Genomic DNA, 57,476 nt, shown 5'->3' on the forward strand with positions numbered 1-57,476 from the left:
TAATGTCCCAGCAGCAAAGTCCAGCAGACGCGCCTTAAACCCTGCGATTAGTTCAGCAGTCTCCTAGGAGACGGCGGCCGGATCCCAGTCCCGGCTGCGGGCCGAGTTGATCGTGGCCTGGCCGAGGACCCGCGTCCCCTGGTAGAGCACCATCGTCTGCCCCGGGGCGACACCCTTGAGCGGCCCGTCGAGGTCGACCACGAGCTCGGTCGCGACGTCGTCGTCGTCCGTCTCCGCGGTGACGAACGCCCGCGCGGGCACCGGGTCGGCGTGGGCGCGGACCTGGACCATGCACTCGAACTCGTCGCCGGCCTCGGCCGCCGGCAGCGGCAGGCCCGCCCAGCTGATCTTGATGCCGCGCAGCCGGTCCACCTCGAGCAGGTCCTGGGGGCCGACGACGACCTTGTTCTCCTTGGGCCGGATCTCGAGGACGAACCGCGGCTTGCCGTCGTCGGCGGGCTTGCCGATCTTGAGGCCGCGCCGCTGTCCGACGGTGAACGCGTTCGCGCCCGGGTGCTTGCCGAGATCGTTGCCCTTGTGGTCGACGATGTCGCCCTCGGTCATCTCGATGCGCTCCTCGAGCCAGCCGCGGGTGTCGCCGTCGGGGATGAAGCAGATGTCGTGGCTGTCCGGCTTGTTCGCGACCGTGAAGCCGCGTTCGGCCGCCTCGGCGCGGACCTCCGCCTTCGACGGCGTCTCCGCCAGCGGGAAGTAGGAGTGCTTGAGCTGCTCGTGGGTCAGGACGCCGAGGACGTAGGACTGGTCCTTCGCCCAGTCGGCGGCGCGGTGCAGCTCGCGGGAGCCGTCGGCGTGCTCGATCACCTTGGCGTAGTGCCCGGTGCAGACGGCGTCGAATCCGAGCGCGAGCGCCTTCTCCAGCAGCGCGGCGAACTTGATGCGCTCGTTGCAGCGCATGCAGGGGTTCGGGGTGCGTCCGGCCGCGTACTCGGCGACGAAGTCGTCGACGACGTCCTCCTTGAACCGCTCGGAGAAGTCCCAGACGTAGTACGGGATCCCCAGCTGGTCCGCGGCCCGCCACGCGTCGTTGGAGTCCTCCACGGTGCAGCAGCCGCGGCTGCCTGTGCGCAGGGTCCCGGGCATGCGGGAGAGCGCGAGGTGGACGCCCACGACGTCGTGCCCCGCATCGACCGCGCGCGCCGCGGCGACCGCCGAGTCGACGCCGCCGCTCATTGCTGCCAAGACCTTCATGTGTTCAATCCCGTTCCTGCTGTCTGGATGCTGCTCTCCTTGCCGGCCATGCCCGCTTTCTTCGCGCGGGCGCAGGCGTCGCCGATCGCGGCGACGAGTACGTCAACGTCGGCCGGCGTCGTCGTATGCCCGAGCGTGAACCGCTGCGCCCCGCGCGCCTGCTCCTCGGTGCGCCCCATGGCGAGGAGCACGTGGCTCGGCCGCGGCACGCCGGCGGTGCACGCGCTGCCCGTCGAGGATTGCACGCCGAGCATGTCCAGGACGAACAGGAGCGAGTCCCCCTCGCACCCCGGGAAGGTGAAGTGCGCGTTTCCCGGCAGCCGCGCGCCGGCGTGCTCCGGGTCGGACGGACCGGAGAGCTCCGCGTCCGGCGCGGCCTGCGCGACGCCGTCGATCAGCCGGTCGCGCAGCCCCGCCAGCCGCTCGGCCTCGGCGTGCAGGCGCCCGACGGCGTCGACCGCCGCCGCGCCGAAGGCCGCCGCCGCCGCCGCGTTCAGCGTGCCCGAACGCATGGCGCGCTCGTGGCCGCCGCCGTGGATCACGGGCGTCAGCACGACGTCGCGGCGCACGAAGAGGGCGCCGATGCCGACGGGGCCGCCGATCTTGTGGCCGCTGACGGCCATGGTCGCCAGCCCCGTGGCGGCGAAGTCGACGTCCAGTGCGGTGAACGCCTGCACGGCGTCGCTGTGCACCGGGATGGAGAATTCGGCGGCGAGCCGCACGACGTCGGCGACCGGCTGGACGGTTCCGACCTCGTTGTTCGCCCACATGCAGGTCACCAGCGCCACGGAGTCGGGGTCCGCCTCGAGCTCGCGGCGCAGCCAGTCCAGGTCGACGCGGCCCCGGGTGTCGACGGGGATCCAGCGCGCCTCGGCGCCCTCGTGCGCCTCGAGCCACTCGACGGCGTCGATGACCGCGTGGTGCTCCACGCTGGAGGCGAAGATCTTGACCCGGCGGGCATCCGCGTCGCGGCGGGACCAGAACAGCCCCTTGACCGCCAGGTTGTCCGCCTCCGTGCCGCCGGACGTGAAGACGACCTCGGTCGGATGGGCTCCGGCGGCGGCGGCGAGCGCCTCGCGGGCGTTCTCGACCACGCGGTGGGCGCGGCGCCCCGCCCCGTGCAGGGAGGACGGGTTCCCGGTGCGGGCGAGCTCGGCCGTCATCGCCTCCAGCGCGGCGGGCGACATCGGGGTCGTCGCCGCGTGGTCCAGGTAGACGGGCGCGGAAGTTCTCACGGGTACTGCTGACACCTCGGGCGGGTAGGCGGATTCGGCAGTTCCATTCTAGCCCCGCCGCCCCGCACGGCACCGGGGCCGGACGGCAGGCCCGTCCGGCCTAGCCGTCGAGTTCCCCGCCCTCGAGCGCGATCGGCGGCTCGGGCAGCACGTTGACGGTGTCCCCGAACTCGTCGAGCCGTGTCGACGGTTCGACGGCGAGCGCCTCGAAGCCGGCATCGTGCCCGGTCGCAGCGGAGACGACGGTCGCGATCAGCTCGGCGCTGCCGCCGATGAGCGTCGAGTCCTCGTAGAGCTCGGTGGACACGAACCAGCTGCGGTCCTCGGGCCAGGCCAGGTCCGGGGCGCGGCGTTCGCGGCTGCGTTCGGACTCGGCCCAGACGGGTTCGCGCAGGTCCTCGAGTGTGCCGGAGAACACCCAGTAGTCCTGGTAACCTCCGTCGCCGAGGGTCAGCACGTCCTCCCGTTCGGAGGCGCTCAGGGCGACCTTGGCGCCGTCGTTCTCGCCGGCGGCGAACGCGTACCCCGTCCACAGGGCGAGGTAGACCGGGGCGGCGCCCGTGTGCCCGGCGATGACATCGACCAGCGCGGCCAGGTCCGTCATCGGCAGTCCGTCGGCGCGGGGCGGGTCGCCCTCCCAGGCGTCCTCGGCGAGCGCGAAGCCGGACTCGTCGACGGCGGCGAGGTTGGCGAACTGCGCGGCCGGGTGCAGGCGTGCCGAGCGGGAGGCCGCGATGGCGGACCAGCGCACGGGGCGGCCGTCGAAGTCGACGGCGGGGTGGAAGAGGCGCGCGTAGGCTTCGAAGGCCCCGGGCAGCTGCGATGCGGCGGTGGGGTGGTCTTCGGGCTGGGCGGTGGAGGAGCGGGCGCCGGCGATCCAGGCTCCGGCCGCCGATCCGGCGAATTCAAGTGGCATTGGACCAGCCTAGATCCTCGGGTGGGCGCGCCGCACGCGCTCGAGGGCCATCCGGCCGCGCGACCTGATAGTAATGGGGTGATCAACCACAAGGAGCTGAGCCGCGCCATGTTCGAGCCGGAACTGGTTCACCCCGTGCATCGCTTTGCGCACCGGAGCATCGATTTCTCCCGCCGCATCGCCGTCATGGCCATCATCAACCGCACCCCCGACAGCTTCTACGACGCCGGAGCGAACTTCGCGCTCGAGGCGGCCGTGCGCTCGGCGCGCGACGCGGTCGAGGCCGGCGCCGACTGGGTCGACATCGGCGGGGTCCCGTTCGCCCCGGGCCCGCCGCTGGGCGCGGCCGAGGAGGCGGAACGGATCGTCCCGGTGATCCGCGCGGTGCGCGAGGCGTCCGACGTGGTCGTCTCCGCGGACACGTTCCTGCCCGAGGTCGCCGAGGCCGCCATCGACGCGGGCGCGGACGTCATCAACGACACCACCGGCCTCGCCTACCCGGGGCTGGCCAGCGTGGTGGCCGAAGCCGGGGTCCACCTCGTGCTCACCCACTCGCTCGCCGCGCCGCGCACCGACTACGCGCGGCCCGTCTACGACGACGTCGTCTCCGAGGTCGCCGACTTCCTGCGCCGCAAGGTCGACGTCGCCCTGGCCGCGGGGGTCGCGCCCGAGAAGATCGTCGTCGACCCCGGGCACGACCTGAACAAGAACACCCTGCACACGCTGGAGATCACGCGCCGGTTCAGCGAGATCGCCTCGCTCGGCTACCCGGCGCTCGCGGCGGTGTCCAACAAGGACTTCATCGGCGAGGCGCTGGATCTGGAGAAGCAGGAGCGCACGCCCGGCTCCCTCGCCGCCGCGACGATGTGCGCCATGAACGGCGCCCGGATCGTCCGCATGCACAACGTCCGCGAATCCGTGCAGGCGATGCGGCTCGTCGAGACGGCGATGGGCTGGCGCGAGCCGGCCTACCTCAAGCACAACATGTCGGACGCCAACGAGCCCGCCCACGGCCAGCCGGCCGAATCCTAGGAGCACCCCGTGCAGCAGAGCACCCTGAGCGACACCGACATCCTGGCCGCGTACGAGCCGCCGCCCGGGACGTTCGTCCGGTTCAACTTCGTCTCGACCCTGGACGGTGCGGCGACCCACGACGGCGTCTCCGGCGCCATCGGCGGGCCGGCCGACAAGCGGGCCTTCGCGCTGCAGCGCCGCTGGGCCGACGTCGTGCTGATCGGCGCCGGCACCATCCGGGCCGAGGGCTACGCCGGCGAACTCGTCGACGCGGCCGGGCAGCGGTGGCGGACCGCGCGCGGCCTGGCCGCGCACCCGGCGATCGCCGTGGTGAGCGGGAGCCTGGGGCTGGAGCCGGACTCGGAATTCTTCACCCGGGCACCCGTCCGACCCCTCCTGCTGACGACCGACGCCGCCGCGAACGATCCGGCGAAGGCGCCCCTGGCCGAGGTGGCCGACGTCGTGGCCCTGGGCGAATCGGTGCAGCCGCGGGCGGTGACGGAGTACCTCGCCGGCCGCGGACTGCGCGTCATCCACTCGGAGGGCGGGCCGCGCCTGCTGGGCTCGTTCATCGCCGCCGACGCCGTCGACTCGCTCTGCCTGACCCTCTCCCCCGTGCTCGCCGGCTCGGACGCGCCGCGCATCTCCTCGGGACCCGCGGGTGATCTGCGGCGGATGCGGCTGGAGCGGATCCTGCACGAGGACGGCGAGCTGCTGCTCGAGTACCGCCGCCCGTAGGCGTACCGCGCGGCCGTGTTCTCCCAGCGCTGATCCGCGCCTGGCGCACGGGGCGGGCCGGACACATGTGCGAAACTGTCCCCGTGGGGCGGGGTGGCCCGAGAGAGGGCGGCGACACGGCCGCCCGGAGAAATCATCTTCCGTCGGCGGCCGGCCGGCGGCATGGGGAGGTAGCCGGTGGCCGAGAGACGAACCCACTACGAGGTTCTCGGCGTCCCGCAGAACGCCACGCACGACGAGATCAAGACCGCGTACCGGCGGGCCGCGCGCCGGACCCACCCGGACCACGGCGGCGACGCCGACGAGTTCCGCCGCGTCTCCCTCGCCTACGAGACCCTCGGCGACCCGGCCGCGCGCAGCTCCTACGACCGCAACTACGGCGGCCTCTCCGGATCCTCGACCGGCACGACGACGTCGCCCCCGTCCGCTGCCACGCCCGCCTCGGGCTTCACCGCCGGCGCCCACGGGAGCAGCGGGACGTCCCGGGCGACCCGTACCCCGACCTACGTCCCCGCCTACCAGGACGGGGTCGTCCCGCCGCTGGGGCGCGAGCTCGCCGAGCAGCGCGTGCACGGCACGCCCCGCAAGCGGGGCCTGTTCAGCGCGCACGCCCGCCTGCAGCGCGAGGCGCAGACGATCTCCCTGATCAGCAACCAGGTCCTCTCCGTCCTGCCGGCGGCCCGCCTCGTCAACGGCATCCACTCGCCCGGCGACCGCGGGTTCGTCGACCACGCGCTCCTGGCCGGCTACCGGCTCGCCCTCGTGGATTCGATGCTGCTGCCCGAGGGCATCTACCGGTGGGACGGGCAGACGCTGTTCCGCGACGGCAAGCCGATCAGGCCCCCGCGCCTGTCCCCCGCCGTGAGCAAGATGCAGGAGCTGCTGATGCCGGAGGTGAACGTGACCGGATGGACCGTGATCCACTCCCCCAACGGCAACCTGCACGAACCCGTGATCGACTACGCGCGCGGCGCCGAGCCGTCGTCGTCCTCCTCCCTCACGCACGTGGTCAACTCCGCGAACCTCGTGCGCGAGCTGAAGATGTTCCTCGGCACGGGCCCGACCCCGAACGTCGTCAACGTCCCCGTGCTGGGCCGCCTGCTGGGCGGGATGTACTGACCGCAGCCGGGCTATGATGGCAGGCGTGTTTCGCATCCTCTTCCACACGCCAGAGATCCCGGGCAACACGGGCAACGCCATCCGCCTCGCGGCCGTCACCGGCTCCGAGCTGCACCTGGTCGAGCCCCTCGGGTTCGATTTCGAGGACTCCAAGCTGCGCCGGGCCGGGCTGGACTACCACGACCTCGCGCACGTCACGGTGCATCCCGATCTGGAGGCGGCCTTCGGCGCGCTGCTGCCCGCCCGCGTCTTCGCCTTCACCGCCGAGGGCGGCACCCTCTACTCGGACGTCGCCTACGAGCCCGGCGACGTGCTGATGTTCGGTCCGGAGTCCGTGGGGCTCCCCGCCGAGGTCAAGGCCGACCAGCGGGTGGACTCGCTCGTGAAGCTCCCCATGATGGCCTCGCGCCGGTCGATGAACCTGGCGAACACGGCATCCGTCGCGGTCTTCGAGGCCTGGAAGCAGCACGGCTTCGCCGGCTCCGGCCCCCGGGCCTGATGTCCGAATCTCCGGGACCGCGCCCACCGCGCCTGCCGGGTGTTCACAGTTTCGTCCCCTAGAGTTGAAAGTAACGGACCGATAACGGACCACCTGAGCACGAAACGGAACGGATGAACAGAATGCGCGAACGTCCCCTGCACGGCGATGCGGATCGGGACCTGGCGGACGATGGGGACAACGACCTCGGCCTGGGCCTCGTCGACGAAGTGGCCACGACCCGGCACCGCGGGCGGTCGGCACCCGTCAAACGTGCGGCCCTCTTCGCGATCGCGGCCGCGGTCCTGATCGCGGGCGTCCTCGCGATCGTCGTCGCCCTGATGCCGCGGGACATCGTCGGCGAGGTCCGCGACGCCTCCGACGTCGTCACCCGGGCCACGGAGTACGAGGCCGGCGGCACCGCCTCGCTGTCCGTCTCGGACGAGGCCGATGCCGGCTTCGTCGAGCTCTCCGGGCTCCCGGCCCCCGAAGGGGGTCTGGTCTACCAGGCGTGGGTGGTCGACGCGAACACGGGCAACCACAGCCCGCTCGAGCCCTTCGAACCGGGCGCTGAGGACCCCGCCGTCGGGTTCACAGGCCTGAACGACGTCGCCGAGGTCGACATCACGGTCGAGCCCGTCGGCGAGGCCGGCGTCCCGACGAGCGAACCGGTCCTGTCCCTGCCGGTCTCCCCGGCCGAGTAGCGGCCGCACGCGAGAGGGGGCGCCACCGCGGTCCGCGGTGACGCCCCCTCTCGCGTCGAGCTAGAAGCCGGCGATCGTGTCGGGCCCGTTGACCTCGACGACGTGGAACGCCTCGGCGAGCCGGCCCGGTTCCAGACCGCCCTCGCGGCCCTTGGTCTCGAGCTGGGTCCGCACGTAGTCCTCCATGCGCCCGACGTCCGGGTGCTGGCTGAGGTGCTGCCGCAGGGCGGACACCTTCGCCGCGAACTGCCCGGTGATGTCGACCCAGTGGTTCTCCCGGCTCCGCGGCCCGGCGTACAGCCACAGGTGGCTGAGCTTGAACGCCTCCAGGCCGCCCTCGGCCAGGTGCGGGTAGGAGTACGGGTTCTCGACGGCCGGGTACACGGCCCGCGTGACGGCCTCGCCGCACGCCAGATGGTCCGGGTGGGAGCGCTGCAGGCGCTCCCAGTCGCGCTCGGGGTGCATCGCCAGCACGACGTCGGGGCGCACCTCGCGGATCAGCGCCACCACCTGCTCCACCACCTCGTGCGACGGTTCGAGATAGCCGTCCCGGTGGCCGAGGAAGTGCACGGTGTCCACGCCCACGAGGGCCGCGGCGTCCTGCTGCTCCCGCCGGCGCATCTCGACGATGGAGTCGCGGTGGTCGGGATCGAAACCGCCGGCATCGCCGTCGGTCATCAGGCAGTACTGCACCTCGACGCCGGCCGCCGTCCAGGTCGCGACCGTTCCGGCGGCGCCGAAGTCGAGGTCGTCCGGGTGCGCGGCGAAGCACAGCACCCGGCTCACGGCGTCCGGCGCGGCCGCTCCCGTGCCGTTCGGGCTCACGCCTTGCGTCGCTTGATCTCCTCGGCGGCCTGCGGCAGGATCTCGGTCAGGTCGCCGACGATTCCGAGGTCGGCGATCTCGAAGATCGGCGCGTCCGGGTCGGAGTTCACGGCGACGATCGTCTGGGCGGTCTGCATGCCGGCCTTGTGCTGGACGGCCCCGGAGATGCCGACTGCGATGTAGAGCTGCGGCGACACGGTCTTGCCCGTCTGGCCGACCTGGTAGGAGTGCTCGATCCAGCCGGCGTCGGTCGCGGCGCGGGAGGCCCCGACGGCCGCGCCGAGCGCATCGGCGAGCTGCTCGACCGGGCCGAAATCGCCCTCGACTCCGCGGCCGCCGGAGACGACGACCCGGGCGTCGGCCAGTTCCGGGCGCCCCGAGGCGGGCTTGGCCTCGGTACGCTCGACCGTCGCGGTCGGGCCGGCTTCCGGAGCCTCGATCCGGCGGACCTCGGCCGTGCCGTCCCCCGGTGCGGCCGGCTCGACGCTGTTGGCCTTGACGGTCGCGATCGCGACGGCCGTCTTCGCACGGACCCGGGTCGTGTAGGCACCGGCGAGCACGGACTTGGTGAAGTCCCCGCCGTCCACGGCGACGACGTCGGTGACGACACCGGCGCCGAGCTTGATGCCGAGGCGGGCGGCGACCTCTTTGGAGTCCCCCGCGTTGGTCAGCAGGACCAGGTCGGCACCCGACTCCGCGGCAGCGGCCGCGGCGAAGGCCGCCGGGCCGGCCGCCAGCTGGGCGGACACGTCGCTCGCCGGGACCAGGACGGTGGTGGCACCGAAGCGGCCCAGGGAGGCGGCGACGTCGTCCTCCACGGGCGCCGAGACGGCGACGACGACGGAACCGGCGGAGCGCCCGGCGGCGATCGTCAGCAGTTCGCGCTCCGCCTTGCCGGGTCCCTCGGCCGACAGCGAACGCGCATCAAGGTAAACCAGTGTGGTGCTCATGTGTATCTCCCGAGGTGGCTAAAGCAGCTTGCGGTCGGCGAGGAAGTCGGCCAGCTTGACTCCGGCGTCGCCCTGATCGGTGATGACGGTGCCGGCGGTGCGCGCCGGGCGGGCCTCGCTCGAGGCGACCTCGGTCCAGGAGCCGGCGGCCCCCACCTGGTCGGCGCCGAGCCCCAGCTCGGCCAGGGACAGCGGCGTCGTCTTCTTCTTCTTGGCGCCGATGATGCCCTTGAAGTTCGGGTAGCGCGGCTCCTCGAACTGGTCCGTCACGGACACGAGGGCCGGCAGCGGTGCGCGCACGTACTGGGTCTCGGTGTCGCCGTCGCGGCGCGCGACGATGTCGCCCCCGTCCAGGGAGACCTCGGAGACGAGAGTGACCTGCGGCAGCCCCAGGCGCTCGGCGAGCTGGGACGGCACCAGGGAGGTCTCCCCGTCGGTCGAGGACATCCCGGTGAAGACGAGGTCGAACCCGCCCTCGTGGCGGATGGCCTCGGCGAGCGCCAGCGACGTGGCGGCGGCGTCGGAGCCGGCCAGCGCATCGTCGTTGAGGTGCACGCCGCGGGTCGCGCCCATTTGCAGCGATTTCTTCACAGCGTTCGATGCTGCGGCGGGGCCCATCGTCAGAACGGTGACCTCGTGGCCGGCCTTGGCGCCGCCGTGGGCCTCGATCAACTGCAGCGCGGCTTCCACCGCGTATTCGTCGAGCTCGGACAGGATGCTGTCGCTGCGGTCCAGCCGCGGGCTTTCCCCGGTCAGGTGCCGGTCAAATTGGGCGTCGGGCACGTACTTGACCAGTACCAGTACCTTCAGCTGCGCCGGTGCGTCGCTCATGAGTGCCTTTCAGTCGAAACCTGCCGGTGGGAGCCGCTTTCGCCGCGGCCCGCCACCGGCTCTGGCCGTGGGGACTGTCCGCCGCGACCCGGGTAGGTCGCAGCAAGTTGATCACCATGCTAGCGGGAGAATCGCAATTCAGTTAGTCATCGATAACTGGTTTCCAGCCGATGACTCTCAGTTACCGGGGCTCTCGCCGACTGTTACGTCAGCGGTCGCCTCGCGTCCGTCCCGGATGTAGTGGATCGTCGCGTCGTCGCCACTCGCGTACTCGCGGATCACCGCGGTCAGCGAGAGGCTGTCGTCGACGTTCCGGTCGTCGACACCCGTGATGATATCGCCGGAGCGCAGGCCCGCATCCTCCGCGGGTGAGCCCTCGCTGACCTCGCGCACGACGGCCCCGACGCTGAACGACGACGCGTTCTCGCCCTCGCCCGCCGGCTGCGCCTGCACGGTGACGCCGAGGAGCCCGTGACTCGCAGTGCCGTCGGCGATGAGGTCTTCGGCGATGCGCTTGGCGTAGTCGATCGGGATGGCGAATCCGACGCCGATGCTGCCGCTGTCCTCACCGCTCGTCGCGCCGCTGCCGCCGGAGGCGATAGCGACGTTGACTCCGATGATCTCGCCGTTCACGTTGACGAGGGCGCCGCCCGAATTTCCGTGGTTGATCGCTGCATCGGTCTGGATGACGTTGACGTGGATGGAGCCGGCGTTGCCGTTCTGCCGCTCCTGACCCGGGAACTGGAAGTTGAACTGGTCGCCGCCCTCGCTCTCCTCCTGCCCCTCGGCGGGCGTGTCGGGGACGGCGGAGGACTGGATGCTGATGGTCCGGTTCAGCGTGGAGACGATGCCGTCGGTCACGGTCCCGCTCAGGCCGAGCGGCGCGCCGATCGCGACAGCGGTGTCGCCGACGTTCAGCTCGCCGGAGCTGCCGAGCTCGGCCGGTGTCAGGTTCGCGGCGTCGATCTTGATGACGGCGAGGTCCGAGAGCGGGTCGGTGCCGACGATCTGCGCCTGGTGCACCTGGCCGTCTGCGGTCCGCACGCTCAGGTTCGGGTCCGCCGTCTCGCCTCCGAGGGTGACGACGTGGGTGTTCGTCAGGATGTGGCCGGCGTCGTCCAGGATGATGCCCGACCCGGAACCGCCGGCGCCCGAGGACGACGCCTCGATGGTGACGACGCTCGGCGATGCCTTGGCCGCCGCGGCGCTGACGGCCGTGACGTTCTCCGGGTTGTTGATGACGAGGGACTCCCCCGCGCCCTGCGGCGACACCTGCGAGGTGGAACCCGACGTCAGGAAGTAGTTGGCGCCGATCGCGGAGCCGGCTCCGACCACGGCCGCAAGGAGCATTCCGCCCACGAGCGTGGCGGTGCCGAAGCGGCGCGTCTTCCGGTGAGAACGCGGCGGCGGCACGGGCGCGCCGTAGAAGGTGTGCCCGTCGCCGGACTGCCCGTACTGGTAGGGGCCGGAGTAGGGCGTCGGCTGGTCGGGCGCCTCGTCGCCGGCGCCCGGCTGCGGAGCCCGGGCAGTCGGGGCCGTCTGGGCGAACTGACCGTAGCGCGGCTGCTCCGTCGTCGGCTGCTCCGTGGTCTGCTGGGCGTCCGGGCGGGCGATGGGGGCGGTCGCCGGATCTTCGGCAGGCCGGGGTGCCGGCTCGTCCGGGCGGGCGGCGCCCGTGGGCGGCGTCTGCGGCCGCGGCGGGACGGCGCCCTGCTCCGCGTCCGTTGGCGCCGGATCGGTCGCGTCGTGCTTGGGCGTCTCAGAGCCGTTCGTGTCGCTCATGGCGTTGTGTCCTTTCGTCCGTCCTGTTGCTCTCAACTATGACGGGGTGCCCTGTGTTCCCTTCCAGCCTGCCCTATGTGTTTCCTGTGCACCGCCTGCGGCGCGCAGGTTCCCGCTCCCGGGAACTTACGCTCTGAGCGCATCGCCCGCCAGTCGCGGACGCACGTCTGGAGAAGCACGCCTCCACCCCATAGAATCGCCAACAGCTGCTCGAAAACACGGCGTTTCGCCGATGACTCCCCGCAGACTCGAAGGGTTGCGCATGCGAGAACCGAACGAATCCCCGTCCACGGCGAACGCAGGATGGCGCCCGGCCCGTCTCGGGTTCGCTCTCGCCGCCGCCGGTCTCGCCCTCGGTCTGGGCGCCGCGCCCGCGGCGGCCGAGGACCCGGTCGACATCCCCGCCGGCGAATACGTCGTGGACACCACCGGCCTGCTCGACGACGGCTCGGGCGAGGTCGAGGACCGGTTGGCCGAGCTGCGGCAGGACTCCGGCATCACGCTCTTCGTCGTCTACGTCGACGCCTTCGAGAACCCGGGCGACCGCGCCTCCTGGATCCAGGAAGTCGCTTCGAACAAGGACTTCGGGAGCAACGACGCCCTGCTCGCGCTGGCCGTCGAGGAACGCCAGGGCGAACTGGCCGCGCATTCGAGCGGGTGGCTGCAGGCGGAGACGCCTGACATCTGGGGAACATGGGTCAGCCCGGAGCTCAGCGGCGATCCGCTCACCGGCGACGACATCGCGGCCGCCGCCGTCGGCGCAGCGGACGGAATCCAGGCCGCCGCCGATGCCCGGGCCGGCGGCGGGGCAGCCGGAGCAGGAGCCGACGAGGACCCGGCGGCCACCGGCGGCGGCGGCAGCGGACTCTGGGCCGTCGGCCTCGTCGGCGGTGCGATCGGCGTCGCCGCAGTGGTCGCCGCCCGGCGCAAGAAGAAGCGGAACCAGGCCCGGGGCGCGGGGTACGAGACCGCGCAGACCGGCTCCGGCGCCGGACAGGAGGCTCCCGACCCGCTGGCCGCCCTGAGCGTCGAGGAGCTGCGCACCCAGGCGGGCAGCCTGCTCGTCGCGGCCGACGACGCCATCAAATCGAGCGAGCAGGAGATCGATTTCGCCCGCCTCCAGTACGGCGACGAGGCCGTCGCCACGTTCGTACAGGACCTGCGCGCGGCGCGCGGGCACCTGACCGCCTCCTTCGAGCTGCAGCAGCAGCTCGACGATCACATCCCCGACACCGAGGAGCAGCAGCGCGGCTGGCTGGGCGAGATCATCCGCCGCTGCGAATCGGTCAACGACACGCTCGAAGAGCACCACGAGGACTTCGACGCCCTCCGTCAGCTCGAGCGCCGCGCCCCCGAGTCGCTGGCCCGCCTGCGCGGGGAGCTCCCGGGACTCGAGGAGCGCCTCGACACGGCCGAGGAGACACTGCGGGGGCTCGCGACGACCTACACGGACTCGGCTCTGGTCCAGATCCGCGACAACGTCGACCAGGCCGCCGAGCGCTTGGACTTCGCGACCGCCAGACTCGACGAGGCGGACGGCGCCCTGGCGGGCGAAGGCGGCGGCAGCGCCGCCGTCGTGATCCGCAGCGCCGAGGAGGCGCTCGGCCAGGCCCGGCTCCTCGTCGACGCGGTGGAGGCGGCCAAGTCGCAGCTGCCGCAGGCCGCGCAGGACCTCGAGGCAGCGCTCAGGGCGGCCGAGCGGGACGCCTCGGGCGCGCGGGCCGCCATGGACGCCTCCGCGGCACCCGAGCTCGCAGGCCCCGTCGCCGCCGTCGAGCAGGTCGTGGCGGCCACCCGGGCGGCCCTCGCCGAGCCGCGGACCGATCCGGAGTCCCTGCTCCGGGACGTCGAATCGGCTCGAGCGGGCTTGGACGCCCCGATGACCGGCCTGCGCGACCAGCAGGAGCGGCAGCGGCGGGCCGGCGAGCAGCTGCGGTCGGCGATCCATTCGGCACAGGTCAAGATCCAGGGCACCGCCGACTACATCCGTGCCCGGCGCGGCGGCGTGCGGGCCACGGCGCGGACCCGCCTGGCCGAGGCCGAGCGGCACCTCGACGAGGCGATCCGCCTGTCCTCCGGCGACCCCGGCACCGCGCTGAACCACGCGAACCAGGCCATCCACCTCGGCGACCAGGCCGCGCGGGAGGCCGAGAACGACGTCGGCGGATTCGGCGGCGGCTCGCCCGACATGTTCGGCGGCGGCTACCGCGGCCGACGCGGCGGCAGCAGCTTCGGCGGCGGGTTGGGAGGCGCCCTCCTCGGCGGCATCATCATCGACGCCGTTCTCGACGGCAACCGGTCCTCCGGCCACGGCGGCGGGGGCCTCTTCGGTGGCGGCGGCTTCGGCGGCTTCTCCGGCGGCGGGAGCTTCGGCGGCGGAGGAGGAGGATTCGGCGGCGGAGGATTCTCCGGCGGCGGCGGCAATTTCTGACCACCTGTTCGATTTTTACCCACGACAACCAGCGACACGTTCAGCGAAAGGTACCCACCATGCAGAAGCAGTCAATCTTCGGGCGCATCGCCCAGCTCGCCAAGGCGAACATCAACTCGATCCTCGACCAGGCGGAAGACCCCCAGCAGATGCTGGATCAGATGCTGCGCGACTACACGAACAACATCTCCGAGGCGGAGGCATCCATCGCGCAGACCATCGGCAACCTGCGCATGATGCAGCAGGACCGCGACGAGGACGCCCGCACCGCCTCCGACTGGGGCACCAAGGCCCTGGCCGCGTCCAGCCGCGCCGATCAGGAGCGCGCCGCCGGCGACGAGGCCCGGGCCGCGAAGTACGACAACCTGGCCAAAGTGGCCATCCAGCGGCAGATGCAGGCCGAGTCCGAGGTCCGGTCGGTCGAACCGACGATCGCCTCCCAGGAGCAGGTCGTCGAGAAGCTCAAGTCCGGCCTCGAGCAGATGAAGGCGAAGCGTATGCAGCTCGTCGCCAAACGCGACGAGCTGGTCTCACGTGCCAACGTCGCCCAGGCGCAGACCCAGGTCCACGATGCGCTCAAGAGCATCGACATCATGGACCCGGGTTCGGAGGTGTCGCGCTTCGAGGAGAAGATCCGGCGCGAGGAGGCGCGCGTGCTGGGCGCGAACGAGCTGGCGGCCTCCAGCCTCGATTCGCAGTTCGAGGAGCTCGAGGACCTGGGCGAGGACCTCGAGGTCGAGGCCCGGCTGGCGGCCCTGAAGCAGGGGCGCAAGCCCGACGCCCTGGGCGACACCGCCGCAGAGATCGAGAGCTCCACCTACCACGGGGCCTGATCGCCTGACGGCCGGCACCGGTTAAACAAGCAGGCCCCGACCTGGTTTCCCAAGTCGGGGCCTGCTTTCTCGTTGCGGGGAGAGGATTTGAACCTCTGACCTCCGGGTTATGAGCCCGGCGAGCTACCGAACTGCTCCACCCCGCGGCGCGAGATACAACTATACACGCGTTTCCGCCGGAACCCAAATCGGAGGAGAACCACGGGTGGCGCCGAGGTTGACGGGGTGCTTCGTCATCGGCTGACCCGGCCCATCAGATTGGCGATCGGCGCGATCACCATCGGCCGCGTGAAGACGACGGCGGCGGCACTGACGACGACCGCGGCGGCGAAGACCCAGAAGCCCATCCAACCGTCGTCGCTGCGTGCGGCGAACATGTGGTTGAGGTTGGCGCGCGCGCCGGTCGCCAGGACGAGGGCGACGTGGGCGACGACGAAGAGCACGAAGTAGACCATCGTCGGCAGGTGGATGGCCCGGGCCAGCTCGATCGGGTACACCGCGTTGACCGCCGCCTTCTTCGGCCAGGCTTCCGACATGCGCAGGCCGGTGGCGATGGCCAGCGGCGCCGCGATGAAGACGGTGGCGAAGTAGGCCAGCAGTTGCAGGGAGTTGTAGTTGACCCAGCCGTTCTCCATCGGCCAGTTCAGGGACAGGTACTGCAGCCCGGCCGAGACCGCGTTGGGGAAGACGTCCCAGCTGGTGGGAACGATCCGCACCCAGTGACCGGTCGCGAAGATCAGCACCATGAAGACGAGGCCGTTGAGCACCCACAACGCATCGAGTGTCAGGTGGAACCAGAGGTTGATGCTGATGCGCTTCGGCGGGTTCCTGGTCTTGACCAGCCCCTTGTTGTTGCGGGTCCAGTTCGCCGGCGGCCGCTGCTGGGTCCGCACCTGCCAGCCCGTCTTGATGATCAGGAACAGGAAGAACATGTTCAGGAAGTGCTGCCAGCCGAGCCAGGCGGGCAGCCCCTCGGCAGTTCCCGCCGGAAGCGGCGTGTGCCCCGGGTACGTCCGCAGGAACTCCTGGACGGATTCGAGCGTGACAAGCCAGCGGGAGCCGAGCACCAGGAGGAGCAGCACCACGACGGCGGCGGCCGCGACGATGCCGAACCTCACCCACAGCTTCGACCCGCCGTCGGCGGGAGTCCTGGTCGATGGTGACGCGTTCACATCCATTCCTTTCACGGGGCAACGCCCTTCAGAATACTGGCCCGGGCCCCGCGGGCCGCACCATGTCTCGGCACCCGACATTCTCGTCGACACCGACGACGCATCGGTTAATGGTTATTAACATATCGTAGCCTGCGCCGATTGTGAATCATCACACGGAGCCCTCGAGTAGCGGGCGGACGGCTTGCGGGACAGATCCGGATCAGGGCACGAAAACAAGCAGGCCCCGACCTGGTTTCCCAAGTCGGGGCCTGCTTTCTCGTTGCGGGGAGAGGATTTGAACCTCTGACCTCCGGGTTATGAGCCCGGCGAGCTACCGAACTGCTCCACCCCGCGGCGCAAGACTCAACTCTGCCACTGCGGGGCGCTGAACGCAAATCGAGGGGGCTCCCGGGTGATGAGGGATGGGACACACCCTCCCCGGACGGCGACGGCCGCCGGCTCCCCTGGAGGGGAAGCGGGCGGCCGTCGCCTTCCAGCCAAACAGGTGCGGCTAGTTGCCGTCCCCGCCGTCCGCAGGCTCGTCGGCACCGGCCGACTCGTCCGCGGGTGCCTCGCCCTCGGCGGGCTCGTCGACGGGTGCTTCCCCGGCGATCTCGGCCTCGGCCGCGATCGCCCGCTCGAGCGCCCGGTTCAGCTTCTCCTGCTCATCGCCGTAGGTGGCGAAGTCGCCTTCGGCAAGCGCGGCCTGCCCGGCTGCGATGGCGGCGTTGGCTGCGGTCAGTGCTTCGCGCAGCTCCTCCTCCGCGGTGGAGGTGCCGGGCTCGGCCGTGCCGCCTCCGGTTCCGTCGCCGTCGCCGTTCGGCTCCTCGCCCGTTGTGGCTCCGGATGCTCCCTCGAAGAGCTGGTCCAGTGCCTCGGAGAGCGTGTCGGCGAAGCCGACCTTCTCGCCGAAGGAGACCAGCACCTTGCGCAGCGTCGGGTAGGACGTGTCGCCCGTGGAGCGGACGTACACCGGCTGCACGTGGAGGATGCCTCCGCCGACCGGCAGCGAGAGCAGGTTGCCGTTGATCACGTTCGATGCGCCCTGTCGAAGCAGGTTCAGCTCGCGCGAGACCTCGGTGTTGGAGTCGAAGTTCTGCTGCGCCTGGCCGGGGCCGGGCACCACCGTGCTGCGCGGGAGCTCCAGAAGACGCAGGGTTCCGTACCCTTCGGACTTCTTGCCCGCCTCGCGGCCGGCGTCGGCCTCCGCGGAGAGGAAGCCGTAGAGGACGTTGCGCTGCTGGCCGCCGGCGGAAGCCTGCGGGATGAACGTCGACGTCAGCGAGAACGTGTCGTCCTCCTGATCGGGCATCTTCAGGGACAGGTAGTACGGCGGCTGGGCGACTCCGCCGCCCTCGACCGTCGGATCACTCGGGACGGACCATGCGTCGTTGGACTCGTAGAAGTCGTCCGGATCGGTGACGTGGTACTTGCCGAGCAGCTCACGCTGCAGCTTGAAGATGTCCTCCGGATAGCGGACGTGGCTCATGAGGTCGGCGGACATCTCGGAGTAGGGCTTGATGGACTCCGGGAACACGTTCTGCCAGGCCTTGAGCAGCGGCTCGTCCGGCTCCCACGCGTACAGGTCGACCGAGCCGTCGTAGGCGTCGACCGTGGCCTTGACCGAGTTGCGGATGTAGTTGATCTCGCCCGACGCGGTCAGCTGGCGCTGCCCGCCGGTCTGCGAGTCGGTGACCGCGGATTCGATCTGCTGCGACTGCGAGTACGGGTAGTTCTCGCTCGTCGTGTACGCGTCCACGATCCACTTGACGCGGCCGTCGACGATCGCCGGGTAGGCGTTCGAGTCCACCGTCAGGTAGGGCGCGACGTTCTGGACGCGCTCCTTCGGCGAGCGGTCGTAGAGGATCTGCGATTCCTCGTTGACGTCGCTGGAGAGCAGCAGGTCGGTCGAGCCGAACTTCAGCGCGTAGACCAGGCGGTTGAAGATGTTGCCGATCCGTGGTCCGCCGTCGCCGGCGAACGTCGTGTTCGCGTCGCCCTCGTCGGACTCGCTCTGCGGGCGGTCGAGCTCGCGCGGCGACCAGCCCTCGGGCCCGCCGACGACCGAGTACTCCGGGGAGTTCTCGCCGAAGTAGATCCGCGGCTCGTACTCCTCGTCGCTTGTCAGATCACCACGGGTCGGGATGCCGCCGAGCATGAAGTCAGGGCGGCCACCGGCGGCGACCTTGGCGCCGTAGGCGGCGACGACGCCGTAGCCGTGGGTGTAGGTGATGTGCTGGTTGACCCAGGAGTCGGCCGGGTCGACGTCGAGCTCGCGCACGGCGATCACCGTGTCCTGGACTTCTCCGCCGATCTCGTAGCGGTCGACGTCGAGTGTCTGGGCGAAGCTGTAGTAGGGGCGGAACTGCTGCAGCTGCGCAAACGCATCGGAGATCAGATTCGGGTCGAGCAGGCGGATGTTCGCCGTCGTCGCACTGTCCTCGGCGAGCGCATTCTGGGCCGTGTCGGTCGTCGCGTCGTAGTTGTCCGCCTGGACGGCGTCGAGCCCGTAGGCCTTCCGGGTCATCTCGATGTTCTTCGCGATGTACTCCTGCTCCACCGTCTTCTCGGACGGGAGCACCTGGTACTGCTGGACGATGAACGGGTAGACGCCTCCGGCCACCAGGGCGGTGACGATCAGCATCGCGGTGCCGATGATCGGCAGCTTCCAGCGGCCGACGATCGCGCCGAGGATGAAGAGCACTGCCACGAGCACCGCGGCCACGGCCAGGATGGTCTTGGTCGGGATGACCGCGTTGACATCCGTGTACAGGGCGCCGGCCACGCGGCCGTCCTGGCTCAGCAGCGTCGAGTAGCGGTCCAGCCAGTAGTTCACGGCCTGCAGGAGCACGAAGATCGCCGCCGTGACGCACACGTGGACGCGTGCGGCGTTGGAGACGGTGAGACCGCCGCGCTCCTCGATGCGGATGCCGCCGTAGAGGTAGTGCATCAGCAGCCCGGCGATACCGGCGATCAGCACCACCGAGACGCCGTAGCCGACGACGAGGCCGATGAAGGGCAGCGTGTTCAGGAAGAACGACAGGTCCATCCCGAACTGCGGGTCGACCTCGCCGAACTCCACCTGGTTCAGAAACAGCAGGACCGTCTGCCACTGGCTCGCGACCGCGGTGGCGGAGAACGCCGCCAGCACGCCCGGAACGCCGACCATCAGGAGACGGCGGATCGGCTCGAGCTGCGTCTGGTACTTGCTCAGCACGTCCTCCTGCTGCGCCGCGGAGGCGTACACGGGCCGCGCCCGGTAGGCGAGCACGAGGCTCCCCCAGACGCCCACGCCCATGAGGATGAAGGCGATGACCCAGATGACCACCTGCGACACCCGCTCGGTCCAGAAGACCTCGGAGTAGCCGAGCTGGTTGAACCAGAGGATCTCGGCGTAGGTGTTCGCGAAGAACACGAAGGCGGCCACGAGGACGCCGACGACGACGATCGTCGGCATCAATGCCGACTTGCGCGCCGGCCGCTCCGGCGGCTCCCTGTCACCACTGGAATCGCCGTCGCCCGGTGGGCGTCCGCCGAAGGGGAAGTCATTACCAAACGTCATAGGAACCTCAAGTCAGGGGTTACGGCACCATGCCAGAACACAACATAGTTTGCATCCATTCTGCCCCAACGGCAGCCGTGTGGCGAACCTTATTAGACACACTGTGATGCCGGTTTGACGAAGCCCCGGCCAGGTGCCCGTCAACCGCAGCCGGGCAGGCCGTCCAGGGACTCTCCGGCCCCGACCCGGCGCACGGCGTCGTAGGCGTCCTGAAGGGTCTCGACCTGCACGATCCGCATCCCGTCCGGCACGCGCCCCTCGAGGTCGGGGCAGTTGCCCGCCGGGGCCAGAAACACGCTGGCTCCAGCCTCGCGGGCGCCGACGACCTTCTGCGCGATGCCGCCGATCGGCCCCACCGCGCCGCCGGCGGTGACCGTCCCGGTGCCGGCGATGTGCTCGCCGCCCGTCAGGTCGCCCTCGGTCAGCAGATCGATGATGCCCAGTGAGAACATCATCCCGGCACTCGGGCCGCCGATGTCCTCGAGGGCGAAGCCGACGTCGAAGGGGAACTCGAAGTCGGTGCGCAGGAAAATGCCGATCTGCTGGGTGCCGTCGGGGCTGCTGGTGGTCTCCACGGGGACCTCCAACGTCTCCGAGCCCCGTTGAACGGTCACCACGTGCCCGTCCTCGACGCGCTCCTGCAGGCCGTCGCGCAGCTCCTGGACGGTCCGGACCGGGCCGCCGTCGAGCTCCGTCACGACGTCGCCGACCTCCAGCACGTCCTCGTTCTGCGCGGAGGCGAAGTCGACGACGGAGATGGACGCGTCGTAGTCGATGTCGAGCTGGCCCAGCGCGGCGGCGACCGAGGTCTCCTGCGATTCGTCCATCTGGGCCGTGTTCTGCTCGCTGATCTGGTCCCCCGTCACGCCCCGCGGGTAGACGCTCTCCTCGGGGAAGACGTCCGCCGTCGGGTCCGCCCACGCCTGCAGCGCCTCGAAGAAGGTCACCTGGCGCCCGCCGCCGCCGCGCACGTAGACGGTCGTCAGGTCCAGCCGGCCCTCCGGGCGGTACGACTCGGCGCCCTCCACGCTCAGGGCGGGCTCCCCCTCCACCTCTCCGACGGTGTTGATCGTCGGCCCCGGGGATTCGATCACGTAGGGCGCGGGCAGCGCCATCGTCACGAACGACAGCCCGACGACGACGGCCGTCGAGGCGAGCAGCGTCCGCCGCAGCCGGTGGGGACGTACCGGCCGGTCATCCGGGGTGGACGGGAGGCCGTGCGGTGGCGGGGACAGCTGGGTCAACGAGATTCCTCTGTTGCGACGGTTCGGGGCGGTTCTTCGGGTCCGCCTCTAGGCTACTGCCTGCCCAGCCACCCCGGCCGCGCTTTGCCAACAGCGAACCACGAGGGAACACCCGGGCCGCGGCCCGGAAACCGGAGTACCGTTGAACCATGGCTGACAACACCGAGAACAACCGCCCGGACGGCTCCGACGACAACAACGACAAGGACCCGTTTGCCGAGATGTTCTCCAACCTCTTCGGCGGGGCGGGAGCGGGCGGGATGGACCCGAAAAACATGCCCGAGGAGATCCAGAAGGCGATGGGGGTGCAGAACGACCCCGCCGCCATGCAGGCCATGTTCCGCCAGATGCAGCAGCTGATGGGCGCCATGGCCAGCGGCGAGAGCGGCCCGGTCAACTGGTCGCTCGCGATCGATTCCGCCCGCCAGGCCGCAGCCGGCGACGACCCGAGCGTCACCGGTCCGCGCCAGCAGGCCATCGCCGACGCGGGCCGCCTGGCAGAGATGTGGCTCGACGCGGCAACCGCCTTCGAGGCACCCGGCACCGAGTTCACGGCCATCTCCCGCGCCGAATGGGTCACGAAGACCATGGACACGTGGAAGGTCCTCACCTCCGACGTCGCAGAATCGATGTCCGCGGCCATGACGACCGCCATGAGGGACCAGGCCCCCGAGGAGATGAAGGGCATGCTGGCCGGCGCGCAGGGCATGTTCCAGAATCTCGGCGGGGCCATGTTCGGCATGCAGCTCGGGACCGCGGTCGGCGGGCTCGCCAAGGACGTCTTCGGCGGCACCGACATCGGGCTGCCCCTCGCCGGGACCGCACCCCTGCTGGTGCCCTCCAACGTGAGCGCCTTCGGCGAGGATCTCGACGCACCGGAGCAGGAGGTCCTGCTCTTCATCGCGCTGCGCGAGGCGGCGCACATCCGCCTCTTCACCCGCGCCCCCTGGCTGCGCACGAACGTCATCGGGGCGATCGAGTCATACGCCCGCGGCATCCACATCGACATGTCGAAGATCGAGGAGTCGATCCGGGACATCGACCCGAGCCGGCCCGAGTCCTTCCAGAACATGGCCGTCGAGGGCCTGTTCACCCCGCAGCACACGCCGGCCCAGGAGACGGCGCTCGCCAAGCTGGAGACCGTCCTCGCCCTCATCGAGGGCTGGGTCGACGAAGTCGTCGCCGCGGCTTCTGCCAACCTGCCCGCCGCGGGCGCCCTGCGCGAGATGCTCCGGCGCCGGCGCGCCACGGGCGGTCCCGCCGAGCAGGCGTTCGCATCGCTCGTGGGCCTCGAACTGCGCCCGCGCCGGCTCCGCGACGCTTCGGCCTTCTGGTCCACCATGCTGGCCGAACGGGGCATCGAGGGCCGCGACGACATCTGGTCCCACCCGGACCTGATGCCGACGGCCGAGGACCTCGACGATCCGGCCGGGTTCGGCACGCGGCGCAAGCTGGCCGAAGCCGAGGACAGCGAGCTCGACGAGGCCCTGAACAAGCTGCTCTCCGGCGGGTTCGACACGCCCCGGGACGGCGATTCCGACGACGATGCTCCCGAGGAGCCGACGGACGGGTCCAAGTAGGAGCGGGGGCGGCCTACGCGTCGTCCGTGTTCTCCCACGCGAAGGAGGCCCCGGCGAGGAAGGCGTCGGCCTCCTTCATCCGGGCGTAGCGTCCCGTGAGCGCCTGGAACTTCGGGCCGTGCCCGTCGTCGGCGATGAGGTGGGCGAGCTCGTGCACCAGGACGGCGTCCTGGACCCAGACGGGCATCTTCTGCAGCCGGTGCGAGAGACGGATCGATTTCTCGGACCGGGTCGCGGAGGCCCACCGCTGGTTCTGATTCGTCACCCAGCGCACGCTGACCGGGCGCGCTTCCGCACCGAGGTACCGCGCGTCGAGGGCCGCTGCGCGCGCCGCGAGGTCGGCGTCGCCGGCCAGCGGACGACTGCGACGGCGTTTGAGCTGCATCTTCCGCACCAGCGACTCCGCGTGCTTCGCCTGCGTCCCGGCATCCATCCAGTCGGGGACGGTGATCACGACACCGTCTCCCTCCCACTTGCCGCCGACGCTCTTGGTGCGCCGCGTCGAGGAGACGAGACGGACGCGGGTGCCGTCCGTCGCATCGAACTCTCGTAGAACCTTCATCGCCATACCGAGAATTCTCCCCCACCGTCTCCCTCCGGGACCACTCCCGCACGGAGCCTGTGGAAAACTCCGGCCGCCGGGTGCAGCAGCATGCCACGATGCTGTCATGACCATGACCGACCACACACCGGACCCGCCCGCCGTCGCCGACCCGGACGGGTCCCGCCAGCCGCTGGGCCTAGACGCCGCCGGGCACCGGATCAATCCGGGCCTGCGGCTCTACCGGCTGACCGAGACCTCCATCTGCATCGGGCTGGGCGCCCGCGGCCTGTGGATCGACGGCGTCTCCGCCGCGGACCGCGCCTACCTGGCCCGGTTGGCGGCCAGCGAGGCCCACGTCGACTACGACGTCGGCGACCCCGGACTGCCGTCTCGGCAGCGCTGCCACCAGCTCGACGACCTCGTCGCGTCCGTCCTCGTCACCACGGAGCCGTACCGGCTCCACGGCATCCAGGCGGACATCCTGGCGCCCGACCTTGCCGACTGGTCGCTCGCGTACGCGGCGCATTCCGGGCCCACGCTGCAGCGGCGGGCCGACGCCGTCGTTCGCGTCCACGGTCTCGGGCGGGCCGGCGCCCACGCAGCGCAGCTCCTGGTCTCGGCCGGGGTGGGGACCCTGGTCCTCGCCGACGGCGCCGACGTCCACCCGCGCGACCTGGGAACAGGCCCGCTGACGCTGCCGGACCTGGGCAGGCACCGCACCGCGGCCGTGGCCCGGCGCCTGGCGGCGGCCCACCCGCAGGCGAACCTGCTGACGAGCGCCGGAGAGGCCGCGGTGGACATCACCCTCCTGTTCGCCGATCCCGCCACCGGCCTGCCCCTTCAGGATTCGGCCGAGCCGGGTGGGGCCCTCCTGCCCGTCAGGTTCGAGGACGGCCGCGCCGTCGTCGGCCCGTTGGTGCTCCCGGGGCTGACACCGTGCCTGCGCTGCACCATCGACCACCCGCTGGCCTCGCCGTCGTCGACTCCCGCCGGGACCGAGTTGACGCTGGCGGCGACGGCCGCCGGCCTCGCCGCCATGCACGCGCTGATGGTGGTCGACCAGGTCAACGTCCCGGCGTCGGCAGGCCACGAGATCGCCGTCGATCTGGCGTCGGGCGCCACGACGCTGACCGCCCAGCGGACGGGACCGCACTGCGGCTGCGCCGGACCACGCACCTAGGCCGGGGGTTCTCCCGCACCGAGGATGTCGAGGACGTCCGGTCCGTAGCGCTCGAGCTTGGTCCGCCCGAGACCCGGCACCTTGGACAACGCCGTCGCGTCCTTCGGGTTCTCCTCCGCGATGGCCATGAGCGTGGCATCCGTGAAGACGACGAACGCCGGTACCGAGGCCTTCTGCGCGGTCTCCAGCCTCCACTCGCGCAACCGCTCGAACACGGCCTCATCGTAGCCGGGCGGGCAGTCGCCGCAGCGGCCGACCTTCCGTTCGGCAGGGCTGGAGAGCAGCGTTCCGCACACCCGGCAGGTCGGCGGTCCGGCCATCCGGCGCCGCTTGGCGGCGCGCGGCGTTCCGGCGCCGTCGTGCGTCGACACGGCCGGGCGGACGCGGTCGAGGAAGCGCGAGGGGCGCCGGCTGGCGCGGCCGCCCGGTGTCCGGGAGAGCGACCACGAGATGCTGAGGTGGCGCCGGGCACGCGTGATCCCGACGTAGAGCAGGCGCCGCTCCTCGTCGTAGTCCGCCTGGTCCTCGGCGAACGAGATCGGCATGAGCCCGTCGCTCATCCCGGCCAGGAAGACGGCGTCCCACTCGAGCCCCTTGGCGGAGTGCAGCGAGGCGAGGGTGACGCCCTGCACGGTCGGGGCGTGCTGGGCGGCGGCCCGCTCATCGAGCTCGGCCACGAACCCGGTCAGCGAGAGGCCCTCCTCGCGGCCGGACCGCTTCTTCTCGATCTCGGCGGCCAGCGATACGAGCGCCTGCAGCGACTCCCAGCGCTCCCGCACTGCGCCCGACCCGCTGGGAGCGGTCTCCGAGTACCCGAGCGAGGCGAGGACGTCCTTCACCTGCTGCGTGACGCTGCCTTCGGCGTCCACCCGCGCGGCCGCCCGCAGCTGCAGGATGGCGTCGCGGACTTCGCGCCGCTGGAAGAAGCGTTCGCCGCCGCGCAGCTGGTAGCCCACGCCGGCCGCCGCCAGCGCCTGCTCGTACGTCTCGGACTGCCCGTTGGTTCGGTACAGCACGGCGATCTCGGCGGGCTGGACGCCGTCGTCGATCAGTTTCTGGATGGACTTCGCCAGGTTCGCAGCCTCGGCCTCGTCGTCAGCGAATTCCGCGAACCGCGGTTCGGGGCCAGCCTCACGCTGGGCGACGAGCTCGAGCGGATCGGGCCAGGCGACGTTCCGGTCGCCGACGCCGGGCTCGATCCGGCGCGTCCCCAGCAGCCGGTTCGCCAGGTCCACGACCTGCGGCGTGGACCGGTAGTCGCGGATCAGCTTCACGAGCGGCGCCTCGGGGTAGCGCTTGCCGAACTCCAGCAGGTGCGCCGGCGTCGCGCCGGTGAACGAGTAGATCGTCTGGCTCGCATCGCCGACGACGCAGAGGTCGTCGCGGTCCCCCAGCCACAGGTCGAGCAGGCGCTGCTGGAGCGGGGAGACGTCCTGGTACTCGTCGACGACGAAGTGCCGGTACTGCTTGCGGATCTGCGCGGCGATCTGCGGTTCCGTGTCGAGGATGCCGACGGTCAGCAGCAGCACGTCCTCGAAGTCGATCATGTGCCGGTCGGTCTTGACGTCCTCGTAGGACTGGAAGATGCGCGAAACCGTCGTCTTGTCGAAACCGGCGGCGTCGTCCCGCCCCGCGGCGGCGTCCACGTAGCTCTCCGGGGTGTGCATGGAGACCTTCGCCCATTCGATCTCGGCGGCGAGGTCGCGGATGCTCGCACGATCGGTCGTCAGGCGCAGCCGGCGGGCGGCCTCGGCGACCATCTGCGCCTTGTAGTCGATGATGGCGGGCAGTTCCCCGCCGATGGCCTGCGGCCAGAAGTACTGCAGCTGCCGGAGCGCGGCCGCGTGGAACGTGCGCGCCTGGACTCCAGGGGCGTCGAGGTCGCGCAGCCGGGCGCGCATCTCGGCCGCTGCGCGGGAGGTGAACGTCACGGCCAGGACCTGGTTGGCCTGGTAGGCGCCCGTGTGGACCCCGTAGGCGATGCGGTGGGTGATGGCCCGCGTCTTGCCCGTTCCCGCGCCGGCGAGGACGCAGAGGGGGCCGTTCAGGGTCGTCGCAACGCGCCGCTGCTCGTCGTCGAGTCCGGCGAGGATTCGTTCTTCTACTGTGTTCACGCGGTGAGGTTCTCCGGCTGACGCGGTTCGGGCAACGTCCCACCGTACCAAAGTTCGATAAGACGCCGGGCGACGGAGAAGGCCATCGGAGCCGCGATCCGCCCCGAGCGGATGTCCTCTGCGAGCTCCCGGCGGGTGAACCAGCGCAGATCGACGATCTCCTCGCCGTCGGGGACGACGTCGACGGCGTCGGCCCGGGCGCGGAACGCCAGCATCAGCGACGCCGGGAAGGGCCACGGCTGGGAGGCCACGTATTCGGGCGAGTGCACCTGGATCCCGGCCTCCTCGCCGACCTCGCGCACCACGGCCGCCTCCAGCGACTCCCCCGGCTCCACGAATCCGGCCAGCGTCGAATACCGCTGCCCGCCCCACCGGGCGTTGGCCCCCAGCAGCAGCCGGTCGTCGCCGTCGATGATGGAGACGATGACGGCCGGGTCGGTCCGCGGGAAGTGCTGCGAGCCGTCTTCGCGGCAGACGCGCACCCACCCGCTGTGCACGACGTCGGTGGCCGCCCCGCAGCGCGGGCAGTGGGTGTGGCCGGCATGCCAGTTCACGATGGCCGTGGCCGTGATCAGTATCTCCGCCTCGGCGGCGTCCAGCACCGGGGCCAGCGCCCGCATCCCCTGCCATGCCTCCGCCTGCTCCTCCGCGGGCTCGTCGACGACCACCGCGACGAGGTGGCGGCCGGCGACCGGCGACGCGGCGTCGTCGTGCAGCCGGCCGAGGTAGATCTCCTGCGCACCGCGCGGAGCCAGCGACGCGACGCCGTCCCGGGTGAGCCAGCGCAGCCGGGCCCCGTCCGTCGGGACGGCCCCGGCGCGCCGGTCCCTCCCGGAGACGATGGGCAGGTACCGCGTGTCGGGGTCGTCCGTCACCCCGGCGAGCCAGGACTCGCCGCCCCGCTTGTCGCTGTAGCGGTCGAGGACGTGCGGCACCCGCGCCGCGCTGGGGGTCGAAGGGCGCGAAGTCTGCATGGTTCTACCGTACTCATCCGGCGCCGCTCCCGCTGGATCGAAGAGCCCGGCTGTGGATGGCGGATGCGCCACGACAGGTGCGGGACACTCCCAGTTAACGTCATGGTTGACGACTCGCCGCCGGCTTCGCCCGTGGTCCCGCCCGTCGCGCATACGGTGGAGGAGTGAAACGCTCTCCCATGGAACTCGCCGCCATCGCAACGGCCGCCGTCCCCGGGCTGACCCCGGTCGGGGTGGGGGCCCTGGCCGACGACGCTGACGACTTCGACTCGGCCCTGGTCCGGGACGCGCAGCAGAATCAGTGGCGCATCCGCGCCCCGCGCCACGACGAGGCCAGCATGCGCCTCGAGTCGGAGCTGGCAGCCCTGCGTTCGTTCACGCCCGCCGTCCGGGCGGGCCTGCCCTTCCGTATCCCGTCGGTGGCCGGAACGGTCCGCCAGGGCACCCTGCGCACCTTCGTCTACAACCATCTCGACGGCGGCAACCTGCCGCTCGAGGAGCTGATCGCCGCCGGTGGAGCGGCCGCCGCGAACGTCGGACGGACGATCGCCGCCATCCACGGGCTGCCGAACGACATCGTCGATCGGGCCGATCTGCCCGCGTACTCCGCCGAGGAGTTCCGGCAGCGCCGCCTCAACGCCCTCGACCAGGCCGCGACGACGGGCAAGATCCCGCCGCGGCTCCTCCGCCGCTGGGAGCACGCTCTGGAGGACGTGGGCCTGTGGCGGTTCCATCCGACGGTCGTGCACGGCGATCTGCACGAGGAGACACTGCTCCTCGAGGGCGCCAATGTCACCGCCGTGACCGGGTGGACGGACCTCCACATCGGGGACCCCTCCGACGATCTGGCCTGGCTGGCAGCGGCTCACGAACAGTCGTTCAGCGATGCCGTCTTCGAGGCCTACGTGGCCGAACGCGGCGACAAGGCCGACCCCCACCTGATGCGTCGCGCGGCCCTCTCCGCCGAGTTCGCGCTCGCCCAGTGGCTGGTCAAGGCCGTGGCTTCGGAGGACCCGGGACGCATCGCCGAGGCTGAGACGATGCTCGAGGATCTGGACGCCGACATCGCCGAGTACGGCGGCCAGCCCATCAGCGTCATCGAGCCCCCGCGCTACGACGAGTCGGAGGCCGCGGGCGACGAAGCGCGCGACGACGACAACGGATCCGGGGACTCGGACGAGTCGGAGCCGGCGCATCAAGGCGGATCAGCCGTGACCGTGGAGGCCCCGGACCGGCCGGCCGTCGTCGTTCTGGACGACGAGCCCGAGGACGCCGAGCCGGGATCGCCTGCAGGTCCTGCGGAGGCCGCCAACCGTCCGGTCGAGACGACCGAAGCCGGGCCGGAATCCGAGGAAGCCCCGGCCACCGCTTCCGAGTCCGGCACGGGAGCATCCGCCGACAGCGCGGCGGAGGCTGCTCCGGCGGACGAGGCCGAGGCGGATCCGGATACGGATGCGGTCGAGGACCCCGCGGAGGCGGGATCCGACGACCACGACGAGCCCGCTTCGTCCGACGAGGGCGACGATGCGCCGGCGTCGGAGGTCCCGACATCGGCGATTCCGATCATCCAGCTGCCCGTGAAGAACGACAAGGCCTGACGCGCCTCACCGCTCCTCGGCGCTCGCACCCCCCGAGCGCGCCGTCGATGAGCTCGATGAGCTCGGACTCCGCGGCCAGGCGGTCCGGCCGCAGGGTCCGTCCCTGCCCGACATAGAAGAACGCGGCGTCGACCCGTTCCACGTCGACCTCGTGCAGGCGGGCGAAGCCGAGCCGGTAGACGGCCAGCTGGATCGCCTTCGCCTCCGCGTCGCGTCCCACGGGGACGCGCCCTGTCTTCCAGTCGACCAGCGTCCAGCGCTCCTCGCCCTCGGCGCCGGTCTCGCGGAAGACGGCGTCGATCCTGCCGCGGACGTTGACCGAGCCGACGTTGGTTTCGAAGGGGACCTCGACGAACGCCGGCTGCCTCTCGGCCCACTCCGAGTCGAGGAACGCCTGTTTCATCTCCTCCAGCCCGTAGGCGTCGTCGATATGCGAATCGGCGGTGCCCACCCATTCGTCCATGTCGAGCATGCCCGTGGATCCGAAGCGTTCTTCGACCCAGGCGTGGAAGGCTGTTCCCTTCCGTGCTGCGACGCCGGGCCGTCGGGGCACGGGGCGCCTCATCTGAGCGAGCACCGCCTCCCGTTCGGTGGCGAGATCGACGAACAGGGACGCCCGCACGTGGGTGGGAGCGTCGTACCGCTTCGGCGCCTCGTCCTGGCGCTTCCTCGCCAGCAGCAGCCGCGCCTCGTCCAGCCACGCGGTCCCCGCCTCCGTGACCGGTACCGCCTCGCGGCCCTCCCGCCGGGCGGCCAGTGATTCCCGGACGACGGCGGCGCTCGCCTCGAGTGCGGGCCGCCGGCTGCCGGTGGGCGGGACCTCCCCGCCCCCGCGGAGGATCCGCGGCCCGGCGAGCGGATCGAATGGCCAGACCGCCTCGGTCGGGTCCTCGCGGAACGGGTTCTCCGCCGGCGCCTGATCGTCGTCGCACCAGACGGGGATGGTGGCCGGCGGGTCGGCCTCGTCCGCGAGCGGAACCAGGTCCCGCAGGAACGGCGAGACGCCGACGGGCTTGCTGCGGCTGCCGAACCAGACCGAGCCGGAGCACAGCAGCAGGTGGCGGGCACGGGTGAAGGCCACGTAGGCGAGTCTCCGTTCCTCGAGTTCGCCGTGCGCCTGGACCTCCGCCTTGAAGGCCTTCTCCGCGTCGACGACGGACTTCAGGTCTTCCTGGTCCGTGTCCCACTGGGGCAGGTCGTGCCGGTCTCCGCGCAGCGGCCACGGCAGAGAAGCGTGTCCCGTGGTCCACCGGTTGTCCCGGGCGGAGGGGAAGACCCCGTCGTCGAGGCCCGCGACGGCGACGATGTCCCATTCGAGTCCTTTGGAAGCGTGGATGGTCAGCAGCTGAACGGCCTCGGGATCGGAGTCGGATTGAGGGATCTCGAGCCCTTTCTCCTGTTCCGCCGCAGCGTCCAGCCAGGTCAGGAATCCGGTCAGCGACGAGCTGCCGGAGCTGCGCGAGTAGGTCGCGGCGACGTCGGCGAACGCGTCGAGATGCCGTCGCGCCGAATGGATGCTCTCGCTGGGTTTGGCGGCCAGTTCGAGATCGAGTCCCACGGCCCGTTCGACCTCGTAGATCAGCGTGAGAAGGTCGTCGTCGACGAACGTCCGCAAAAAACGGATCTCCTCCGCCAGCCGAGCGAGACGCTCGCGCGCGGCCACGGTCAGGCTGCGGCCGCGCCGGCTGGTCCAGCCGGGCGGCGGCAGATGGTCGAGGCCTTCGATCAGGCTGGCCGCATCGGTCAGTTCAGGAGTCGGCGCCTGCTCGGACTCGGGGTCCAGCGCCTGTGCCCGCCGGGACTCGAGCGCCTTCGACCAATCCGCGAACGCGAGCAGGTCCGCGGGGCCGATCCGCCAGCGGGCCCCCGCGATGAGGCGCAGCAGGGCATCAGAACGGTTGGGATCGACGAGGACACGCAGCGTCGACGTCAGGTCGACGATCTCCGGGAGGGCCAGCAGTCCGGACAGGCCAACGATCTCGTACGGGACTCCGCGTTCCTCCAGCGCCGCGGCCATCTCGGCCAGCTGCCCCCGCGTGCGGAACAGGACGGCCGCGCTCGGCTGCGGCCCCTGAACCGAGGACTGCTCCTGACGGAGCTCGGACCTCGCGGACAGGAGCCGGCTGGCGAGCCAGTCGATCTCCTCGCCACTGGATCCGAGCCGGGCGAGCTCGACCTCGCCCGCGCCGGCGACCGGGCTCGGCTCGAGCCCCTCGACGGTGACGGCGCCGCCGCGCGACGCCTCGGTCAGGAGCGGGGCAGCGACGGAGTTGGCGGCTCGCAGGATGTTCACGGAGTTCCGCCAGGCCGTGGTGAGATGTGCGACGGCGGCCGGTCCGCGTTCGCCGGTCGCCTCGTCGACGCGGGGGAACTCCGTCGGGAAACGGAAGAGCTGCCCGGCGGAGGCCCCCCGGAACCCGTAGATGGACTGGTTGGGGTCCCCGACCGCGGTGACCGCGTGCCCGTCGCCGAACAGGGAGGAGAAGAGCACCATCTGCGCGTGCGAGGTGTCCTGGAACTCGTCCAGGAGCACGACCTTGAAGCGTTCTCGTTCCTCGACGCGGGCCGCATCCACGTCGCGGGCGATCCGGGCCGCGAGCGCGACGAGGTCCCCGTAGTCCAGCACAGAGCGGGAGCGCTTGGCCTCGGCGTACCGCTCGGCGAGCCGCGCGACCGCGACGCGGGTGGAGAGCATCCCCATCATCTTCTCGGCCGCCTGCGAGCGGTCCTTCACCTTGCCGGCCATGTACGGCAGGGCGTCGAGGCCGCCGATGACGCCCGTCATGTACTCGCCGGCCTCGGACGGCGCGATCAGGTGCTCGGCGCATTCGGAGGCGAACTGGACGACGGCGTCCGTGAGCGTGGACCGCGCGCCCTGCAGCTCGGCGGCGTCCCCGTCGTAGTCCTGAACGATCGTGTCCGCCAACTGCCAGGTCTGCGCGCTGCCGAGGAGTTCGGCATCAGGTTCGATGCCGATGCGCATGCCGTGGTCCGCAACCAGCGAGTTCGCGTACGAGTGGTAGGTCGAGACCGCCGGATCACCGAGCTCGTCGAGCCCGTCCTCGAGCAGGCCTCGGTCGTCGAGCTTCTGCAGCTGGTTCCGGATGCGGTGGGCCAGTTCGCCGGCGGCCTTGCGCGTGAACGTCACGCCCAGGATCTGGTCCGGGCGGACCAGCCCGTTGGCGACGAGCCAGACGACGCGGTCCGCCATGGTCGCCGTCTTGCCCGACCCCGCACCGGCCACGACGAGCATCGGTTCGAGCGGCGAGGAGATGATCCCCGACTGCTGCTCGGTCGGCATGAACTGCCCCAGCCTGGTGGCGAGCTCCTCGGGGGTGAAGCGGATCGCGGTCTCGTCCGTCATGTCGCCTTTCACGGTTGGGTCACCTGCCGTCCTTCGTCGCAGAGCGGGCAGACGCCGGGCAGGCGGCAGGGCACGGCCCGGCCCTTCGACGGGTCGTGCCGCGCCAGGAAATCGGCGGCGCCCATGAGGCCGGCGGCCTCGAGAACCAAGGGCGTCGCCCAGTCCTCGTCGCCGATGGCGGGCTGCTCCTGCGGCCGCATCGACTTGGTCCCGTCGCCCAGCTGGACGAGTGCGGCACCGGCCGGACGGTCGGCGAGATGCAGCGAGTCCCCGAGGGCTCCGGCGAGGATCGCCGCCTGGTAGGTGCCGAGCTGGGGATGCCTGTCGACCTCCTTGGCCGTCGGCTTGGACTTGCCGGTCTTCAGGTCGACGACGTAGGGCCGGCCGTCGTCTCCGGCTTCCACCCGGTCGATGATGCCGGTCACGAGCGCCTTCCGCGTCCCGTCGGAGACCTGGACGCTGAATCCGACCTCCTGCCCGACGAGCCGGCGGCCGTTCTTGCGCATCTCGATCCCGTAGAGGGCGAGCTTGCGCAGCATGTCCTCGGCCCGTTCGCGGTCTTTGTCGGTCTCCCAACCCGGGGGCAGGTCGAGCTCGGGCCATCGCCGTTCGAGCTCGTCGCGGTACTGGTCGCCAGTGGCTTCCGGCATGTTCTCGGCTATCGCGTGGACCAGCGTACCGAGGCTGCGTGCGAAATCGACGGCGGCCTCTCCCCCTGCGGCCTGCACGAACCAGTTGAGCGGGGATTCGAGGACGGCCTGGACGCGGGACGGGGACACTGCGACGGGTTCGCCCTCGGGGGCCACGGGACCTGAGCTCGAGGGCGGCACGAGCCCCCACCAAGTGTCCGGATGGGCGCCGCGGATTCCTGCATCGGCCAGGTGGGCCAGCACGACGCCTGCGTCGTGTGCCGTTGCAGGGTCCTCTCCGCGGACCTCCGCTTCGGCGGTGCGGCGCAGATGGGCGACGAGCGCGCCGAGGGTCCGGGGGCGCGGGACATCGGTGACGCTCCGCTCGGCCCCGTCCGGCACGGGGTCGACGAAGTCGAGCAGTGCGGACGGCTGCTCGTCGTCGGAGAGCACGCCGATGCAGACGAGCTCGTCGCGCGCCCGGGAGGCCGCCGCGGCGAAGCTGCGGAATTCGTCGGCGCGGACGGCGCGGACGCGGGCGGCGGCATCGCGCTGCGCGGCGGCTTCGGGGCCGTCCTCCACGATCGCTGCCAGAGTCCCGGTTCTGAGCAGCTCGCCGCGCAGTTTGGTATTGGGCCAGATGCCCTCCTGCAGGCCCGGGATCAGCACCAGGCCCCATTCCCTTCCGACTGCGGATGCCGGCGTCAGGACGGCCACGGCCTCGGCGGTACTGCCCCGCCCGGCGAGGGAGTCCATGGGCAGCTCCTGCGACGAGATGTGCTCCACGAACTGCCGGACCGTCGAACCCGGCAGCTGGTCGATGAAGCGCTCGGCCGCCTGGAAGAGCGCGAGCAGCGCGTCCAGGTCGAGGTCTGCACGGTGTCCGGCGCTTCCGCCGGCGAGCGCCGCCTCGGTCCACGGCTTCTCCAGCCCCGAGGCCTCCCAGAGGGACCAGAGCGCCGTCTCGGCGTTGGCGTCGGCGGCGGCGAGGTGCCGCCGGGCGGCCGCGAGCATGCGGACGATCCGGCGGGCCCCCGTCGCCTCGCGTCCGAGCCCCTCGAGGCTCGCCGCGTCGGGATCGGGCGCGAGGAGGGCGCAGAGCAGTTCGGAGCTCGTCCGCCGGCCGCCGGCCCGGTACTCCGCGCGCCGCAGCTGCTGCCTCAGCCGTCTGACATCGAGGGCCGTCGCCTGGCCGTACCGGGAGGTGAGCAGCTGTTCGACGACGTCGGCGTCGGACACGGGCTCGTCGTCCAGGACCAGTTGCAGGAGGGTGATGAGCGGGCGGATGGCCGGCTCTTCCCGGAGGGGGACCTCGGCCGGGGGCACGCTGACCGCGATCCCCTGCTGGCTCAGGTGGCGCGCTATATTCCTCACGAGGCCGCCGTGCCTGACGATGACCGCGATGTCGCCGAGCGGGCGCCCGCCCATCAGGTGCTCTTCGAGGATCCGGTGGGCGACGTAGCGCATCTCGTGGACGGGGCTGTCGACGAGGTGGGCGGCCACGCTGCCGGAACGGCCGTCGGCGCCGGTGGAGACCAGCGACCGGCCGTCGCGCCCGGCGGAGACCGGGATGCGGCGGGCGATCCGCCCCCAGGCCGCGGCGATGGCCGGCGGCATCCGGAAGGACTCGTCGAGCGTCAGCCGCTTCGTGTCGCCGAGGTGGGTGTCGATGCGGTTGAGGAAGTCGGGCCGCGCCCCGCGGAAACCCTGCACGACCGAGTCCGGTGCGGCGAAGGCCAGCACGTCGCGGCCCCGGCCGAGGACGGAGAGGAGCCGGTACTGGGCCGGGTTGGCCTCCTGGAGGTCGTCGACGACGAGGAGCTTGAGCCGCTGCTGCTCCTGCTCCAGGAGCTCGCCGTTGGCCTCGAGCAGACCGGCCGCACTGCTGATCAGCCCGGCCGGGTCGAAAGCCTCGGCGTGCCCCAGATCCAGCAGGTCGCGGTACTCCTGGTAGACGAGCGCGGCCGCCTCCCACTCGGGCATCAGATGGCGCGCGCCGAGTTCCTGGACGTCCGCCGGCTCGAGCCCGTGCTCGGCCAGGCGGTCGAAGAGCTCGCGCAGCTGATCTCGGAAGCCGCGCGTGGAGACGGCCTCCCCGAGGGACTCCGGCCAGTCCGGCGCCGATGGCAGGCCGGCGGCGTGGCCGTCGAGGATCTGGCCGATCAGGGCATCCTGTTCCGGCCCGGACAGCAGCCGGGGCGGGCGCTGGAGCTCGGGCAGGAATCCTGCGATGCGGGCCCGGCGGATCAGGTCGAAGGCATACGACGACCAGGTCCGGACGGCCGGCTCGGAGAACGTCACGTCGACCATCGAGGAGAGACCGTCGCGGAGTCGGGACGCGTGGGAGCGCGCGGACGTGAGGACCAGCAGCTGCTCCGGTTCCAGGTCCGCCCTGCCGCCCGGAGGGAATCCGAGGCGCGCGGCGACCGCGGCCAGCAGCGCCGTCGTCTTGCCCGTCCCCGGCGCCCCCAGGACGAGCGTCGGCCCGTGGCCGGCGCGCAGTCCGGCGATGCGGCGCTGGCCGGCGTCGAGCGGCTGCCCTCCGGCGGCCTCGTCGGTCGACGTCATCGCTCTCCCCTTCCGCTTCCTGTCCCTGTATTCAACCCCGGGGCACCCGCAGATTGGTTGGCGAGCGCGACGGCGACGGCGTCGAGCGCCGCGAATTCTCCAGTGTCCGGCTGCCAGCGGGCCGCTGGGAAGCGCACGCGCGGCGGCTCCGTCGACTTCACGGGCAGCTCCTCCCGGAGCCAGTGGGGCAGGGCCCGCGCGGCGAGATCCGCCGGCAGCGTCCCGTCCGCCCGCACGATCCGCCACCACGGCAGGTCCAGACCCGTACTGGCCGCCATCGCGGCGCCGACCTGTCGCGGCCCGCCGGCCCCGAGCAGTTCGGCGACGTCCCCGTAGGACAGCGCCCGGCCGGAGGGGACCATCGCCACCACCGCGTAGATCGCGTCAACCAACTTTCCCGCCATCGTTTCAGCCTAGTCGTTCCGTGATTCCCGGTGATGGACACCACCGGGACGGCCGCGGCGCGTTTCCCATTTCGCGGGTGGGCGCGGGTACCGTTGGCAGCATGACTCAGGCGGGAAGCACAACTTGGAACGGGCTGCCTCGTGCGGCATTCGACCTCGAGACGACGGGCACGGACCCGGAGACGGCGCGCATCGTGACGGCATCCGTCATCGTGGTCAACGGCAAGAGCGAGATCGTGCACCACAGCGAGTGGCTCGTCGACCCCGGCGTCGAGATTCCCGAGGCCGCGGCGGCCGTCCACGGCATCACGACGGAGAAGGCCCGCGCCGAGGGGCAGCCGGCCGCGTCCGCTGTGGCGGAGATCGCAGCGCACCTGCGGGACCTCTTCGCGACGATGCCCGTCATGGCCTTCAACGCGAGCTACGACTTCACCGTTCTGAACCGGGAGGCCGCCCGGCACTCCGTTGAGCCGCTGACCCCGGCCCCGGTCATCGACCCGCTCGTGATCGACCGCCACGTGGACAAGTACCGGCGCGGCAAGCGCACGCTCGCGGCCATGGCCGAGTTCTACCAGGTGCCCCTGAACAACGCGCACACCTCGCTCGCAGACGCAGCGGCGACCGTCGGCGTCGCCGACGCGATCGCCGCCCGCTACGCGGAAGTCCGGATCGACCCCTTCGAGCTGCACGCCGCCCAGGTGAACTGGCAGCAGGCGTGGGCCGCGAACTTCCAGGAATTCCTCCGGCGCAAGACCCCTGACGCCGTCGTCGACGGTTCCTGGCCGCTGAAACCCTCGTTCTAGGACTCAAAGGCGCCACACACGGCGCCAGCTGTCGACTAGCACACACTCGGGCGCGTTTCACCCCGCAGGTGTCGATTGGTTACGCCCTCCGTAATAATCGGCAGGTCGTGAATGATTCAATGGGACGAAACATTTTCTTACTCTCCTGAGGACTCATTTGATCACCATCACCGATCTGCGCAAGGTGTACCGTCAGGGCAGCCGCGAAGTCGTGGCGCTCGACGGCGTCTCCCTGAGCGTGGCCAAAGGACACATCCACGGAATCATCGGTCATTCCGGCGCCGGCAAGTCGACCCTCGTCCGGTGCCTCACGCTGCTCGACCGCCCGACCTCGGGTTCCGTGTCCGTCGACGGGCGGGAACTCGCGGGCGTCAGCGACCGTGAGCTGCTCTCGGCCCGTCGCAAGATCGGCATGGTTTTCCAGCACGCCAACCTCTTCGATTCGCGGACGACGGCCGAGAATGTCGCCTACCCCCTCGAACTGTTGGGAACGAAGCGGTCGAAGATCAAGGACAAGGTGTCCAACCTCCTCGATCTCGTTGGCCTGACCCAGTTCGCGAATGCCTACCCGTCCCAGCTTTCCGGCGGCCAGAAGCAGCGGGTCGGCATCGCCCGCGCGCTCGCCACCGATCCTGACGTCCTGCTGTGCGACGAGCCGACGAGCGCGCTGGACCCGAAGACGACGGACGAGATCCTCGAGCTCATCAAGGACGTCCGCGACCGCCTGGAGATCACCGTCCTGATCATCACCCACGAGATGGGCGTCGTGAAGAAGGCCTGCAACTCCGTCTCCCTGCTTGAGGCCGGCAAGATCGTCGAGCACGGCCCGATCTCCGAGGTGGTCGCCGACATCGACGGCCGCCTTTCGCACGCGCTCCTCCCCCTCCCGGGCGAGATGCCGCAGGACCTGCCGCCGGGGACGATCATGGATCTGCTCTATTCGGGTGCCGACGCCGTCCACCCGGTCATCTCGACCCTGGCGCGTCAATTCGATATCGACGTCAACGTCCTGGCCGGCTCCGTGGAGGACCTCGGTGGCGCCCAGTTCGCCCACCTGCGGATCCATCTGCCCGTCGGAGTCGACATCGACGCCGTGACCGCACACCTGACCGCTTCCGGCATCGCCGTGTCCGTCAAGGAGGCCTGAACCATGGACTGGTTGACCTCGCTGCTCGAGAACCCGGGCATCACCACCGCGCTTCCCGACGCCATCATCGAGACCCTGATCATGATGGTCATCGCTTCCGCAGCAACGATCGTCATCGGCATCCCGCTCGGCGTCGTACTCTTCCTCACCGCCCCCGGCGGGTTGACACCGGTCCGCTGGATCAGCGCCATCCTCTCCGGTCTCATCGTCAACATCACCCGTTCGATCCCGTACGCGATCCTGATGCTGGCGCTCATCCCGTTCACGCAGTGGATCGTCGGCACGGGCATCGGCCCCTACGCCGCGTGCGTGTCGCTCACGATCGGCACCGTGCCCTTCTTCGCCCGGCTGGTCGAGACGGCCCTGCGCGACATCCCCTCCGGCAAGATCGATGCCGCACTCGTCATGGGCTCCTCGCGGTTCCAAGTGGTGCGGAAGGTGCTGCTGCCGGAGGCCATGCCCGGGATCATGGCGGGTATTACGACGATGGTCGTCATAGTCATCGGATACTCGGCTATGGCTGGCATCGTCGGCGGAGGCGGTTTGGGCCGCCTCGCCTACAATTACGGTTTTCAGCGTTTCGACAGTCAGGTCATGATCGTCACGATTGTGATCATTGTCATCATCGTCCAGGCCGTCCAGGCAACGGGCGACTGGCTGACCCGACGGGTCGACCACCGCTGATCCCAGTTTTCCGCCACCAACTGGCGGTCTGCAGCTAGTAGCCGCTGGCTGCACCATCTGCCCGCCCTCATCCGGCGGGCCGGAAAGTAAAGGATGCGCAGATTATGCGTAAGAAGCTCTCGCTCGCGGCAACGGGTGCCGTTGCCCTCTTCGCGCTGACGGCTTGCGGTGGAGACACCCCCAGCGCCGAGGAGAACACCAATGAGGCCGGCGCCACGATTCTGGAGGTCGGCGCCGTTCCGGTCCCCCACGCTGAAATCCTCGAGTACGTCGACGAGAACCTCGCCGCCGACGCGGGCATCGACCTGGAAATCCAGGAGTTCGACGACTACCAGACGCCGAACATCGCACTCGACGAGGGCAGCATCGACGTCAACTACTACCAGCACCTGCCGTGGCTCGAAGAGCAGATGGCCACCAAGGGCTACGAGTTCGAGCACGGCGCCGGCATCCACATCGAGCCGTACTCCGCCTTCTCGAAGCACGAGACGGTCGAGGACATCCCCGACGGCGGCGTCGTTGCCATCACCAACGACCCCGCCAACCAGCTCCGCGCCCTCTACCTCCTCGAGGAGGCCGGCCTGCTGCAGGACATCGACGACGAAACCACCGCGCTCTCCATCACGGACGAGCAGAACCCGAAGGGCCTGGAGTTCGAGGAGAACCAGCCCGAGGTCCTGGTCCAGATCTCCGGTGATCCGCAGATCGACCTCGCCATCCTCAACGGGAACTACCTGCTGCAGGCCGGCATGAAGACCGCTGACGCCCTGCTGGTCGAGGACGTCTCGGCCGACAACCAGTACGCGAACTTCCTGGCCTGGCGCGCTGGCGAGTCCACGGAGGCGATCGAGACCCTCGAGGAGCTCATGCAGTCCGACGAGGTCAAGGAGTACATCAAGGAGACCTGGCCGAACGGCGACGTCACCCCCACCGAGGCCAGCTGACCCCGCCCCGCGGTACGACGAACGGCGCGGCGGCCTTCCGAGAGGAGTCCCGCCGCGCCGTTCGTCTTCCCCGCGTACGCGAGCGCCCGGGCCCCCTCCTGCGTGGAGGGCGCCCGGGCGTCGTCGTGTTGCGGGCCCGCGTCAGGCCGGGGTCGCCGCCGCGGCCGCCCTGGCCGCGGCCGGCAGGGCGTCGTAGACGCGCTGCATGGCGACGTCGTCGTGGGCGGCGGAGAGGAACCACGCCTCGAAGACGCTCGGGGCGAGGTAGACCCCGGAGTCCAGCATGGAGTGGAAGAACGGAGCGTAGCGGAAGGCCTCCTGCGCCTGCGCGTCGGCGTAGTCGTGCACCCCGCGCTCGCTCGTGCCGAACGAGACGGAGAACAGGTTGCCGGCCGTCTGGATCGAGTGGTCGACACCCTCGGCGTTGAGCGCCCCGGAGACGGCCTGCTGGAGCTCGAGGCTCAGCGCGTCGATCTGGGCGTAGACCTCGGGTGTGGCGTGGGTGAGCGTCGCGACGCCCGCGGCCATGGCGATCGGGTTCCCCGAAAGGGTCCCCGCCTGGTAGACCGGGCCGGTCGGCGCCAGGTGGTCCATGACCTCGGCCCGGCCGCCCAGGCCCGCGGTCGGCAGGCCGCCGCCGATGACCTTTCCGAACGTGAAGAGGTCCGGGGTCCACCCCTCGACGCGTCCGCTGAGGCCCCAGTAGCCGGCGTCCGAGGCGCGGAAGCCCGTGAGGACCTCGTCGACGATCAGCAGGGCGCCATGGGCGTGGGCGGTGTCGAGGAGGAACTTGTTGAACCCCTCCCCCGGGGTCACGACGCCCATGTTGGCCGGCGCGGACTCGGTGATGACCGCGGCGATGCTGTCGCCGTGCTCGGCGAAGACGGCCTCGATGGCGGCGCGGTCGTTGTAGGGCACGACCAGGGTCTCGGCGGCCGTCGCCTCGGTGACTCCGGCGGAGCCGGGCAGCGCCATGGTCGCGACGCCGGAGCCGGCCGAGGCCAGCAGCGAGTCGAGGTGCCCGTGGTAGCAGCCGGCGAACTTCACGATCAGGTCGCGCCCCGTGTAGCCGCGGGCGAGGCGCACGGCCGTCATGGTGGCCTCGGTGCCGGTTGAGACCATGCGGAGGCGGTCGACGCCGCCGAAGCGCTGCATCACGAGCTCGGCCAGGGCCGACTCGTCCGGGGTCGACGTGCCGAAGGAGAGCCCGCGGTCGACCGCGGAGTGCACGGCCTCCTGCACCGCCGGGTGCTTGTGGCCGAGGAGCATCGGGCCCCACGAGCAGACCAGGTCGACGTAGTCCTTGCCGTCGGCGTCGGTCAGGTAGGGGCCGTCGGAGCCGACCATGAAGCGGGGGCTGCCGCCCACGGAGCCGAAGGCCCGCACGGGCGAGTTCACGCCGCCGGGCATCAGGGTGCGGGCGCGTTCGAAGAGGTCGTCGGAGACGGTCATGCGGTTACTTTCCTTCCTTCAGCCAACCCGCGAGCTCGGCGGCCCAGTAGGTCAGCACGGTGTCTGCGCCGGCGCGGCGGATGCCCAGCACGGATTCGGTGATGGCGGCTCGGCGGTCGATCCAGCCGTTCGCGGCGGCCGCCTCGATCATCGCGTACTCGCCGGAGATCTGGTAGGCGGAGACGGGCACGGGCGACATCTCCGCCACGTCGGAGAGGATGTCGAGGTAGCTCATGGCCGGCTTCACCATGACCATGTCGGCCCCTTCGGCCAGATCCAGTTCCACTTCGTACATCGCCTCGCGGCGGTTGGCCGCGTCCATCTGGTACGTGCGGCGGTCCCCGATCAGCTGCGAGTCGACGGCCTCGCGGAACGGGCCGTAGAACGCCGACGCGTACTTCGCCGCGTAGGCGAGGATCGCGGTGTCCGCGAACCCGGCCTCGTCGAGCGCCTGCCGGATGACGGCGACCTGGCCGTCCATCATGCCGGAGGGCCCGAGGACGTGCGCCCCGGCCTCGGCCTGGCGGACGGCCATCTCGGCGTAGATCTCGAGCGTCGCGTCGTTGTCGACGGTCCCGTCCGCGGCCAGGACGCCGCAGTGCCCGTGGTCGGTGAACTCGTCGAGGCAGACGTCGCTCATGACGATCAGCTCGTCGCCGACCTCGGCGCGGACATCGCGGATCGCCCGGTTCAGGACGCCGTCCGGGTCGGTGCCGGCGGTGCCGGTCGCGTCCCGCACGGCGGGGATCCCGAAGAGCATGATGCCGCCGAGGCCCAGCTCGGCCGCCTCGGACGCGGCCCGCTTCAGGGTCTCCGGCGTGTGCTGGACGACGCCCGGCATCGACTGGATCGGGTTCGGGTGCGCCAGGCCCTCGCGGACGAACGCGGGCAGGATCAGCTGCTGCGGCGCGAGCATCGTCTCGGCGTTGAGCCGCCGCATCGCTTTGCTGGTGCGCATCCGGCGCGGCCGGTTGGCTGGAAAACTCATCTCTTCTCCTCTGGTTCCCGCACGGTCTCGTCCGTGCCCGATCCGTGGATCCTGTGGTCTGGGGCCCCGACCAGGTCGGCCTCCCAGACGTCGGCCATGGCGGCCGGCGTCGGCTCCCCGGAGGTCGCGATGCGCGCGAAGCCGAGCTCTTCCAGCTCGGCCCGGGTCGACTCGCCGATGGCGACCGCCAGCCCGCCGTACCCGGTCCCCGCGACGTCGGCGAAGCGGCGGACGATGCTCGGCGAGGTGAACAGGACGGCGTCGATCTGCTCCAGCCCGTGCGCGAGCCGCTCCGGGCCCCACGTCTCGGCGTCGGCCGGCCGCGTCCCGGTGCCGACGGCGAGCGTGGCCGTGAGGCGCCGCCCGGGGTCGGCCGGGGCGTCGACGGTCCGGTAGGCCATCACGACGTCGGCGCGCACCCCGCGCCCGCTCAAGCCCGCCTCGAGGGTGTCGGCGGCGATGTCGGCCTGCGGCAGGAACGCCCGCTCTCCCCCCTCCAGGGGCAGCTCGGCCACCAGCCCGGCCGCCGACTTGTCCTCGGGGACGAAGTCCACGCTGAGCCCCTCGGTGCGGGCCACGCGCGCCGAGGCCTCGCCCACAGCCGCCAGCGAGGTGCCGCCGGGGATCGAGAACTCGAGCCCGAGCGCCTCGCACCGCTGCTTCAACGCCCGGATCGTCGTGATGGACGTCAGCACCATCCAGTCGTACCCGCCGTCGAGCAGCCGGCGCAGGCCGGCGTCGAGCGCGGACGTGTCGGCCGGCAGCTCGAAGTCGATCAGCGGGCACAGCACCGTGCGCGCCCCGCGGGCGGCCAGCTCGTCGACCGTGCTGGCCGCCCGGTCCGGGGCGCGGAGCAGCAGCGCGGCCCGTCCCCGGAGCGGCTGGGTTGCGGCCACGGCTACAGCCCGGCCAGGTCGGCCGCGCCCTCGCGCAGCAGCAGTTCGGCCAGCTCCACTCCGAGTGCTCGGGCGCCGTCGACGGTGAGCTCGCGCGTCCTGGCGGAGCGGCGGATCACGTCGGAACCGTCGGGCGCGCACACCACGGCGTCGAGGACGAGCGTCTCGCCCTCGATGCGCGCCAGCGCGCCGATCGGGGCCGCGCACCCGGCCTCGAGCTGGGCCAGCAGGCCGCGCTCGCTGGTGACCGCCAGGCGCGTGGCGTCGTCGTCGAGCTGCTCGAGCGCCGCGGCGAGGGCCGAACCGGGCGCGGCGACGGTCTCGGGGCGGCACTCGACCGCGAGCGTGCCCTGACCGGGCGCCGGCAGCATCACGGCCGGGTCGAGGTACTCGGTGATGTGCTCCTGCAGCCCGAGGCGCTCGAGCCCGGCCGCGGCCAGCACGACGGCGTCGAGGTCGCCCTGGGCGACCCGGCCGACACCGCCGTCGTCGGCCTGCTGCGGCGAGCCCTTGACGCGGCCGAGCCGCGTGCCGACGTTGCCGCGGATGTCCACGATCTCGAGGTCGGGACGCGCGTACTTCAGCTGCGCCGAGCGCCGCGGCGACCCGGTGCCGATCGTCGCCCCCTCCGGCAGGGCCTCCAGCGTCAGGCCGTCCCGCGCGCAGAGGGCGTCGCGGACGTCGACGCGCTCGGGCATGGCGGCGAGCACCAGCGCCTCCGGCTGGGAGGTCGGGAGGTCCTTGAGCGAGTGCACGGCCAGGTCGCAGCGGCCCTCGAGCAGCGCGACGCGCAGGGCGGCGGCGAAGACCCCCGTGCCGCCGAGCTGCGCCAGCGGGCCCGAGGTGACGTCCCCCTCGGTCTTGACGAGGACCGTCTCGGGCGTCAGGCCGGAGAGCGCGGCGAGGGCCTCGGCGACGTGGCCGGTCTGGGTCGTCGCGAGGGCGGAACCGCGCGTGCCGACGGTGAAGACGCTCATCGCGACTCGGACCCCGGCGCCGGGGAACCGGCGTCCGCACCCGCCGGGCGTCCCGAACCGGAGCGCGCGGTCAGGCGCGGCCGGCAGCCGGTGACGCAGCAGATGTCGCCCCATTTCCCCGGGACCTCCTGCGTGCCCTGCTCCGGGCTGCGGGCGCCGGCGAACTGGCCCGCCACGATGTCGACGAGGCCGGAGACGAAGGCGGCGTGCGTGCCGGGGGTCGGGGCGCGGTGGAACGCCAGGTCCAGCTCGGCGGCGGTGTCCCGCGCCTCGGTGTCGAGGTCCCACTTGACCTCCATGTGGTCGGAGACGAAGCCGATCGGCATCACCACGACGGCACGCGTGCCGGCCGCCGCGTACTCCTCGATGGCGTCGTTGATGTCCGGTTCGAGCCACGGGGTGCTCGGGGCGCCGGAGCGGGACTGGAAGACCAGCGTGTGCTCCAAGCCGGCAGCCTCCGGGACGGTCCGCATCAGGGTCCGGGCCACGGCCTCGTGCTGGGCGGAGTAGGCGTCCGTGCCGTACTCCTCCTTCACGTGGTCGGGCCCCTGCGCCTCGGCGATCGCCGTCGGGATCGAATGCGTGACGAAGACGATCTTCGGCTGCGCGTCGGGCTCGCCCTTGGCGGCCAGCTGGGCGCGGACGTCCCGGATGCCGGTGGCAAGCGCCTCCTGGAAGGGGGCGATGAAGGCGCGGTCGTGGAAGAACTGCGGGATCTTGACGATCTCGAGGCTGCCGGTCAGGCCGGTCTTCTCGAGGCCCCGGTCGATGTCCTCGCGGTACTGGCAGCAGCTGGAGTAGCCGGCGTAGGCGCTCGTGACGAGCATGAGCACCCGGCGGTGGCCGTCGTCGTGCATCTGCTGCAGCGTCTCGGGGAGGTAGGGGTCCCAGTTGCGGTTGCCCCAATAGAGCGGCAGGTGCCAGTCGCGTCCGGCGATCTCGCCCTCGAGGGCGGCGAGCAGGTCGCGGTTCTGCTCGTTGATCGGGCTGACGCCGCCGTTGGCCCGGTAGTGGGTGGCGACCTCCTCGAGCCGCTCGTCCGGGATCCCCCGGCCGGCGGTGACGTTGCGCAGGAACGGGATGACGTCGTCCTGGCCCTCCGGCCCGCCGAACGAGGCGAGGAGGATGGCGTCGTAGCCGAGGCCGCTGGCTCCGGCGGTGGTTTCCTCGGAGACCCGGCTCATCAGCGCAGCACCTCCGCGACCTGCGCGAAGCTGATCATCCTGCCCGTGTAGAACGGGATCTCCTCGCGCACGTGGTGGCGGGCCTCGGTGTAGCGCAGGTGGCGCATCATGTCGACGAGGTCGATGAGGACGGGCGCCTCGAGGCAGATCATCCACTCGTAGTCGCCGAGTGCGAAGGCCGCCACGGTGTTGGCGTTCATCTCGGGGAAGTCGCGGCCGAGGATGCCGTGGTCGCGCAGCATCTTGCCGCGCTCCTCCGGCTCCAGCAGGTACCAGTCGTACGAGCGGACGAACGGGTAGACCGTCATCCACTCCTTCGACTCGACACCGCGGGCGAAGGCCGGCGAGTGCGTCTTGGCGAACTCGGCCTCGCGGTGCACGCCCATGCCCGACCACACGATCGAGGTCTCGGCGAAGAGGTAGGTGCGCCGGATCTTGCGCACGGCCTCCTGCAGGTCCTCGGCGGCGGGCCCGTGCAGCCACACCATGACGTCGGCGTCGGCGCGCATGCCGGAGACGTCGTAGGCGCCGCGCAGGGTGATGCCGTCGGCGGCGAGTTCGGCGACGAGCGCCTCGAACGCGGCGACGCCCTCGGAGCGGTCCAGATCGGAGTCGCGCTTGAAGACCGTCCAGAGGGTGAAGTGCAGGGTGTCGCCCTCCCGCTCGCGGTCCGCGAGGACGGGGCTGTTCGAACGGTTCTCGCTCATGGTGCCTCTTTCTAGTGACAGGGAATTCGGTGGGAAGTTCTCGATGCGCTAGCTCACGCTGATGCGGGTCCTCGCGCGGGTGTCGGCGACGACGGCGGCCAGGCCGGTCCCCGAGAGCCAGGCGCCCACGGCGTCCAGCCCCTCGAACGCGTCGAGGGCGGCGCGGAAGCCGGCGACCCGCTGCTTGTGCCCGGTCGTCGCGTACGGCAGGGCTCCCGCGTAGCGGACCACGTCCCACCCGAGCACGTCCTGCTCCGCGAGGTCGACGCCGAGGAGGGCGGCGGCGTCGGCGAGCGCGGTGGCGAACAGGGCCGCGTCCTCGGCGTCGGCGATCGCGGCCTTCGCCTCCGAGAGGCGCCCGTAGGACAGGCGCAGCACGTGGGTCCCGGGGCCGGCCTCGTCCGCCAGCCACCCCCACTTGCTGGTCGCGTGCGTCAGGGCCTTCGCGACGACGTCGGGCGCGTCCGGGGAGACGAGCACACCGCTGCCGCGCGGCCCGCCGCCCGACTCCTCGCCGTCGAGCTCCGGCCGGTCGAGCACGAGGGTCACGAGCGAGACGCCGGCGCCGGGCTCGGGCCGGTAGGCGGCGAGGTCCGGGTCGAGCCGGGCCAGCAGGTCGACGGCCACCGGCCCGTCGGTGGCGACGACGACGCGGTTCGCGGTCACGGCCTCGTCCGGCTCGCCGATGGAGAGAGTGTAGCCGTCGTCGTCCCGTCCGATGCGGGTGACGCGGGCGCCGAGTTTGAGCTCGGCGCCGCGGTCCGCGAGCTCGGCGACGAGCGCGGCGGTCAGCCGGTTCATGCCGCCGGCGAGCCCGCCCACGGCGGAACCCGCAGGCGCCGCGGCGCGCAGGGACGCGACGGCGCGCGCCAGCGACCCGTGCTCGACGACGGCGGCGCGCAGCCCGGGGGCGACCGCGTCGACGTCGAGGGTGTCCGGGTCGGCGGAATGCACGCCGGAGACGACCGGGGTGACCAGCTCGTCGAGCACGGTGTGGCCCATCCGGTGGCGCACGAGCTCGCCGAGGCTCATCGTGCCCTCGGCCAGCGACCTGCCCACGGGCATGGCGAGGTCGGCGGCGGCCCGCAGGGCGGCGGTCTGGCCGATGACGGCCCGCACGTCGTCCGCCATCGGGTCCCCGGGGATCCCGAGGATGCCGGTCTGCGGCAGCGGCCGGGCGCCGGCCGCGGCGTGCAGCCAGGCCCCGGCACCGGCCGGGTAGACGACGTCGCCGCCGAGGCCGAGCTCCTCGAGGAGGTCGACGACGGCGGTGGTGCGGGTCGCGAAGGACTCGGCGCCGGCGTCCAGGGTCAGGCCGGCGACCTCGTGCGCCGCGACGCAGCCGCCGAAGGCGTCGGACGCCTCCAGCACGGTCACCGTGAAGCCGGCCACGGCCAGTTCGCGCGCGGCGATCAGGCCGGAGATGCCGCCGCCGATCACAGCGGCGGCCGGGCGGGGGGCGCGGGCGGGAGTTTTCACGGTGCTCGGCCTACGACTCGATGGAGTGGACGAGGGAGACGATCCGGGTCAGGACCTCGGGGTCGGTCGTCGGGGGGACGCCGTGGCCCAGGTTGACCACATGGCCCGGGGCCGCGGAGCCGGCCGCGACGACCTCGCGGACGTGGGCCTCGAGCACCTCCCACGGGGCGGTCAGCAGGGCGGGGTCGATGTTGCCCTGCAGCGGGACGGCGCCGCCGAGCCGGCGGTTGGCCTCGTCGAGCGGCAGGCGGTAGTCCACCCCGACCACGTCGACTCCGACGTCGTGCATCGGCTTCAGAATCTCCGAGGTGCCCGTGCCGAAGTGCACGAGCGGGGCGCCGAGGCCGCGGACGGCGTCGAGCGCCCGCGCCGAGGCGGGGGCGACGAACCGCTCGTAGTCGGCGCGGCCCAGGCTGCCGGCCCACGAGTCGAAGAGCTGTCCGGCGGAGGCGCCGGCCTCGAGCTGGGCCTTGAGGAACTGGCCGGAGACGTCGGCGGCCCAGCCGGAGAGCGCCTCCCAGGTCTCGGGATCGGCGTGCATCATGGTGCGCGGCCCCATGTGGTCGCGCGACGGGCGGCCCTCGACCATGTAGGCCGCCAGGGTGAACGGCGCGCCGGCGAAGCCGATGAGCGGCGTCGTGCCGAGCTCGGCGACGGTGAGGGCGACGGCCTCGCGGATCGGGTCCAGCGCCGAGTCCTCGAGGCGCGGCAGGTTCGCGACGTCGGCCGCGGTGCGGACCGGGGCGTCGAGCACGGGGCCCACCCCGGAGACGATGTCGACGCCGACGCCCGCGAGCTTGAGCGGGATGACGATGTCGGAGAAGAAGATGCCGGCGTCCACGTCGTGGCGGCGGACCGGCTGCAGGGTGATCTCGGAGGCCAGCTCCGGCATGAGGCACGACTCGAGCATGCCGACACCCTCCCGCGCCTTCTTGTATTCGGGCAGCGACCGGCCGGCCTGGCGCATGAACCACACCGGGCGGCGGGACGGCTTGAGGCCCCGGTAGGCGGAGATCAACGGGGATTCTGCAGTTCGGCCATCCATCAACGGGTGGCTGGGGCTCAGGGTCATGAGGCCAATTCTGCCAACCGGCCCTGCTTTGCGCTAATCAAGGGGGCACCAGCGCGGCGCATCGTGGTGAACGACACGTGTCGCGGAGGTGATCATCACGGCAGTTCTTAGGGCAACCTTAGCGGGCAGTGGCGATACCATGGGAGCACTGTGGTTTTTGTTTCGCTCGTAGCCTCCCATTCCGACGTCGACCTCGAAACCGTCGCCCGCCTCAGCGCCGGCGCGTCCGAGGTCGCTTCCGGCGTGCTCGACGGGACCAGCCCGATGGCCGGCGCCGTCGTGCTGGCGACCTGCAACCGCTACGAGGTGTACGCCGAGGCGCGCTCCGAGGACGACGTCGAGGCCACCCGCTCGGCCGTCATCGCCGAGATCGCCGAACTCTCCGGTCTCGACGAGCAGACCGTCGCCTCCGCGCTGACCACGCTGACGGGGCACGAGGCCGTCAACCACCTCTTCACCGTCGGCGCCGGCCTGGATTCGGCGGTCATCGGGGAACGCGAGATCGCCGGCCAGGTGCGCCGCGCCCTCATCGAGGCGCAGGAGTCCGGCACGGCGACGGGGTCCCTCGTCCGCCTCTTCCAGACGGCCTCGCGCACCGCGAAAGACGTCGGCTCGCACACCGCGATCGGCGGCCGGGGCCTCTCGATCGTCTCCGTCGCCCTCGATCTTGCCGAGGACCTGCGCGACGACCGCTGGTCCGAGAAGAACATCGTCGTCTTCGGCACCGGGGCCTACGCGGGCGCCACGATGTCCCTGCTGCAGCAGCGGCACGCCGGGAACGTCTTCGTCTACTCCAACTCCGGCCGCGCGCCGGCCTTCGTGGCCACCCGGGGCGGCACCGCCCTGACGGACGAGACTCTGGCCGGGGCCCTGGCCGCCGCGGACATCGTCATCGGCTGCTCCGGCGGCGACCAGCAGCTGACCGCCGACGACCTGGCCGAGGCGGGACGCGGGGACGCGCCCCTCGTCGCCATCGACCTCGCGCTGACCCGCGACTTCGACACCTCGCTCGAGGAGCTCGAGCAGGTCGACGTCATCACGCTCGAATCCGTCCGCATGGCCGCCCCCGCGGAGCAGACGGCCGCCCTCGAGGAGGCCCGGTCGATCGTCGTCACGGCCGCCGACGAATTCGCCGCGGAGCAGCGCGAGCGCTCCGCCGACGCCGCGATCGTCGCCCTCCGCAAACACACGCAGCAGGTCCTGGAGACCGAGATCGAGCGCGTGCGCGCCCAGCACGGCTGCACCGCTGCCGCCGAAGAGGTCGAGTTCGCCATGCGCCGCATGATGCGCCAGCTCCTGCACGAGCCGACCGTCCGCGCCCGCGAACTGGCGGCGCAGGGCCGCTCGGACGAGGTCGAGTCGGCGCTGGGGAGTCTGTTCGGCATCTCCACCGCGGACATCGCCGCCGAGGCCGCCAAGAAGGCCGCACGCAAGAAGCAGAAGCAGCAGGCCGCGTCCGCGAAGAAGCCGGCCGCCATGCCGGACGACGCGATCCACGCGCCCCACCGCACCGCCTGACCGGCTTCCCGCCGAGGCGGGCCCGCCGGCGCCCTCCGCACGCGCCCGGCGCGCACTCCTCCTAGTAGACCGGCTTGCCTGGTTAGTAGACCGGCTTGCCCGGTTCCACTTCACGCACCCAGGCGAGGATGCCCCCGTCCAGGTGCCGGACGTCGTCGTACCCCTCGCCCGCGAGGTGGCGCAGCACCTCGCCGGAGCGCCCGCCCGACTTGCAGTGCAGGATCAGCGGGGTGTCGCGCGGCAGGTCGATCTCGCCGCCGAGCACGAGCCCGCGCGGGGCGAGCCGGGCGCCCTCGATCGAGACGATCTCGGCCTCGCCGGGCTCGCGCACATCTACCAGCAGGAAGTCCTCCTCCCCCGCTGCGCGCCGCTCGAGCAGCTCGGCGAGCTGCCGCGCGTCGACGGCGGGCAGCGGCTCTTCGTCGGCCGATACGGCCGTGATGCCGCAGAACGCCCCGTAGTCCTCAAGCAGCTCGGTCGGCTGGACGAGCTCCGGATCCGGCCTCACCCGGATCTCCCGCCACGTCATCTCCAGAGAGTCGAGGATCAGGACGCGCCCCAGCAGCGAGCGGCCCGAACCGGTGATGAGTTTGATGGCCTCGGCGACCATGACCGAGCCGATCTGCGCGCACAGCACACCGAACACGCCGCCCTCGGCGCACGACGGGACCGTCCCCGCCGGCGGCGCCTCCGGGTACAGGTCGCGGTACGTCGGGCCGTGCCCACGCCAGAAGACACTGACCTGCCCGTCGAACCGCAGGATCGACCCCCACACGTAGGGCTTGCCCAGGATGGCGGCCGCGTCGTTGACGAGGTAGCGCGTGGCGAAGTTGTCGGTGCCGTCGAGGATCAGGTCGTAGCCGGCGAAGATCTCCAGCGCGTTGCCGGAGTCGAGCCGCACGTTGTGGACCACGACGTCGGTCGCCGGGTTGAGGTCCGCGATCGCCGCCGCCGCCGATTCGGTCTTCGGCACGCCGATGCGCGAGGTGGTGTGGATGATCTGGCGCTGCAGGTTGGAGTCGTCGACTTCGTCGTCGTCCACGATGCCCAGCGTCCCGACGCCGGCTGCCGCCAGATAGAGCAGGGCGGGGGAACCGAGCCCGCCGGCGCCCATGACGAGGACCTTCGCGTTCTTCAGGCGGCGCTGACCGGTCACCCCGATCTCGGGGATGATGATGTGGCGCGAGTAGCGGCGGAGCTCGTCCTCTGTCAGCTCCGCGCCCGGTTCCACCAGCGGGTCGGGTGCGGCGGGGGCGGCGGCTGACGTGGCGTGCGCATCCTGCGGGGTCTCCATGGGACAACTCTAGGGCGCGCCGGGCAGCGCCCCAAGCCCCCGGTGGACGCGTAGACTGAGTCGCACGCTGAACGCGGCCGCGCATCCCCGGCCGACCAGCGGATTTCTTGCACGTTGGGGGACGAGGCAGAAAGGGACACCCGTGGAACACACACCCGTGGGCTCCGTGCGCAACGCGGCGGACGGGCGGCGAACGGACGCCCCGCCGACCGAGCGGCGCGCGCCGCGCATGCCCCGCGAACAGCGTCGGGCCCAGCTCCTCGACGCCGCGCACCAGGTCTTCGTGGCACACGGCTACCACGGGGCCGCGATGGACGAGATCGCCGAGACCGCCCAGGTGAGCAAGCCGGTCCTCTACCAGCACTTCCCGGGCAAGCGCGAGCTGTACCTGGCGCTGCTCGACCACCACCTGAGCGTGCTCACCGAGGCGCTGCTCTCGGCACTGCAGTCGACGTCCGACAACAAGGAGCGCGTCAACGCGGTGATCCGCACCTACTTCGACTTCATCGCCGCCAAGCACCAGGCGTACCGGCTGATCTTCGAGTCCGATCTGCTCAACGATCCCGACGTCAGCGACCGGTTCGAGGACTTCAACGCCCGCATCGCCGACGAGATCACCGGCGTCATCTCCGGCGACACGACCCTGCCGCGCGCCCAGGCGGTCCTGATGGGGCGTAGCCTGTTCGGGATGGCCCAAGTGGCCGCGCGCTCGTGGCTCGAAGTCGCCGATGACGTGGAACAGGACGTCGCCAGCGATCTCGTGTCCCGTTTAGCTTGGCGCGGAATCAGTCGTTTCCCCAAAGAATCCTGAAGTAGGTTAAAAGCATGGACGTACGCATCGGAATTCAGAATGTCAGCCGCGAAGTCGTTGTGGACTCGGATCAGACCCCGGACGCGGTGGCGAAGACTGTGTCGGAGGCCCTGGCCGCCGGTGGACTGCTGACCTTGACCGATGCCAAGGGCCGTCAGGTGATCGTCCCGACGGGCAGCATCGGCTACGTCGAGGTCGGCTCCGAGGCTCCGCGCCCGGTCGGCTTCGCCCAGTAGGCTCACTCCCCCTTTCCAGCACGACGACGGCCCGCGGCCCCGGTCTCCACCGGAACCGCGGGCCGTTCCCGTTCCCCAGGCCGAGGGAACCGCGTGGCGATGGCGCGCGGGAGGCGCCTATGCGGTGAGCCCGAGCACCGACATCCGCCGCGAGTGCCTCCTGATGAGGTCGGCGAACAGCTCCTGCCGCTCGTCCGGGCCCAGCAGCGCGCCGAGGTCGGTGGTGTCGAGGACGAACCGCGCCTTCGTCAGAGCCTCCCCCAGCAGGCGGCGCCCCCAGAGCGCCAGCCGCGAGCGCAGCCGCTCGTCCTCGATGTCGGCCCGCAGCCGCCCGGTCAACCACGCCGTCTGCTCGTCCAGTTCCTGGATCCGCCCGGCCAGGAGCCGCACCTGGTCGGAGAGCCGGTCGGCCGCGGCGCGGTAGAAGTCCGCGGAGACCGCGTCCAGGACGTAGGCCTTCATGAGCGATTCGTGCCAGTCCCCCGGTCGCGTCCGCTCGTGCAGTTCGTCGATGATCTCCATGAACGGCTCCATGACGGATTCGGGGTTGCAGCCGGACGCCGTCAGCGCCTCGCACACGAGCTCGAAGTGCCCGAACTCCGTGACGGCCAGCTGGGCGAGCGCGGCCCGGTCGGCCAGCGTCGGCGAGAACCGGGCGTCCGAGGACAGCCTCTCGAACGTGGTCAGCTCGCGGTAGGCCATGAGGCCGTACAGGGACTGCTCGAGCGTCGTCGGCTGTGGAGTTCTGGTCATGGGCCCCACCTTATACGCGCTCATTGCTAGTCTTTCGTCGTGGTCTTCAAACATCTCGGGTTGTCCGCCCGCGCACACCAGTCCGAACTCGTCGACGCCCTGCGCGCGATCGTGACGGACCTCGAGCTGCCCACCGGTTTCAGCGACGAGGCCCTCGCCGACGCCCGGCGCGCGATCGAGCAGTTCGAGCTGCCGTCGATCGACATGTCCGACGTCGAATTCGTGACGATCGACCCGCCCACCTCCACGGACCTCGACCAGGCGGTGCACATCGAGTACGACGGCGACGGGTACCGCGTGCGGTACGCGATCGCCGATGTGCCGGCGTTCGTCAAGGACGGCGGCCCGCTCGACGCCGAGACCCGCCTGCGCGGCCAGACCGTCTACCTGCCCCACGAGCGCATCGGGCTGCACCCCGAGATCATCAGCGAGGACGCCGGGAGCCTGCTGCCCGATCAGCGGCGCAGCGCCTTCGTCTGGACGCTCGACGTCGCCGCGGACGGCCGCCTGGCGCGGACGGACCTGGTGCGCGCCGTCGTCGTGAGCCGGGCGAAGCTGCACTACGAGCAGGTGCAGGAGATGATCGACGGCCTCGACGGCGCGCGCTCGAACGGCTCGCTGCCGGGCGGCGAGACGCTGGCGGGCCTGCGCGACGTCGGGCGCGCCCGGCTGCGCCGCGAACGCGAGCGCGGCGGCGCGAGCCTGCGCCTGCCGGAGCAGGAGGTCGAGGTGAACGGCGACGGCCATTACGTCCTGGCGCACCGGTCCAACCTGCCGGCCGAGGAGTGGAACGCCCAGATCTCGCTCATGACGGGCATCGCCGCGGCGCGGATCATGCTCGACGGCGGCGTCGGCATCCTGCGCACCATGCCGGCGCCGGATCCGAAGCAGATCGCGGCCTACCGCCGGCAGGCCATCGCGCTCGGGCACCCGTGGGACGACGGCGTGACCTACGGCGAGTTCCTGGACTCGCTCGACATCGAGGACCCGTCCGCACTGGCCCTGATGTACTCGGCGACCGTCCTCTTCCGCGGCGCCGGCTACACCGCGTTCGACGGCGAGCTGCCCGAGGAGACGGAGCAGGCCGCCATCGCCGCGCCCTACGCGCACACCACCGCCCCGCTGCGCCGGCTCATCGACCGGTTCGTCCTGGTCGCCTGCTGGCACCTGGTGCACGAGGAGCCCGTCCCCGGCTGGGTCCGCGAGGCGCTTCCCGAACTGCCCGGGCACATGGGCGCCTCTGGCCAGCGGGCCTCGGCGGCGGAGCGGCAGGCGATCGACGCGGTCGAGGCCGCGCTGCTGGCCGGACGCGTAGGGGAGGCCTTCGACGCCGTGGTCATCGAGGAGGGCATGGTCCAGATCCTGGAACCGGCGATCACGGCGAAACTCGACGGCGGGGACGGCCTGGAGCCGGTGCCGGGCCAGCGCGTCCGGGTAGAGCTCACGGAGGCGGACATCGCGGCCCGGCGGGTGCGGTTCGAGGTCCGGGAGATCCTCAGCGAGTGAAGTCGGCGATGCGCTCCCCCACCGGTTAGACTGGCCGCGTAGGCAAGGATGCCCGATCGTAAGAGTTTGCGAATACTTTTTGCAGCGTTTCCCAGCGAACCTGCCTGAATCCTCCACGCCCGCACTGTGCCGTACGAGCCCACGCACGACCAGCGGCTCCCCGCTTCCGCAGGGGAACGTCACCGGAGCAACGCACGACGGCGTGAAGCGAGAAGACCGCGATCGGCTCCGCTGGACGCGCTCGATGCCTCCCGACACGAGGAGCCACGGCGAGCGCCTAACCGAATGAGAATTCATTGACCATCAATACTGGCAACACCGAAGAGACCATCGAGATCGCCGAACCGGTCGAACCGACCCAGACCTTCGGGGACTTCGGCGTCCGCGGCGACATCGTCGCCTCCCTGTCGGACAAGAACATCCTCACCCCCTTCCCGATCCAGGCGATGACCCTGCCCGTGGCCCTGAGCGGCCACGACATCATCGGCCAGGCCAAGACCGGCACGGGCAAGACCCTCGGCTTCGGCATCCCGGCTCTGCAGCGCGTCGTCGCCCCGGGCGACGACGGCTTCGAGAAGCTGGCGGCGCCGGGCGCCCCGCAGGCGCTCATCGTCGCGCCGACCCGCGAGCTCGCGGTCCAGGTGGCTGCGGACCTGACGACGGCGGCCAAGCGCAGCAACGCCCGCATCGCCACCATCTACGGCGGCCGCGCCTACGAGCCCCAGATCGAGCAGCTCACCGAGGGCGTCGAGCTCGTCGTCGGCACCCCGGGCCGCCTGCTGGACCTCTACAAGCAGAAGCACCTGAACCTGAAGAACGTCCGCATCGTGGTCCTCGACGAGGCCGACGAGATGCTGGACCTCGGCTTCCTGCCGGACGTCGAGCGGATTCTGGCCGCCGTGCCCGAGGTCCGCCAGACCATGCTGTTCTCCGCGACGATGCCGGGCCCGGTCATCGCGATGGCGCGCCGCTTCATGTCGCAGCCGACGCACATCCGCGCCCACGACCCCCTGGACGACGGCATCACCAAGAAGGACATCCGGCAGGTCGTCTACCGCGCCCACCCGATGGACAAGGTCGAGGTCGTCGCCCGCATCCTGCAGTCCGAGGGCCGCGGCCGTTCCATCATCTTCTCGCGCACCAAGCGTGCGGCCGCCAAGCTGTCCGAGGAGCTCTCGGACCGCGGCTTCTCGGCCGGCGCCCTCCACGGCGACCTCGGCCAGGGCGCCCGCGAGCAGGCGCTGCGCGCCTTCCGCAACGAGAAGATCGACGTGCTCGTCGCCACCGACGTCGCCGCCCGCGGCATCGATGTCGACGACGTCACCCACGTCATCAACCTGCAGTGCCCGGAGGACGAGAAGACCTACCTGCACCGTGTGGGCCGCACGGGGCGCGCCGGCAACAAGGGCACGGCCGTGACCCTCGTCGACTGGGAGGACATCCCCCGCTGGGGCCTGATCAACAAGGCGCTCGGGCTCGACCAGGGCGAGCCGGTGGAGACGTATTCGTCGTCGCCGCACCTCTACGAGGAGATGAACATCCCCGCGGGGACGAAGGGCCGGCTGCCGCGCAACAAGCGCCAGCTCGAGGGCCTGAAGGGCGAGAAGGTCGAGGACCTCGGCGAGACCGGCGGCAAGCACGGCTCCGAGTCCCGCCCGTCGCGCTCGCGCGGGCGCTCCAAGGAGGGCGAGCGCCGCCACGGCCACAGCCACGGCCGCGCGGACCGTCCGAACAAGGAGGCCACCGGCGAGGGCCGGGGCCAGCGCGCCGAGGAGGCCGACACCCCGCCGGTCGAGGCCGGCAGCGACAAGCCGCGCCGCCGTCGGACGCGCACCCGCCGCCGCAACGGCGAAGCCGTGACCAAGCGCGACGAACAGTAGGCATGGGCCGTACCAAGCCGGAGTGGACCACCGAGAGCGAGAACCTGGTGGTCCACGCCGACAACGCGGAGGTGCTGCCGCGCCTGCCGGACGGGTCGTTCGCGCTGATCTACGTGGACCCGCCGTTCAACACCGGCCGCAAGCAGGCCCGGCAGGCGACGACCAGCGTTCGGACGGCCGACGGCGAGGGAGACCGGGTCGGCTTCAAGGGCGTCTCCTACTCCACCCTGAGGGGTGCGCTGCGCAGCTACGACGACGCGTTCGACGACTACTGGGGCTTCCTTGAGCCGCGGCTGCGCGAGGCGTGGCGGCTGCTGGCCGACGACGGGACGCTCTACGTGCACCTCGACTACCGCGAGGTGCACTACGCGAAGGTCATGCTGGATGTGATCTTCGGCCGTGAGTGCTTCCTCAACGAGATCATCTGGGCGTACGATTTCGGCGGCCGCGCCAAGAACCGGTGGCCGGCGAAGCACGACACGATCCTCGTGTATGTGAAGGACCCGGAGAACTACCACTTCGATTCGGCCGAGGTCGACCGCGAGCCCTACATGGCGCCGGGCCTCGTCACCGCGGAGAAGGCCGCCCTCGGGAAACTGCCGACGGACGTCTGGTGGCACACGATCGTCTCCCCCACCGGCCGGGAGAAGACGGGCTACCCGACGCAGAAGCCGGTCGGCGTGCTCCGGCGCATCATCGCGGCCAGCTCGCGGCCGGGCGACTGGGTGCTCGACTTCTTCGCGGGGTCCGGCACCACCGGCGCCGCCGCGCACGCGCTCGGCCGCCGCTTCGTCTGCGTCGACGCGAACCGCGAGGCCGTCAAGGTGATGCGGGCCCGGTTCGGCGACGCGGCCGTCGTCGTACCGGGTGTGAAGAAACCCCGCTGAGAACCAGCCGCACCGCCCTAGCCAGCGGCCCGCGGATCCTTCCCTGAGGGAGGATCCGCGGGCCGCTGCCGTGCCGGGAGCGCGCCTAGATCAGGCGGCGCCCCTCGCGCCGGGCCGTGGCCCATTCGCGGAGGAACGAGCGGGCGATCCCGAACAGGACGCCGGCCACCAGGACCGGCCAGATCAGGACGTACAGGGTCAGGAAGAACGTCTCCATCGGAGGCTCCTTGTCTACTTGGTGCTGACGGCCGCGGCCTGGATGGCCTCGGGCGTGTCGA

The 57,476-nt window shown here is 71.2% G+C and carries 48 protein-coding genes and 2 tRNA genes (1 of these 50 running past the window's edge); 20 read left to right on the forward strand and 30 right to left on the reverse strand.

Annotated elements, in window-relative coordinates; all coding sequences use genetic code 11:
• Window positions 1-63 precede the first annotated feature (63 nt).
• The 3 genes from mnmA to IE069_RS04935 form a co-directional block, all read right to left on the reverse strand.
• The gene (gene mnmA, locus IE069_RS04925; RefSeq protein ID WP_189349020.1) at window positions 64-1,209 is read right to left on the reverse strand and encodes a tRNA 2-thiouridine(34) synthase MnmA; all 1,146 of its coding nucleotides are present in this window, start codon (window positions 1,207-1,209) and stop codon (window positions 64-66) included.
• Complete coding sequence (locus IE069_RS04930; RefSeq protein WP_268245172.1) at window positions 1,206-2,444, reverse strand: cysteine desulfurase family protein; 1,239 nt, start codon at window positions 2,442-2,444, stop codon at window positions 1,206-1,208. The genes mnmA and IE069_RS04930 overlap by 4 nt, the downstream gene beginning before the upstream one ends.
• 100 nt (window positions 2,445-2,544) lie before the next feature.
• Window positions 2,545-3,360 (reverse strand): hypothetical protein, encoded by an 816-nt coding sequence (locus IE069_RS04935; protein WP_189349021.1) that lies wholly within the window; start codon window positions 3,358-3,360, stop codon window positions 2,545-2,547.
• Window positions 3,361-3,468: 108 nt separating this feature from the next.
• Here IE069_RS04935 and folP point away from each other — a divergent pair, with 108 nt between their 5' ends.
• From folP to IE069_RS04960, 5 genes are all read left to right on the forward strand, one after another.
• Entirely contained in the window at window positions 3,469-4,392 is a 924-nt protein-coding gene (gene folP, locus IE069_RS04940) for a dihydropteroate synthase (protein WP_189349250.1), read from the forward strand.
• A 9-nt stretch (window positions 4,393-4,401) separates the two neighbouring features.
• Window positions 4,402-5,112 (forward strand): pyrimidine reductase family protein, encoded by a 711-nt coding sequence (locus tag IE069_RS04945; protein ID WP_189349022.1) that lies wholly within the window; start codon window positions 4,402-4,404, stop codon window positions 5,110-5,112.
• Window positions 5,113-5,289: 177 nt separating this feature from the next.
• Window positions 5,290-6,231, forward strand: coding sequence for a J domain-containing protein (locus IE069_RS04950; RefSeq protein ID WP_189349023.1), 942 nt, complete (start codon window positions 5,290-5,292; stop codon window positions 6,229-6,231).
• A 25-nt stretch (window positions 6,232-6,256) separates the two neighbouring features.
• Window positions 6,257-6,730, forward strand: coding sequence for a tRNA (cytidine(34)-2'-O)-methyltransferase (locus IE069_RS04955; protein ID WP_189349024.1), 474 nt, complete (start codon window positions 6,257-6,259; stop codon window positions 6,728-6,730).
• A gap of 122 nt (window positions 6,731-6,852) precedes the next feature.
• Window positions 6,853-7,413, forward strand: a complete 561-nt coding sequence (locus IE069_RS04960; RefSeq protein ID WP_189349025.1) for an anti-sigma factor — start codon at window positions 6,853-6,855, stop codon at window positions 7,411-7,413.
• 60 nt (window positions 7,414-7,473) lie between these two features.
• Here IE069_RS04960 and IE069_RS04965 read toward each other — a convergent pair whose 3' ends face one another.
• From IE069_RS04965 to IE069_RS04980, 4 genes are all read right to left on the reverse strand, one after another.
• Window positions 7,474-8,238: a PIG-L deacetylase family protein gene (locus IE069_RS04965; RefSeq protein ID WP_229790963.1), complete on the reverse strand. Its 765-nt coding sequence runs from the start codon at window positions 8,236-8,238 to the stop codon at window positions 7,474-7,476.
• The gene (locus IE069_RS04970; protein WP_189349026.1) at window positions 8,235-9,188 is read right to left on the reverse strand and encodes an electron transfer flavoprotein subunit alpha/FixB family protein; all 954 of its coding nucleotides are present in this window, start codon (window positions 9,186-9,188) and stop codon (window positions 8,235-8,237) included. Before IE069_RS04970 ends, IE069_RS04965 begins: the two co-directional genes overlap by 4 nt.
• Before the next feature lie 18 nt (window positions 9,189-9,206).
• The gene (locus IE069_RS04975; protein ID WP_229790964.1) at window positions 9,207-10,019 is read right to left on the reverse strand and encodes an electron transfer flavoprotein subunit beta/FixA family protein; all 813 of its coding nucleotides are present in this window, start codon (window positions 10,017-10,019) and stop codon (window positions 9,207-9,209) included.
• Between the two features lie 177 nt (window positions 10,020-10,196).
• Window positions 10,197-11,801 (reverse strand): S1C family serine protease, encoded by a 1,605-nt coding sequence (locus tag IE069_RS04980; protein ID WP_189349027.1) that lies wholly within the window; start codon window positions 11,799-11,801, stop codon window positions 10,197-10,199.
• 262 nt (window positions 11,802-12,063) lie between these two features.
• Here IE069_RS04980 and IE069_RS04985 point away from each other — a divergent pair, with 262 nt between their 5' ends.
• Both IE069_RS04985 and IE069_RS04990 read left to right on the forward strand, forming a co-directional pair.
• The gene (locus IE069_RS04985) at window positions 12,064-14,232 is read left to right on the forward strand and encodes a TPM domain-containing protein (protein ID WP_189349028.1); all 2,169 of its coding nucleotides are present in this window, start codon (window positions 12,064-12,066) and stop codon (window positions 14,230-14,232) included.
• A 59-nt stretch (window positions 14,233-14,291) separates the two neighbouring features.
• On the forward strand, window positions 14,292-15,065 hold the full coding sequence (locus tag IE069_RS04990; RefSeq protein WP_189349029.1) for a PspA/IM30 family protein: 774 nt from the start codon (window positions 14,292-14,294) through the stop codon (window positions 15,063-15,065).
• Window positions 15,066-15,137: 72 nt separating this feature from the next.
• On the opposite strand, the gene IE069_RS04995 is transcribed toward IE069_RS04990, so the two are convergent.
• The 5 genes from IE069_RS04995 to IE069_RS05015 all read right to left on the reverse strand — a co-directional run bounded on the left by IE069_RS04995 (window position 15,138) and on the right by IE069_RS05015 (window position 21,025).
• Window positions 15,138-15,211: transfer RNA gene (locus IE069_RS04995), tRNA-Met, on the reverse strand.
• Between the two features lie 87 nt (window positions 15,212-15,298).
• Complete coding sequence (locus IE069_RS05000; protein WP_189349253.1) at window positions 15,299-16,243, reverse strand: cytochrome b/b6 domain-containing protein; 945 nt, start codon at window positions 16,241-16,243, stop codon at window positions 15,299-15,301.
• 256 nt (window positions 16,244-16,499) lie between these two features.
• Window positions 16,500-16,573 (reverse strand) — tRNA-Met (locus IE069_RS05005).
• A gap of 157 nt (window positions 16,574-16,730) precedes the next feature.
• The gene (locus IE069_RS05010) at window positions 16,731-19,781 is read right to left on the reverse strand and encodes a UPF0182 family membrane protein (RefSeq protein ID WP_189349030.1); all 3,051 of its coding nucleotides are present in this window, start codon (window positions 19,779-19,781) and stop codon (window positions 16,731-16,733) included.
• Window positions 19,782-19,921: 140 nt separating this feature from the next.
• Window positions 19,922-21,025, reverse strand: coding sequence for a YlbL family protein (locus IE069_RS05015; RefSeq protein WP_189349031.1), 1,104 nt, complete (start codon window positions 21,023-21,025; stop codon window positions 19,922-19,924).
• A gap of 149 nt (window positions 21,026-21,174) precedes the next feature.
• Here IE069_RS05015 and IE069_RS05020 point away from each other — a divergent pair, with 149 nt between their 5' ends.
• Entirely contained in the window at window positions 21,175-22,605 is a 1,431-nt protein-coding gene (locus IE069_RS05020) for a zinc-dependent metalloprotease (RefSeq protein WP_189349032.1), read from the forward strand.
• A 13-nt stretch (window positions 22,606-22,618) separates the two neighbouring features.
• Here the strand turns inward: IE069_RS05020 and IE069_RS05025 are convergent, their stop codons facing one another.
• Window positions 22,619-23,173, reverse strand: coding sequence for a M48 family metallopeptidase (locus IE069_RS05025; RefSeq protein ID WP_189349033.1), 555 nt, complete (start codon window positions 23,171-23,173; stop codon window positions 22,619-22,621).
• 100 nt (window positions 23,174-23,273) lie between these two features.
• Here IE069_RS05025 and IE069_RS05030 point away from each other — a divergent pair, with 100 nt between their 5' ends.
• Window positions 23,274-24,329 carry a ThiF family adenylyltransferase gene (locus IE069_RS05030; protein WP_189349034.1) on the forward strand — a complete coding sequence of 352 codons (1,056 nt, stop codon included), beginning with the start codon at window positions 23,274-23,276 and terminating at the stop codon, window positions 24,327-24,329.
• On the opposite strand, the gene IE069_RS05035 is transcribed toward IE069_RS05030, so the two are convergent.
• Complete coding sequence (locus IE069_RS05035) at window positions 24,326-26,443, reverse strand: ATP-dependent helicase (RefSeq protein WP_189349035.1); 2,118 nt, start codon at window positions 26,441-26,443, stop codon at window positions 24,326-24,328. The genes IE069_RS05030 and IE069_RS05035 overlap by 4 nt on opposite strands.
• The gene (gene nudC / locus IE069_RS05040; protein ID WP_189349036.1) at window positions 26,440-27,417 is read right to left on the reverse strand and encodes an NAD(+) diphosphatase; all 978 of its coding nucleotides are present in this window, start codon (window positions 27,415-27,417) and stop codon (window positions 26,440-26,442) included. The genes IE069_RS05035 and nudC overlap by 4 nt, the downstream gene beginning before the upstream one ends.
• Before the next feature lie 179 nt (window positions 27,418-27,596).
• Between nudC and IE069_RS05045 the strand changes: the two genes are divergently transcribed.
• Window positions 27,597-29,015 (forward strand): phosphotransferase, encoded by a 1,419-nt coding sequence (locus IE069_RS05045; protein WP_308425373.1) that lies wholly within the window; start codon window positions 27,597-27,599, stop codon window positions 29,013-29,015.
• Here the strand turns inward: IE069_RS05045 and IE069_RS05050 are convergent.
• From IE069_RS05050 to IE069_RS05060, 3 genes are read right to left on the reverse strand one after another with little or no spacing between them, the layout of a single operon-like run.
• The gene (locus IE069_RS05050) at window positions 28,981-32,379 is read right to left on the reverse strand and encodes an ATP-dependent helicase (RefSeq protein ID WP_189349038.1); all 3,399 of its coding nucleotides are present in this window, start codon (window positions 32,377-32,379) and stop codon (window positions 28,981-28,983) included. The two genes, IE069_RS05045 and IE069_RS05050, sit on opposite strands and share 35 nt — an antisense overlap.
• Before the next feature lie 8 nt (window positions 32,380-32,387).
• Window positions 32,388-35,576: an ATP-dependent helicase gene (locus IE069_RS05055; protein ID WP_189349039.1), complete on the reverse strand. Its 3,189-nt coding sequence runs from the start codon at window positions 35,574-35,576 to the stop codon at window positions 32,388-32,390.
• Window positions 35,573-35,980 (reverse strand): MGMT family protein, encoded by a 408-nt coding sequence (locus IE069_RS05060; protein WP_189349040.1) that lies wholly within the window; start codon window positions 35,978-35,980, stop codon window positions 35,573-35,575. The genes IE069_RS05055 and IE069_RS05060 overlap by 4 nt, the downstream gene beginning before the upstream one ends.
• A 101-nt stretch (window positions 35,981-36,081) precedes the next feature.
• On the opposite strand from IE069_RS05060, the gene IE069_RS05065 reads away from it, so the two are divergent.
• From IE069_RS05065 to IE069_RS05080, 4 genes are all read left to right on the forward strand, one after another.
• Window positions 36,082-36,783: a 3'-5' exonuclease gene (locus IE069_RS05065; RefSeq protein ID WP_189349041.1), complete on the forward strand. Its 702-nt coding sequence runs from the start codon at window positions 36,082-36,084 to the stop codon at window positions 36,781-36,783.
• A gap of 157 nt (window positions 36,784-36,940) precedes the next feature.
• Window positions 36,941-37,930 (forward strand): methionine ABC transporter ATP-binding protein, encoded by a 990-nt coding sequence (locus IE069_RS05070; RefSeq protein WP_189349042.1) that lies wholly within the window; start codon window positions 36,941-36,943, stop codon window positions 37,928-37,930.
• Between the two features lie 3 nt (window positions 37,931-37,933).
• The gene (locus tag IE069_RS05075; protein ID WP_189349043.1) at window positions 37,934-38,614 is read left to right on the forward strand and encodes a methionine ABC transporter permease; all 681 of its coding nucleotides are present in this window, start codon (window positions 37,934-37,936) and stop codon (window positions 38,612-38,614) included.
• Window positions 38,615-38,718: 104 nt separating this feature from the next.
• Window positions 38,719-39,558, forward strand: a complete 840-nt coding sequence (locus IE069_RS05080) for a MetQ/NlpA family ABC transporter substrate-binding protein (protein ID WP_189349044.1) — start codon at window positions 38,719-38,721, stop codon at window positions 39,556-39,558.
• A 141-nt stretch (window positions 39,559-39,699) separates the two neighbouring features.
• Here IE069_RS05080 and hemL read toward each other — a convergent pair whose 3' ends face one another.
• Genes hemL through hemE form a run of 8 tightly spaced genes read right to left on the reverse strand, consistent with a single transcriptional unit; the run spans window position 39,700 to window position 48,313 of the window.
• Complete coding sequence (hemL, locus tag IE069_RS05085) at window positions 39,700-41,010, reverse strand: glutamate-1-semialdehyde 2,1-aminomutase (protein ID WP_189349045.1); 1,311 nt, start codon at window positions 41,008-41,010, stop codon at window positions 39,700-39,702.
• Window positions 41,011-41,014: 4 nt separating this feature from the next.
• Window positions 41,015-41,998 (reverse strand): porphobilinogen synthase, encoded by a 984-nt coding sequence (gene hemB, locus IE069_RS05090; RefSeq protein ID WP_189349046.1) that lies wholly within the window; start codon window positions 41,996-41,998, stop codon window positions 41,015-41,017.
• Window positions 41,995-42,894: a uroporphyrinogen-III synthase gene (locus IE069_RS05095; RefSeq protein WP_189349047.1), complete on the reverse strand. Its 900-nt coding sequence runs from the start codon at window positions 42,892-42,894 to the stop codon at window positions 41,995-41,997. The genes hemB and IE069_RS05095 overlap by 4 nt, the downstream gene beginning before the upstream one ends.
• Before the next feature lie 2 nt (window positions 42,895-42,896).
• Complete coding sequence (gene hemC, locus IE069_RS05100; protein WP_189349048.1) at window positions 42,897-43,871, reverse strand: hydroxymethylbilane synthase; 975 nt, start codon at window positions 43,869-43,871, stop codon at window positions 42,897-42,899.
• On the reverse strand, window positions 43,868-45,055 hold the full coding sequence (locus IE069_RS05105) for a ferrochelatase (RefSeq protein ID WP_189349049.1): 1,188 nt from the start codon (window positions 45,053-45,055) through the stop codon (window positions 43,868-43,870). The genes hemC and IE069_RS05105 overlap by 4 nt, the downstream gene beginning before the upstream one ends.
• The gene (gene hemQ, locus IE069_RS05110; protein WP_189349050.1) at window positions 45,055-45,762 is read right to left on the reverse strand and encodes a hydrogen peroxide-dependent heme synthase; all 708 of its coding nucleotides are present in this window, start codon (window positions 45,760-45,762) and stop codon (window positions 45,055-45,057) included. Before hemQ ends, IE069_RS05105 begins: the two co-directional genes overlap by 1 nt.
• Window positions 45,763-45,810: 48 nt before the next feature.
• Window positions 45,811-47,241: a protoporphyrinogen oxidase gene (gene hemG / locus IE069_RS05115; protein WP_189349051.1), complete on the reverse strand. Its 1,431-nt coding sequence runs from the start codon at window positions 47,239-47,241 to the stop codon at window positions 45,811-45,813.
• Between the two features lie 10 nt (window positions 47,242-47,251).
• Window positions 47,252-48,313, reverse strand: coding sequence for a uroporphyrinogen decarboxylase (hemE, locus tag IE069_RS05120; RefSeq protein ID WP_189349052.1), 1,062 nt, complete (start codon window positions 48,311-48,313; stop codon window positions 47,252-47,254).
• A gap of 150 nt (window positions 48,314-48,463) precedes the next feature.
• Here hemE and IE069_RS05125 point away from each other — a divergent pair, with 150 nt between their 5' ends.
• Entirely contained in the window at window positions 48,464-49,831 is a 1,368-nt protein-coding gene (locus IE069_RS05125; protein ID WP_189349053.1) for a glutamyl-tRNA reductase, read from the forward strand.
• 82 nt (window positions 49,832-49,913) lie between these two features.
• Here the strand turns inward: IE069_RS05125 and moeB are convergent, their stop codons facing one another.
• Complete coding sequence (gene moeB, locus IE069_RS05130; protein ID WP_189349054.1) at window positions 49,914-51,125, reverse strand: molybdopterin-synthase adenylyltransferase MoeB; 1,212 nt, start codon at window positions 51,123-51,125, stop codon at window positions 49,914-49,916.
• Between the two features lie 229 nt (window positions 51,126-51,354).
• On the opposite strand from moeB, the gene IE069_RS05135 reads away from it, so the two are divergent.
• Entirely contained in the window at window positions 51,355-51,936 is a 582-nt protein-coding gene (locus tag IE069_RS05135) for a TetR/AcrR family transcriptional regulator (protein ID WP_189349254.1), read from the forward strand.
• A gap of 14 nt (window positions 51,937-51,950) precedes the next feature.
• A complete protein-coding gene (locus IE069_RS05140) occupies window positions 51,951-52,172 on the forward strand; it encodes a DUF3107 domain-containing protein (protein WP_189349055.1) in 222 nt (73 codons plus the stop codon).
• A 117-nt stretch (window positions 52,173-52,289) separates the two neighbouring features.
• Here IE069_RS05140 and IE069_RS05145 read toward each other — a convergent pair whose 3' ends face one another.
• Window positions 52,290-52,925: a ferritin-like fold-containing protein gene (locus IE069_RS05145; protein ID WP_189349056.1), complete on the reverse strand. Its 636-nt coding sequence runs from the start codon at window positions 52,923-52,925 to the stop codon at window positions 52,290-52,292.
• Window positions 52,926-52,964: 39 nt separating this feature from the next.
• Here IE069_RS05145 and IE069_RS05150 point away from each other — a divergent pair, with 39 nt between their 5' ends.
• From IE069_RS05150 to IE069_RS05160, 3 genes are all read left to right on the forward strand, one after another.
• On the forward strand, window positions 52,965-54,431 hold the full coding sequence (locus IE069_RS05150) for an RNB domain-containing ribonuclease (RefSeq protein WP_189349057.1): 1,467 nt from the start codon (window positions 52,965-52,967) through the stop codon (window positions 54,429-54,431).
• 302 nt (window positions 54,432-54,733) lie between these two features.
• A complete protein-coding gene (locus IE069_RS05155; protein WP_229790977.1) occupies window positions 54,734-56,311 on the forward strand; it encodes a DEAD/DEAH box helicase in 1,578 nt (525 codons plus the stop codon).
• Window positions 56,312-56,313: 2 nt separating this feature from the next.
• Window positions 56,314-57,198, forward strand: a complete 885-nt coding sequence (locus IE069_RS05160) for a DNA-methyltransferase (RefSeq protein ID WP_189349058.1) — start codon at window positions 56,314-56,316, stop codon at window positions 57,196-57,198.
• Between the two features lie 85 nt (window positions 57,199-57,283).
• Here the strand turns inward: IE069_RS05160 and IE069_RS15570 are convergent, their stop codons facing one another.
• Window positions 57,284-57,415, reverse strand: coding sequence for a putative transporter small subunit (locus IE069_RS15570; protein WP_229790965.1), 132 nt, complete (start codon window positions 57,413-57,415; stop codon window positions 57,284-57,286).
• A gap of 14 nt (window positions 57,416-57,429) precedes the next feature.
• On the reverse strand, window positions 57,430-57,476 hold the final stretch of the coding sequence (locus IE069_RS05165; RefSeq protein WP_189349059.1) for a sodium:solute symporter family protein. It continues 1,630 nt past the right edge of the window; the window shows 47 of its 1,677 coding nt (coding positions 1,631-1,677); its start codon lies off the right edge, out of view — the gene reads right to left on this strand; it ends in the stop codon at window positions 57,430-57,432.

Source organism: Zhihengliuella salsuginis, from assembly GCF_014651715.1.
GTDB lineage: Bacteria > Actinomycetota > Actinomycetes > Actinomycetales > Micrococcaceae > Zhihengliuella > Zhihengliuella salsuginis.

Bases quoted from the DNA above. Each gene is read 5' to 3' on its own strand.
- IE069_RS04990 (WP_189349029.1), top strand. From the start codon at position 14,292: ATGCAGAAGCAGTCAATCTTCGGGCGCATCGCCCAGCTCGCCAAGGCG.
- IE069_RS15570 (WP_229790965.1), bottom strand. From the start codon at position 57,415: ATGGAGACGTTCTTCCTGACCCTGTACGTCCTGATCTGGCCGGTCCTG.
- IE069_RS05045 (WP_308425373.1), top strand. From the start codon at position 27,597: ATGGAACTCGCCGCCATCGCAACGGCCGCCGTCCCCGGGCTGACCCCG.
- IE069_RS05000 (WP_189349253.1), bottom strand. From the start codon at position 16,243: ATGGATGTGAACGCGTCACCATCGACCAGGACTCCCGCCGACGGCGGG.
- mnmA (WP_189349020.1), bottom strand. From the start codon at position 1,209: ATGAAGGTCTTGGCAGCAATGAGCGGCGGCGTCGACTCGGCGGTCGCC.
- IE069_RS05055 (WP_189349039.1), bottom strand. From the start codon at position 35,576: ATGACGTCGACCGACGAGGCCGCCGGAGGGCAGCCGCTCGACGCCGGC.
- IE069_RS04975 (WP_229790964.1), bottom strand. From the start codon at position 10,019: ATGAGCGACGCACCGGCGCAGCTGAAGGTACTGGTACTGGTCAAGTAC.
- IE069_RS04985 (WP_189349028.1), top strand. From the start codon at position 12,064: ATGCGAGAACCGAACGAATCCCCGTCCACGGCGAACGCAGGATGGCGC.
- hemQ (WP_189349050.1), bottom strand. From the start codon at position 45,762: ATGAGCGAGAACCGTTCGAACAGCCCCGTCCTCGCGGACCGCGAGCGG.
- IE069_RS05020 (WP_189349032.1), top strand. From the start codon at position 21,175: ATGGCTGACAACACCGAGAACAACCGCCCGGACGGCTCCGACGACAAC.
- IE069_RS05030 (WP_189349034.1), top strand. From the start codon at position 23,274: ATGACCATGACCGACCACACACCGGACCCGCCCGCCGTCGCCGACCCG.
- IE069_RS05075 (WP_189349043.1), top strand. From the start codon at position 37,934: ATGGACTGGTTGACCTCGCTGCTCGAGAACCCGGGCATCACCACCGCG.
- nudC (WP_189349036.1), bottom strand. From the start codon at position 27,417: ATGCAGACTTCGCGCCCTTCGACCCCCAGCGCGGCGCGGGTGCCGCAC.
- IE069_RS05105 (WP_189349049.1), bottom strand. From the start codon at position 45,055: ATGAGCCGGGTCTCCGAGGAAACCACCGCCGGAGCCAGCGGCCTCGGC.
- IE069_RS05160 (WP_189349058.1), top strand. From the start codon at position 56,314: ATGGGCCGTACCAAGCCGGAGTGGACCACCGAGAGCGAGAACCTGGTG.
- IE069_RS05050 (WP_189349038.1), bottom strand. From the start codon at position 32,379: ATGACGGACGAGACCGCGATCCGCTTCACCCCCGAGGAGCTCGCCACC.
- IE069_RS05010 (WP_189349030.1), bottom strand. From the start codon at position 19,781: ATGACGTTTGGTAATGACTTCCCCTTCGGCGGACGCCCACCGGGCGAC.
- IE069_RS04960 (WP_189349025.1), top strand. From the start codon at position 6,853: ATGCGCGAACGTCCCCTGCACGGCGATGCGGATCGGGACCTGGCGGAC.
- IE069_RS04935 (WP_189349021.1), bottom strand. From the start codon at position 3,360: ATGCCACTTGAATTCGCCGGATCGGCGGCCGGAGCCTGGATCGCCGGC.
- hemC (WP_189349048.1), bottom strand. From the start codon at position 43,871: ATGAGCGTCTTCACCGTCGGCACGCGCGGTTCCGCCCTCGCGACGACC.
- folP (WP_189349250.1), top strand. From the start codon at position 3,469: ATGTTCGAGCCGGAACTGGTTCACCCCGTGCATCGCTTTGCGCACCGG.
- IE069_RS05140 (WP_189349055.1), top strand. From the start codon at position 51,951: ATGGACGTACGCATCGGAATTCAGAATGTCAGCCGCGAAGTCGTTGTG.
- IE069_RS05135 (WP_189349254.1), top strand. From the start codon at position 51,355: ATGCCCCGCGAACAGCGTCGGGCCCAGCTCCTCGACGCCGCGCACCAG.
- hemB (WP_189349046.1), bottom strand. From the start codon at position 41,998: ATGAGTTTTCCAGCCAACCGGCCGCGCCGGATGCGCACCAGCAAAGCG.
- IE069_RS05080 (WP_189349044.1), top strand. From the start codon at position 38,719: ATGCGTAAGAAGCTCTCGCTCGCGGCAACGGGTGCCGTTGCCCTCTTC.
- IE069_RS05145 (WP_189349056.1), bottom strand. From the start codon at position 52,925: ATGACCAGAACTCCACAGCCGACGACGCTCGAGCAGTCCCTGTACGGC.
- hemE (WP_189349052.1), bottom strand. From the start codon at position 48,313: ATGACCCTGAGCCCCAGCCACCCGTTGATGGATGGCCGAACTGCAGAA.
- moeB (WP_189349054.1), bottom strand. From the start codon at position 51,125: ATGGAGACCCCGCAGGATGCGCACGCCACGTCAGCCGCCGCCCCCGCC.
- IE069_RS04970 (WP_189349026.1), bottom strand. From the start codon at position 9,188: ATGAGCACCACACTGGTTTACCTTGATGCGCGTTCGCTGTCGGCCGAG.
- hemL (WP_189349045.1), bottom strand. From the start codon at position 41,010: ATGACCGTCTCCGACGACCTCTTCGAACGCGCCCGCACCCTGATGCCC.
- IE069_RS05025 (WP_189349033.1), bottom strand. From the start codon at position 23,173: ATGGCGATGAAGGTTCTACGAGAGTTCGATGCGACGGACGGCACCCGC.
- IE069_RS05065 (WP_189349041.1), top strand. From the start codon at position 36,082: ATGACTCAGGCGGGAAGCACAACTTGGAACGGGCTGCCTCGTGCGGCA.
- IE069_RS05060 (WP_189349040.1), bottom strand. From the start codon at position 35,980: ATGGCGGGAAAGTTGGTTGACGCGATCTACGCGGTGGTGGCGATGGTC.
- IE069_RS04980 (WP_189349027.1), bottom strand. From the start codon at position 11,801: ATGAGCGACACGAACGGCTCTGAGACGCCCAAGCACGACGCGACCGAT.